The organism is Sulfitobacter sp. JL08, assembly GCF_003352045.1.
Taxonomy (GTDB): domain Bacteria; phylum Pseudomonadota; class Alphaproteobacteria; order Rhodobacterales; family Rhodobacteraceae; genus JL08.
Genome location: NZ_CP025815.1, coordinates 225,357 through 281,248, shown reverse-complemented (window position 1 = coordinate 281,248; position 55,892 = coordinate 225,357). Strand labels below are relative to the sequence as shown.

General features: G+C 59.9%; 56 protein-coding genes, 1 tRNA gene and 1 other RNA gene (2 of these 58 cut by a window edge). 28 read left to right on the top strand and 30 right to left on the bottom strand.

The annotated features are described in order from the left end of the window. The 3 genes from C1J05_RS01400 to C1J05_RS01390 form a co-directional block, all read left to right on the top strand. Positions 1–271: the 3' portion of an orotidine 5-phosphate decarboxylase gene (locus tag C1J05_RS01400; protein ID WP_114868697.1), read on the top strand. It extends 62 nt beyond the left edge of the window; 271 of the gene's 333 nt are visible here — the last part of the coding sequence; the start codon falls outside the window, past its left edge; it ends in the stop codon at positions 269–271. A 90-nt stretch (positions 272–361) separates the two neighbouring features. Beyond that, on the top strand, positions 362–1,051 hold the full coding sequence (pyrF, locus tag C1J05_RS01395) for an orotidine-5'-phosphate decarboxylase (RefSeq protein WP_114868696.1): 690 nt from the start codon (positions 362–364) through the stop codon (positions 1,049–1,051). A gap of 326 nt (positions 1,052–1,377) precedes the next feature. Then, positions 1,378–2,631 (top strand): DNA polymerase IV, encoded by a 1,254-nt coding sequence (locus tag C1J05_RS01390; RefSeq protein ID WP_114872044.1) that lies wholly within the window; start codon positions 1,378–1,380, stop codon positions 2,629–2,631. A gap of 7 nt (positions 2,632–2,638) precedes the next feature. Here C1J05_RS01390 and C1J05_RS01385 read toward each other — a convergent pair whose 3' ends face one another. After that, positions 2,639–5,011, bottom strand: a complete 2,373-nt coding sequence (locus C1J05_RS01385) for a mechanosensitive ion channel family protein (RefSeq protein WP_114868695.1) — start codon at positions 5,009–5,011, stop codon at positions 2,639–2,641. A gap of 208 nt (positions 5,012–5,219) precedes the next feature. Here C1J05_RS01385 and C1J05_RS01380 point away from each other — a divergent pair, with 208 nt between their 5' ends. From C1J05_RS01380 to C1J05_RS01345, 8 genes are all read left to right on the top strand, one after another. After that, complete coding sequence (locus C1J05_RS01380) at positions 5,220–6,500, top strand: nucleotide sugar dehydrogenase (RefSeq protein ID WP_114868694.1); 1,281 nt, start codon at positions 5,220–5,222, stop codon at positions 6,498–6,500. A gap of 15 nt (positions 6,501–6,515) precedes the next feature. Further along, positions 6,516–7,748 carry a glycosyltransferase family protein gene (locus C1J05_RS01375; RefSeq protein WP_114868693.1) on the top strand — a complete coding sequence of 411 codons (1,233 nt, stop codon included), beginning with the start codon at positions 6,516–6,518 and terminating at the stop codon, positions 7,746–7,748. Continuing rightward, the gene (locus C1J05_RS01370; RefSeq protein WP_114868692.1) at positions 7,745–8,995 is read left to right on the top strand and encodes a glycosyltransferase family 4 protein; all 1,251 of its coding nucleotides are present in this window, start codon (positions 7,745–7,747) and stop codon (positions 8,993–8,995) included. Before C1J05_RS01375 ends, C1J05_RS01370 begins: the two co-directional genes overlap by 4 nt. Next, positions 8,992–10,080, top strand: coding sequence for a glycosyltransferase family 4 protein (locus C1J05_RS01365; protein ID WP_114868691.1), 1,089 nt, complete (start codon positions 8,992–8,994; stop codon positions 10,078–10,080). Before C1J05_RS01370 ends, C1J05_RS01365 begins: the two co-directional genes overlap by 4 nt. Then, a complete protein-coding gene (locus C1J05_RS01360) occupies positions 10,077–10,661 on the top strand; it encodes a histidine phosphatase family protein (protein WP_114868690.1) in 585 nt (194 codons plus the stop codon). Before C1J05_RS01365 ends, C1J05_RS01360 begins: the two co-directional genes overlap by 4 nt. Beyond that, positions 10,658–11,797, top strand: coding sequence for a glycosyltransferase family protein (locus tag C1J05_RS01355; RefSeq protein ID WP_114868689.1), 1,140 nt, complete (start codon positions 10,658–10,660; stop codon positions 11,795–11,797). Before C1J05_RS01360 ends, C1J05_RS01355 begins: the two co-directional genes overlap by 4 nt. Beyond that, positions 11,794–12,546 (top strand): polysaccharide deacetylase family protein, encoded by a 753-nt coding sequence (locus tag C1J05_RS01350; protein WP_114868688.1) that lies wholly within the window; start codon positions 11,794–11,796, stop codon positions 12,544–12,546. Before C1J05_RS01355 ends, C1J05_RS01350 begins: the two co-directional genes overlap by 4 nt. A 77-nt stretch (positions 12,547–12,623) precedes the next feature. Beyond that, positions 12,624–12,700: transfer RNA gene (locus C1J05_RS01345), tRNA-Met, on the top strand. A gap of 18 nt (positions 12,701–12,718) precedes the next feature. On the opposite strand, the gene hemE is transcribed toward C1J05_RS01345, so the two are convergent. Then, a complete protein-coding gene (gene hemE, locus C1J05_RS01340) occupies positions 12,719–13,753 on the bottom strand; it encodes a uroporphyrinogen decarboxylase (RefSeq protein WP_114872043.1) in 1,035 nt (344 codons plus the stop codon). A 106-nt stretch (positions 13,754–13,859) separates the two neighbouring features. Between hemE and hemC the strand changes: the two genes are divergently transcribed. Then, a complete protein-coding gene (hemC, locus tag C1J05_RS01335) occupies positions 13,860–14,807 on the top strand; it encodes a hydroxymethylbilane synthase (protein WP_114868687.1) in 948 nt (315 codons plus the stop codon). Positions 14,808–14,833: 26 nt separating this feature from the next. Here hemC and hemF read toward each other — a convergent pair whose 3' ends face one another. Genes hemF through clpS form a run of 4 tightly spaced genes read right to left on the bottom strand, consistent with a single transcriptional unit; the run spans position 14,834 to position 17,939 of the window. Further along, positions 14,834–15,727, bottom strand: coding sequence for an oxygen-dependent coproporphyrinogen oxidase (gene hemF, locus C1J05_RS01330; protein WP_114868686.1), 894 nt, complete (start codon positions 15,725–15,727; stop codon positions 14,834–14,836). Between the two features lie 27 nt (positions 15,728–15,754). Next, positions 15,755–16,555 carry an SDR family NAD(P)-dependent oxidoreductase gene (locus tag C1J05_RS01325; protein WP_114868685.1) on the bottom strand — a complete coding sequence of 267 codons (801 nt, stop codon included), beginning with the start codon at positions 16,553–16,555 and terminating at the stop codon, positions 15,755–15,757. Between the two features lie 39 nt (positions 16,556–16,594). After that, the gene (locus C1J05_RS01320) at positions 16,595–17,587 is read right to left on the bottom strand and encodes a class I SAM-dependent methyltransferase (RefSeq protein ID WP_114868684.1); all 993 of its coding nucleotides are present in this window, start codon (positions 17,585–17,587) and stop codon (positions 16,595–16,597) included. Positions 17,588–17,594: 7 nt separating this feature from the next. Beyond that, positions 17,595–17,939 (bottom strand): ATP-dependent Clp protease adapter ClpS, encoded by a 345-nt coding sequence (gene clpS, locus C1J05_RS01315; RefSeq protein WP_114868683.1) that lies wholly within the window; start codon positions 17,937–17,939, stop codon positions 17,595–17,597. A 78-nt stretch (positions 17,940–18,017) separates the two neighbouring features. Here clpS and C1J05_RS01310 point away from each other — a divergent pair, with 78 nt between their 5' ends. Further along, a complete protein-coding gene (locus tag C1J05_RS01310; RefSeq protein ID WP_114868682.1) occupies positions 18,018–18,743 on the top strand; it encodes an HAD family hydrolase in 726 nt (241 codons plus the stop codon). Here C1J05_RS01310 and C1J05_RS01305 read toward each other — a convergent pair. Next, entirely contained in the window at positions 18,667–19,686 is a 1,020-nt protein-coding gene (locus tag C1J05_RS01305; RefSeq protein WP_162797874.1) for an FUSC family protein, read from the bottom strand. The genes C1J05_RS01310 and C1J05_RS01305 overlap by 77 nt on opposite strands. Before the next feature lie 321 nt (positions 19,687–20,007). On the opposite strand from C1J05_RS01305, the gene C1J05_RS01300 reads away from it, so the two are divergent. Both C1J05_RS01300 and C1J05_RS01295 read left to right on the top strand, forming a co-directional pair. After that, positions 20,008–21,621 carry a D-alanyl-D-alanine carboxypeptidase family protein gene (locus C1J05_RS01300; protein WP_433989942.1) on the top strand — a complete coding sequence of 538 codons (1,614 nt, stop codon included), beginning with the start codon at positions 20,008–20,010 and terminating at the stop codon, positions 21,619–21,621. 88 nt (positions 21,622–21,709) lie between these two features. Beyond that, positions 21,710–22,399 (top strand): fumarylacetoacetate hydrolase family protein, encoded by a 690-nt coding sequence (locus C1J05_RS01295; protein WP_114868679.1) that lies wholly within the window; start codon positions 21,710–21,712, stop codon positions 22,397–22,399. A 70-nt stretch (positions 22,400–22,469) separates the two neighbouring features. On the opposite strand, the gene ccoS is transcribed toward C1J05_RS01295, so the two are convergent. The 5 genes from ccoS to C1J05_RS01270 form a co-directional block, all read right to left on the bottom strand. Beyond that, a complete protein-coding gene (gene ccoS, locus C1J05_RS01290; protein ID WP_114868678.1) occupies positions 22,470–22,628 on the bottom strand; it encodes a cbb3-type cytochrome oxidase assembly protein CcoS in 159 nt (52 codons plus the stop codon). Positions 22,629–22,634: 6 nt separating this feature from the next. Then, entirely contained in the window at positions 22,635–24,818 is a 2,184-nt protein-coding gene (locus C1J05_RS01285) for a heavy metal translocating P-type ATPase (RefSeq protein WP_114868677.1), read from the bottom strand. Positions 24,819–24,822: 4 nt separating this feature from the next. Next, complete coding sequence (locus C1J05_RS01280) at positions 24,823–25,278, bottom strand: FixH family protein (protein ID WP_114872042.1); 456 nt, start codon at positions 25,276–25,278, stop codon at positions 24,823–24,825. Between the two features lie 5 nt (positions 25,279–25,283). Continuing rightward, positions 25,284–26,717 (bottom strand): cytochrome c oxidase accessory protein CcoG, encoded by a 1,434-nt coding sequence (ccoG, locus tag C1J05_RS01275; RefSeq protein WP_114868676.1) that lies wholly within the window; start codon positions 26,715–26,717, stop codon positions 25,284–25,286. Positions 26,718–26,854: 137 nt separating this feature from the next. Beyond that, positions 26,855–27,733, bottom strand: coding sequence for a LysR family transcriptional regulator (locus C1J05_RS01270; RefSeq protein WP_114868675.1), 879 nt, complete (start codon positions 27,731–27,733; stop codon positions 26,855–26,857). Between the two features lie 101 nt (positions 27,734–27,834). Between C1J05_RS01270 and C1J05_RS21220 the strand changes: the two genes are divergently transcribed. Beyond that, the gene (locus tag C1J05_RS21220) at positions 27,835–27,996 is read left to right on the top strand and encodes a hypothetical protein (RefSeq protein WP_162797873.1); all 162 of its coding nucleotides are present in this window, start codon (positions 27,835–27,837) and stop codon (positions 27,994–27,996) included. Beyond that, entirely contained in the window at positions 27,996–28,253 is a 258-nt protein-coding gene (locus C1J05_RS01265; protein WP_114868674.1) for a DUF6552 family protein, read from the top strand. The genes C1J05_RS21220 and C1J05_RS01265 overlap by 1 nt, the downstream gene beginning before the upstream one ends. A gap of 159 nt (positions 28,254–28,412) precedes the next feature. Here C1J05_RS01265 and ccoP read toward each other — a convergent pair whose 3' ends face one another. Genes ccoP through ccoN form a run of 4 tightly spaced genes read right to left on the bottom strand, consistent with a single transcriptional unit; the run spans position 28,413 to position 31,831 of the window. Continuing rightward, positions 28,413–29,285 carry a cytochrome-c oxidase, cbb3-type subunit III gene (gene ccoP / locus C1J05_RS01260; protein WP_114868673.1) on the bottom strand — a complete coding sequence of 291 codons (873 nt, stop codon included), beginning with the start codon at positions 29,283–29,285 and terminating at the stop codon, positions 28,413–28,415. Beyond that, positions 29,282–29,473 carry a cbb3-type cytochrome c oxidase subunit 3 gene (locus tag C1J05_RS01255; protein ID WP_114868672.1) on the bottom strand — a complete coding sequence of 64 codons (192 nt, stop codon included), beginning with the start codon at positions 29,471–29,473 and terminating at the stop codon, positions 29,282–29,284. The genes ccoP and C1J05_RS01255 overlap by 4 nt, the downstream gene beginning before the upstream one ends. 13 nt (positions 29,474–29,486) lie before the next feature. Next, the gene (gene ccoO, locus C1J05_RS01250; RefSeq protein ID WP_114868671.1) at positions 29,487–30,212 is read right to left on the bottom strand and encodes a cytochrome-c oxidase, cbb3-type subunit II; all 726 of its coding nucleotides are present in this window, start codon (positions 30,210–30,212) and stop codon (positions 29,487–29,489) included. A gap of 14 nt (positions 30,213–30,226) precedes the next feature. Continuing rightward, on the bottom strand, positions 30,227–31,831 hold the full coding sequence (gene ccoN / locus C1J05_RS01245; protein ID WP_114868670.1) for a cytochrome-c oxidase, cbb3-type subunit I: 1,605 nt from the start codon (positions 31,829–31,831) through the stop codon (positions 30,227–30,229). A 196-nt stretch (positions 31,832–32,027) separates the two neighbouring features. On the opposite strand from ccoN, the gene C1J05_RS01240 reads away from it, so the two are divergent. Beyond that, a complete protein-coding gene (locus C1J05_RS01240) occupies positions 32,028–32,867 on the top strand; it encodes a universal stress protein (RefSeq protein WP_114868669.1) in 840 nt (279 codons plus the stop codon). Positions 32,868–32,911: 44 nt separating this feature from the next. On the opposite strand, the gene fnrL is transcribed toward C1J05_RS01240, so the two are convergent. Beyond that, entirely contained in the window at positions 32,912–33,667 is a 756-nt protein-coding gene (gene fnrL, locus C1J05_RS01235) for a transcriptional regulator FnrL (RefSeq protein ID WP_114868668.1), read from the bottom strand. Positions 33,668–33,729: 62 nt separating this feature from the next. On the opposite strand from fnrL, the gene hemN reads away from it, so the two are divergent. Further along, positions 33,730–35,085: an oxygen-independent coproporphyrinogen III oxidase gene (gene hemN / locus C1J05_RS01230; RefSeq protein WP_114868667.1), complete on the top strand. Its 1,356-nt coding sequence runs from the start codon at positions 33,730–33,732 to the stop codon at positions 35,083–35,085. A gap of 88 nt (positions 35,086–35,173) precedes the next feature. Here the strand turns inward: hemN and C1J05_RS01225 are convergent, their stop codons facing one another. The 5 genes from C1J05_RS01225 to C1J05_RS01205 form a co-directional block, all read right to left on the bottom strand. Continuing rightward, the gene (locus tag C1J05_RS01225; protein WP_114868666.1) at positions 35,174–36,754 is read right to left on the bottom strand and encodes an ABC transporter ATP-binding protein; all 1,581 of its coding nucleotides are present in this window, start codon (positions 36,752–36,754) and stop codon (positions 35,174–35,176) included. Continuing rightward, entirely contained in the window at positions 36,751–37,857 is a 1,107-nt protein-coding gene (locus C1J05_RS01220) for an ABC transporter permease (RefSeq protein ID WP_114868665.1), read from the bottom strand. The genes C1J05_RS01225 and C1J05_RS01220 overlap by 4 nt, the downstream gene beginning before the upstream one ends. Continuing rightward, entirely contained in the window at positions 37,857–38,945 is a 1,089-nt protein-coding gene (locus C1J05_RS01215) for a microcin C ABC transporter permease YejB (protein ID WP_114868664.1), read from the bottom strand. Before C1J05_RS01215 ends, C1J05_RS01220 begins: the two co-directional genes overlap by 1 nt. A gap of 10 nt (positions 38,946–38,955) precedes the next feature. Continuing rightward, the gene (locus C1J05_RS01210; RefSeq protein WP_114868663.1) at positions 38,956–40,887 is read right to left on the bottom strand and encodes an extracellular solute-binding protein; all 1,932 of its coding nucleotides are present in this window, start codon (positions 40,885–40,887) and stop codon (positions 38,956–38,958) included. Positions 40,888–41,081: 194 nt separating this feature from the next. Then, positions 41,082–41,588 (bottom strand): c-type cytochrome, encoded by a 507-nt coding sequence (locus tag C1J05_RS01205; RefSeq protein WP_114872041.1) that lies wholly within the window; start codon positions 41,586–41,588, stop codon positions 41,082–41,084. 130 nt (positions 41,589–41,718) lie between these two features. On the opposite strand from C1J05_RS01205, the gene C1J05_RS01200 reads away from it, so the two are divergent. Next, entirely contained in the window at positions 41,719–42,552 is an 834-nt protein-coding gene (locus C1J05_RS01200) for a prephenate dehydratase (protein WP_114868662.1), read from the top strand. Here C1J05_RS01200 and C1J05_RS01195 read toward each other — a convergent pair whose 3' ends face one another. After that, positions 42,553–43,029, bottom strand: coding sequence for an SRPBCC family protein (locus tag C1J05_RS01195; RefSeq protein WP_114868661.1), 477 nt, complete (start codon positions 43,027–43,029; stop codon positions 42,553–42,555). A 78-nt stretch (positions 43,030–43,107) separates the two neighbouring features. Continuing rightward, positions 43,108–44,076, bottom strand: a complete 969-nt coding sequence (gene nudC, locus C1J05_RS01190; protein WP_114868660.1) for an NAD(+) diphosphatase — start codon at positions 44,074–44,076, stop codon at positions 43,108–43,110. Between the two features lie 187 nt (positions 44,077–44,263). On the opposite strand from nudC, the gene C1J05_RS01185 reads away from it, so the two are divergent. Both C1J05_RS01185 and ffs read left to right on the top strand, forming a co-directional pair. Then, positions 44,264–46,129, top strand: coding sequence for a bifunctional 2',3'-cyclic-nucleotide 2'-phosphodiesterase/3'-nucleotidase (locus C1J05_RS01185; protein ID WP_114868659.1), 1,866 nt, complete (start codon positions 44,264–44,266; stop codon positions 46,127–46,129). Positions 46,130–46,183: 54 nt separating this feature from the next. Further along, positions 46,184–46,281: signal recognition particle sRNA small type (gene ffs, locus C1J05_RS01180), an RNA gene on the top strand. A gap of 55 nt (positions 46,282–46,336) precedes the next feature. Here ffs and ypfJ read toward each other — a convergent pair. After that, complete coding sequence (ypfJ, locus tag C1J05_RS01175) at positions 46,337–47,170, bottom strand: KPN_02809 family neutral zinc metallopeptidase (RefSeq protein WP_114868658.1); 834 nt, start codon at positions 47,168–47,170, stop codon at positions 46,337–46,339. Positions 47,171–47,313: 143 nt separating this feature from the next. On the opposite strand from ypfJ, the gene C1J05_RS01170 reads away from it, so the two are divergent. The 3 genes from C1J05_RS01170 to recR all read left to right on the top strand — a co-directional run bounded on the left by C1J05_RS01170 (position 47,314) and on the right by recR (position 50,132). Continuing rightward, positions 47,314–49,077 (top strand): DNA polymerase III subunit gamma/tau, encoded by a 1,764-nt coding sequence (locus C1J05_RS01170; protein ID WP_114868657.1) that lies wholly within the window; start codon positions 47,314–47,316, stop codon positions 49,075–49,077. 88 nt (positions 49,078–49,165) lie between these two features. After that, positions 49,166–49,510: a YbaB/EbfC family nucleoid-associated protein gene (locus C1J05_RS01165; RefSeq protein ID WP_114868656.1), complete on the top strand. Its 345-nt coding sequence runs from the start codon at positions 49,166–49,168 to the stop codon at positions 49,508–49,510. Positions 49,511–49,538: 28 nt separating this feature from the next. After that, a complete protein-coding gene (recR, locus tag C1J05_RS01160) occupies positions 49,539–50,132 on the top strand; it encodes a recombination mediator RecR (RefSeq protein WP_114868655.1) in 594 nt (197 codons plus the stop codon). A 59-nt stretch (positions 50,133–50,191) separates the two neighbouring features. Here recR and C1J05_RS01155 read toward each other — a convergent pair whose 3' ends face one another. Next, on the bottom strand, positions 50,192–50,971 hold the full coding sequence (locus C1J05_RS01155) for a DUF1013 domain-containing protein (RefSeq protein ID WP_114868654.1): 780 nt from the start codon (positions 50,969–50,971) through the stop codon (positions 50,192–50,194). A gap of 126 nt (positions 50,972–51,097) precedes the next feature. Between C1J05_RS01155 and C1J05_RS01150 the strand changes: the two genes are divergently transcribed. After that, on the top strand, positions 51,098–51,727 hold the full coding sequence (locus C1J05_RS01150) for a ribonuclease T2 family protein (RefSeq protein ID WP_114868653.1): 630 nt from the start codon (positions 51,098–51,100) through the stop codon (positions 51,725–51,727). A gap of 61 nt (positions 51,728–51,788) precedes the next feature. Here C1J05_RS01150 and C1J05_RS01145 read toward each other — a convergent pair whose 3' ends face one another. The 3 genes from C1J05_RS01145 to C1J05_RS01135 form a co-directional block, all read right to left on the bottom strand. Beyond that, positions 51,789–52,763 carry a quinone oxidoreductase family protein gene (locus C1J05_RS01145; protein WP_114868652.1) on the bottom strand — a complete coding sequence of 325 codons (975 nt, stop codon included), beginning with the start codon at positions 52,761–52,763 and terminating at the stop codon, positions 51,789–51,791. 25 nt (positions 52,764–52,788) lie between these two features. Beyond that, a complete protein-coding gene (locus tag C1J05_RS01140) occupies positions 52,789–53,772 on the bottom strand; it encodes an NAD(P)H-quinone oxidoreductase (RefSeq protein WP_114868651.1) in 984 nt (327 codons plus the stop codon). Positions 53,773–53,841: 69 nt separating this feature from the next. Beyond that, on the bottom strand, positions 53,842–54,540 hold the full coding sequence (locus C1J05_RS01135; protein WP_114868650.1) for a COQ9 family protein: 699 nt from the start codon (positions 54,538–54,540) through the stop codon (positions 53,842–53,844). A 111-nt stretch (positions 54,541–54,651) separates the two neighbouring features. Between C1J05_RS01135 and rpsU the strand changes: the two genes are divergently transcribed. Together rpsU and C1J05_RS01125 are read left to right on the top strand one after the other, a co-directional pair. Then, positions 54,652–54,858 carry a 30S ribosomal protein S21 gene (rpsU, locus tag C1J05_RS01130; protein ID WP_007118112.1) on the top strand — a complete coding sequence of 69 codons (207 nt, stop codon included), beginning with the start codon at positions 54,652–54,654 and terminating at the stop codon, positions 54,856–54,858. Positions 54,859–54,987: 129 nt separating this feature from the next. After that, on the top strand, positions 54,988–55,650 hold the full coding sequence (locus tag C1J05_RS01125) for a hypothetical protein (protein WP_114868649.1): 663 nt from the start codon (positions 54,988–54,990) through the stop codon (positions 55,648–55,650). 154 nt (positions 55,651–55,804) lie between these two features. On the opposite strand, the gene C1J05_RS01120 is transcribed toward C1J05_RS01125, so the two are convergent. Further along, positions 55,805–55,892: the 3' portion of a DUF3299 domain-containing protein gene (locus tag C1J05_RS01120; protein ID WP_114868648.1), read on the bottom strand. The gene runs 413 nt beyond the window's last position; the window shows 88 of its 501 coding nt (coding positions 414–501); the start codon falls outside the window, past its right edge; it ends in the stop codon at positions 55,805–55,807.

Below are 55,892 nucleotides of genomic sequence, written 5' to 3'. Positions count from 1 at the left end.
GAACCAAAGTTTCGAAGCGACGGTCACTTTGTATGAAAACAACACAACCGTGAAACACGCCTGCACCGTACCTGCACCGATTACCATGTCGTTCAAGGACGCGACGCACCGGTTAATCGCGCAGGCGCGCAGGCAACAGAAAACACCATCCGGGTTGCGGGCCCGCATGGCGCCGCTGCACCCCGCCCCGCGCCCGGAGCCAGAGTTCAATCCGGTCCGGATCTTGCGCCGGTGGAGCCATTCGGGCTTTTTGCGCCGTCGCATCGCCTGACACCCGGGGTATAAAAGGAGCATGCGCCCGATAGACAGGGCGCACCGAACAGATTAGGCAGTCGCAAACATCCCAACCAAAGGTTTGCCAATGTCTGATGACCGCCTGATTGTCGCGCTTGATGTACCCTCGGCCGTGCACGGCCTTGATCTGGCTGAAAAGCTGGGGGCCGCCGTTTCATTCTACAAAATCGGTCTGGGAATGCTGACAGGTGGCGGGCTGGCGCTGGCGAACGAGCTAAAGCAGGATCACGGCAAGCGCATTTTTCTGGACATGAAACTGTTCGACATCGGTGCAACTGTCGAAGCGGCAGTGCGCGGACTAGCGCAGTTCGATCTTGATTTTCTGACAGTGCATGGCGATCCGCACGTGGTGCGCGCCGCCAAGGAAGGCGCGAGCGGAAGTGCCATGAAAATCCTGGGCGTCACCATTCTTACATCGCTGGACAGATCCGATCTGGATGACGGGTTGATCCGCGCCGGCGACATTCCCGAAATCGTTGCAGAACGTGCGGCGCGGGCATTTCTTGCCGGCGCTGACGGCGTTATCGCATCTCCGCAAGAGGCCGCCATGATCCGCGCCCTGCCCGAAGCGACCGACCGCCTGATCGTGACACCGGGGGTACGTCCGGCAGGGGCCGCGCTGGGGGATCAGAAACGGGTGGCCACGCCCGCAGCCGCCATTACCGACGGGGCAGATCATATCGTTGTGGGCCGTCCCATCTGGCAAGCGGCAGACCCGCAGCAGGCCGCACGGGCCATTTTGACCGAATTGCCCTGAACGCGGTCACATTGCCGCCCAAAAAGTCCAGCGCCTACTCTATTCGGGCATGATTCTCGCTATAAGTGTGCTTATTCGGGCACAGACTGCAGGATAAGCCGAAAGTACGGTATTCCCTACTTTGGAAAATCCGGCTTCTGACGCACAGTTGACGTTAGGTGATACTCCCCAACGGGCCGGTTCTTCCTGCGGTTCGTTAACTCCCCCCGCATCAAGTCGCGGGGGGCTTTATGTGGGGCACCGGATTTTCCCTGTTTTGTTTCGCGCTGCGCACGCCATATACTGTGACCATTGCCCCTAGATCTGCTGTCTGGTCCCATCCGTATATGCCATCCCTTTGCCGCGATTGCCTGACCCCATTTGACGCCACCCGCCGGTGCCCGTCCTGCGGCAGCCCGCGTGTTGTTGCGCATCCGGAATTGTTCGATCTCAGCATCGCACACATGGATTGCGATGCGTTCTATGCCAGCGTGGAAAAACGCGATGATCCGTCGCTGGCGGACAAACCGGTGATCATCGGGGGCGGGCGGCGCGGCGTTGTATCCACCGCCTGCTATGTAGCACGCATCCGCGGTGTAAAATCGGCAATGCCGATGTTTCAGGCGCTGAAACTGTGCCCCGATGCGGTGGTGATCAAACCCCGTATGGACGCCTATGTCGAAGCATCCAGAGCGATCCGCGCCATGATGGAGGATTTGACACCGGCCATTGAACCCCTGTCGCTAGACGAGGCGTTTCTTGATCTGACAGGCACACAGAAACTGCATGGGGCACCGCCGGCCGTGATGCTCGCCCGACTGGTGCGCCGGATGCGCACCGAACTGGGCCTGACCGGGTCCATCGGCTTAAGCCACAACAAATTTCTGGCCAAGGTCGCTTCGGATCTGGACAAACCACACGGATTTTCCGTGATCGGCGAGGGTGAAACCGCCGCTTTCCTCAAGGATAAACCGGTGCGCATGATCTGGGGGGTCGGGCAGGCAACGCAGGGCGCACTGGAAAACGCCGGCATCCGCACCTTCAGCGATCTGTTGCGCTGGGATCGAAAGGATTTGTCGGCACGGTTCGGGGCGATGGGCGAACGGCTGTGGCATCTTGCGCGCGGACAGGACAAACGGCGTGTCAGCGCGCACGAACCGATGAAATCCATTTCCAATGAAACCACATTTCACGATGATACCAGCGATCCCGATATTCTGGACGGACATCTGTGGCGCATGGCCGAAAAGGTCGCAGACCGCGCCAAGGCCAAGGCGCTGGCCGGGCGTGTCGTAACGCTGAAACTGAAACGATCCGATCATTCGCTGCTGTCCCGCCGCGTTGCGCTGCGTGATGCAACCCAGCTTGCCGATACGGTTTACCGCACTGCGCGCGGCCTGTTTGAGCAGGTGGGCGATCAGGGGCCTTACCGCCTGCTTGGGTGCGGGTTGTCTGATCTGTGTGCCGAAACCGCGGCCGATCTGTCCGGTGATCTGCTTGATCCCGATGCCGTGCGGCGCGGCAAGGCCGAAAAGGCAACCGATCAGATCCGGCAACGCTTTGGCAGCGATGCGATATTAAAGGGGCGCGCCCTTCGGTGAAACGGGCCTAGGGTTTCTTTGCTTCATTTGGGGCGGCTGCGGCCTCGGCATCTTCGATGGCCGATTGCGCTGCTGCCGTGACCGCCTCTTTTTCCTGATCTGTCAGATCATCGACCTTGCCATCGGCAAGACGCACGGTCACTTCGCGATGGGCAAACTTGATGCCCTCGCGTTCGAACAGATCGCGGATTTCCTCGAACACGCGCTTGCGGATCATCCACTGTTCGCCCGGCGTGGTCATGAACTTGACGCGAATGATCATCGCGCTGTCCTGCATTTCGATTACGCCCTGCGATTTCAGCGGTTGCAGGAAATCCTTGCCGATGACCGGATCTTCCAGCAATTCCTGCCCCAGTTTCTTGATCAGCTTGCGTACTTTTTCCACATCGGTGTCATAGGTCACGCGCAACGGCAGTTTCATTATCACCCAGTCGCGGGAAAAGTTGGTCAGAAACCGGATTTCGCCGAATGGAATCGTATGCAGCGGCCCGCGATGGTGGCGCAACTGGAACGACCGGACCGAGATTTTTTCGACCGTGCCTTTGACATCGCCAATATCGATGTATTCGCCTTTGCGAAACGCATCATCGAACAGAAAAAACGCACCTGAAAACACATCGCGCACCAGCGCCTGTGATCCGAAACCCACAGCCAGACCAACAACACCGGCACCGGCGAACAGCGGGCTGACATTTACGCCCAGTTCCAGCAGCACGATCAGCGTGATGGTCACAAGAATGACGATCAGGATGAAATTACGGAACAGCGGCAGCAAGGTGGCCAGACGGCTTGCGCTGGAATGCGCGCCTTCATCGCCCAAAATGGCTTCCGGCGCATCGCCCACTTCTTCATCGATCTTGCGGTCGATCCAGATGCGAAAGGCGTGATAGACGATATAGCCCAGAAACAGGATCACGATCACATCGGCAAACCGGTCCAGCAGAGAGTCTCCGATCATGTCGCTGTCGACGCCCCAGACGGAAACAAAGGCCCACAGCCCCGCAACCAGCGCCAGAACACCGGACACCCGCCGCGCCAGATCTTCGAAACTGTGCATTTCGCGCGCCTGACTGGCATGGGCCGCCTCGATCAGCGCCTCTTCCTCTGCCTCGGTTAGCGTCTCGTCCGGATTCTCAAGCTCTTCGTTCAGTTCTTTCAGGGCGCGCGAGCGCTGGAAAAACCGTTCGATCAGGTAATTGATGACGCCGTATACCACGATGATCGACATCAGGATGCCGTAAGCCCCCGCAATCAGTGGTATGGACTGCGACAGTTCCATCACCAGTTCATAGGTCAGTTCAAACCACGCGAAGACAAAGTACAGGATCGAAAGCGGTGCCCAGGCCCTGGCAACGATGCGCGTCGCAGTGGGCACCTCGCCCGGGTCGCGGCCGTTCAGTATCGCATTGGTGATCGCCCGCCGGTTGGTCAGAACCATTGTGATGTTCAACATCACCAGACCCAAAGACAAAAGCGATGCCATCACGGCATAGACATCGTAATTCAGGCCAAGTTCGCGAATCCAGATGGTGAAATTCAGTGACCAGATTTCAAGAACCGCCAGAATCCACAGCCACCTGTGCAGCCTTTTCGCGTCATGATCCGAAAACCGCGGGATGCGATACTGGCTTAAAAACGGTGACAACACCATACGCCAGATGCCGGCCACAACGCGCGACGCGAAATAGGCGGTGTATATGACCGTCACGGTGAATTGCATTGCCGTATCTTGCAACGGACCGAAAATCAGCGATCCGACAATATAAGCGACGGCCATCGAGACCAGCGCGCCGATCACCCCCATGAAGAAACGGAACACCAGAAACGGCAGTTTTTCGGAATAGCCTTCGGGATCCACCTTGATGCGTCCAACAACAAAGTTTTTGACCAAACGCTTGCCGTAGATTTCACGCTCGACCAGATAGCCCAGTCCGAAAAGTGCCAGGCTGAACAACAAAGCTTCGACAAAGGTCATGATGCGCCCGTCGGGGCTGCTGGCGCGCAGGATGAACATCACCTCGTTAAAGGCAACGGGCAGTGCATTCAGCTTGGTCTTCAGAATGGTGCGGAACCGGTCGCCTTGCGATTGAAGCTTCATCAGGCTTGACCCGCCTGCCTCGGCCTTTTCGGGGGGCGGTGCCGGACTGTCTGCTTGAGATTCCGCAAGAACCTTGCCTGTCGAATCAACTACGATGACGTTAACGCCGTTTTCTGCGGCCAGACGCAAAGTTTCGCTGAATTGCTCTGACGGTTGCAAATCCGTCGCCGTTTCAGGGCTTTCCGCGGTCGCCATTGATGTCACGCTCTGGGCAAGACTGGCCGTTCCCAGCGTGATCGCAAGAACAAGGATGCTTAGAAATCGAACGACGAACACAGGCATGAAAGGGGCTTTCCGGTTTGATCCGGCCACGCTAGGCCAAGCCATTGCAGCGCGCAATGGCGGCTACGCTGAATTGAACTGCGCACCAGCGCCCGGAAACGGATTTGATGATGTACCCTTTGCATTTGGCACATGTTTCACTAGGAAAGCGGCAATATCGGCAGCGCCGCGTTAAAACGGCCTTGCGACGAAGGAACAGGAACGCCGGATGACTGCCACGACCTTACCGGAACGTATTGCCGTCTTGGGGCTGGGCTATGTCGGTCTGCCCCTTGCGCTGGCGTTGTCGCGTGCGGGGTTTGAAACGGTCGGGTTTGATACAAACACGGGTCTGATAGATGCTTTGCATATGGGCACCGACCCCAATGGCGAAGTGAACGCGGCCTCTCTTGCAGCGACGCAGTGCCGGTTTTCGCATGATCCATCCAGCCTGACGGGATGCACCGTTTTCATCATCGCCGTACCCACACCAATCACCGGTGCAAAGAAACCCGATCTCGGGCCGCTGGTCGGCGCGTGTGAAACCGTTGCGCCCCATCTGACCGACGGCGCGTTGGTGGTGGTCGAAAGCACGGTTTATCCGGGTGTCACCGAAGACATCTGCGGCCCGGTTCTGGCGCGCGTAAGTGGCCTTACCCCCACAACGCAGATCAAGCTTGGGTATTCGCCCGAACGGGTCAACCCCGGGGATGCGGAACATTCCCTTGAAAGCGTTGTCAAAATCATCTCGGCGCAGGATGCCGACACGCTGGACCGTGTGGAAGCGATCTATGCCCCGGTGGTCAAGGCAGGGCTGCACCGTGCAAGTTCGATCAAGACGGCAGAAGCGGCCAAGGTTATCGAAAACACGCAACGCGATCTAAACATCGCGCTGGTCAACGAATTTTCGCTGATTTTTTCACGGATGCAGCTTGATACGCTGGAAGTGCTGGAAGCCGCGGGAACCAAGTGGAACTTTCTGCCGTTTCGCCCCGGTCTGGTCGGCGGGCACTGCATCGGGGTTGATCCCTATTACCTGACTCACAAGGCCGAACAACTGGGCTATCACCCCGAGGTTATTCTGGCGGGCCGCCGGATCAACGATCATATGGGGCGCCATGTGGCATCAGACCTGATCAAGGCCATGCTGGCGCGGCAGGTTGATCTGACACGGGCGCGGGTTCTGATCATGGGGTTCACGTTCAAGGAAAACTGCGCCGACACGCGCAACAGCAAGGTGGCCGATATCGTATCCGAACTGCATTCCTTTTCTGTTTCCACCGATGTTTACGAACCGTGGGTCACACCGGAAACCATGCGCGCCGAACACGCGATCAGCACCATTCCCGCACCCGAAAACGGCCACTATGATGCGATCGTTCTGGCCGTGGCCCATCGCGAATTTGTCGAAATGGGTGCAGATGCCATTCGGGCATTGGGCAAACCCAACGCAATTGTCTATGATATCAAGGGTGTTCTTGGTAAAGCCGGTTCCGACCTGAGACTTTAAAGCAGAAGAATAGCTATGGATATTGCCGCCCTGTCGCCGACCTGCCTAAGCACACAACCGCAGAAATCGCGGCGGGTTCTGCTATATAGCCATGATACGTTCGGTCTGGGCCATCTGCGCCGGTCACGGGCCCTGGCCACAGCCATCACCTCTGCCGATCCGCACGCAACCGCCATCATCCTGACCGGATCACCGGTGGCGGGGCGATTCGCATTTCCCGAACGGGTGGATCATGTGCGCCTGCCGGGTGTGACCAAACAGGCCGACGGATCCTATGTATCGCAATCGCTGGATATGGGCATTGATCAGACTACGGCCATGCGTGCCGGCCTGATCAAATCGGCCGCCGAACAGTATCAGCCCGATCTGCTGATCGTTGACAAGGAACCCACCGGCTTTCGGGGCGAGGTTTTGCCAACTCTGCAAATGCTGAAAGACCGCGGCACAACCAAGCTGGTGCTGGGCCTGCGCGATGTTCTGGACAGCCCCGAGATCATGGGAACCGAATGGGACCGCAAAGGCGGCATCGACGCGACAGAGCGTTTTTACGATGAAATCTGGGTTTATGGCCTGCGGTCGTTCTATGATCCGACCAGCGGCCTTGATCTGAACGAAGAAACCCGCGCGCGCATGACCTATACCGGATATCTGCGCCGCGAGGTTCATGTCGACGCGCCTGCGCTGGACGCGGCCTATATTCTGGTGACACCGGGTGGTGGTGGTGACGGGCAGGCGATGGTCAATCTGGTGCTCTCTGCCTATGAACAGGATCCAGACCTGTCGCCGATGGCGGTGCTGGTCTACGGGCCGTTCCTGTCGGGCGACACGCGCGAACTGTTTGAACGGCGGGTGCGCAACCTGAACGGTCGGGTGCGTGCCGTCGGCTTTGAATCCCAGATCGAAACGCTGTTTGCAGGGGCGCAGGGCGTTGTCTGCATGGGCGGCTACAACACATTCTGCGAGGTGCTGTCTTTTGACCAGCGCGCCGTGATTGTGCCGCGCACCGTGCCGCGCCGCGAACAGCATATCCGCGCCAGCCGTGGCAAGGCGCTGGGTCTGGTGCAGATGCTGGACGAAGATCAGGGCCAATTGACCCCGCAATCCATGATCCACGCAATCCGCAACCTGCCGTTCCAGAAACTGCCGTCACAAAGCTATATTCCCGGCCTGCTGGACGGGTTGGACGTTGTCGTGGATCGCGCCCGCGCCCTTATGGCAACCAAACCGACGGTTCCCGCCGCAGAATGACATCATCCGCCCGCAAACTGGCCATTGTGGTCAAGGGTTGGCCGCGCCTGTCGGAAACCTTTATCGCGCAGGAACTGGCCGCGCTTGAGGCCGCAGGCCACCGGTTCGACATCTGGTCGCTGCGTCATCCAACCGACAAAAAACGCCACCCGCTGCACGATCAAATCACCGCACCCGTGTATTACCTGCCGGAATATCTGCATCAGGAGCCAAAGCGCGTGACAGCCGCCTTGCTGGCCGCGCGCCATCTGCCCGGATTTGCGACCGCTTTTTCCATCTGGAAGGCCGATTTTGCCCGCGACCGGACACGCAACCGCATCCGCCGCTTTGGACAGGCCTGCGTTCTGGCCACCGAACTGCCCCCCGAGGCAACGGCGTTTTATGCCCACTTCCTGCACACCCCGTCATCTGTGGCGCGCTATTGCGCGATCCTGCGGGGTGATCCGTGGGGGTTTTCGGCCCATGCCAAAGACATCTGGACATCACCGGAATGGGAATTGCGCGAAAAACTGGACGCTCCGCCGACGGGCGCCGAATTTGGCGCCACCTGCACTGCTTATGGTGCCCGGCATCTGCGCGCCCTGTCCAGCGATCCGGCGCGCATTGATCTGGTCTATCACGGGCTGGATCTGTCGCGCTTCCCCGCACCGCCCGCGCGTAAGCTGCGCGGCAAGTCCGATCCCCTGACCCTTTTGTCGGTCGGGCGGCTGGTTGAAAAAAAGGGGTTCGACCGGCTGATCGCTGCATTGGCCCTGTTGCCCCTAGATCTGAACTGGCGCTGGATCCATATCGGGGGCGGCGGGCTTAAGGATACGCTGGCCAAGCAGGCCGCAGATCTGGGCATCGCCGACCGGATCGACTGGCGCGGTGCCTGCAACCAGCCGCAAGTGATCGAGGCGATGCGCGCCGCCGATCTGTTTGTTCTGCCAAGCCGCATTGCCGACGATGGCGACCGCGACGGTCTGCCCAATGTTCTGATGGAAGCCGCATCACAACGCCTGCCGATCATATCAACGGCAGTGTCCGCGATCCCTGAATTCATCGACAATGGCGCGCATGGTATCCTGACGGATGATACACCTGCCGCTTTGGCACAGGCAATAATGACGATCGTCGAAGACCCCGAAAACGCCGCCCGCATGGCGCAGGCCGCGCTGGACCGTCTGACATCCGATTTCGCGGTTGATCCCGGAGTTGCACAACTCTCTCGCCGCCTGACCGAAATGGGCGCATCGGCCACCCCATGATCCCGATCGCGTTTTATGCCCCGCTGAAATCCCCGCGCCATCCGGTTCCGTCGGGCGACCGCGCGATGGCGCGGGCCGTGATGCAGGCGCTGGATGCCGGCCCGTTCAAAACCGACCTTGTGTCGCAACTGCGCAGTCTGGATCGCTCTGGCGATCCAACGGTGCAGACCGATCTGCAAGCCAAGGCACAGCAGGAAATCGAACGGTTGCTTGCGATTGCGCCGCAATGCGGCTGGCGCGCATGGGTGACATATCACAACTATTACAAAGCCCCCGATCTGATCGGCCCCGCGATCTGTGCCAGCCTGTCCATTCCCTATATCCAGATCGAAGCCAGCCGCGCGCTCAAACGACTGACCGGGCCATGGGCAGCCTTTGCTAAACAGGCCGAGGCCGCGTGTGATCAGGCCGATCTTGTGTTTCACATGACAACACACGACCGCGAAACCCTGATGAAACACCAGACACCAAATCAAACCATTCTGCCGCTGGCGCCATTTCTGCCGCAAACCGATCTGCCTGTCGCACAGGGCGGACCCCGTCTGGATAACAATCTGCTGTGCGTCGGTATGATGCGGGCGGGTGATAAACTGGCGTCTTATCAAATTATTGCCGATGCCGCAGGTCAGTTGAAAACACCGGACTGGCGGTTGACCATCGTCGGCGCTGGCCCCGCCCGCGCCGGGATCGAGGCGGCATTCGCCCCTTTCGGGCCGCGCGTCCGTTTCACTGGACAGTTGGACGCAGATGAACTGGCCCGGCATTATGACAGCGCCACGCTGCTGGTCTGGCCCGGCGTGAACGAAGCGTTCGGCATGACCTATCTTGAAGCGCAGGCCCACGGTCTGCCGATTGTTGCCCAGGATCGCAACGGCGTGCGCGATGTGGTGCATGGCGGTATCCTGTGCGATCCGGCGCATGTTCAGGATTTCGCCGCTGCAATCGACCGCCTGCTGGGTGATCCCGCGCACAGGGCCACTCTGGGCGCAGCCGGGCGCGCAGCCGTTCAGACCCAGCATTTGCAACCGGCCGCGACCGATGCGCTGACCCGCGCCATCTGTCCCCTGATCGGAGTAACACCATGACCCGCCTGGCCCTTTTGCGCCACGGTCACACCCCGTGGAACCGCGCCGGCCGTATTCAGGGCCGCAGTGATATCGCGCTGGATCCCGAAGCCGCCAACGCTCTTGCCGCCTTGTGCCTGCCGGACGGATGGCAGGATGCCGATCTGTGGTCCAGCCCGCTGTTGCGCGCAGCCGATACGGCGCAACTGGTGGCGGGGCACGCGCCGCGCACGTCCCCCGCGCTGATCGAAATGAACTGGGGCGATTGGGAAGGTCTGAAAGGCATTGATCTGCGTGCCGATCCGGCCAGCGGCTTTCGCGATATCGAAGACTGGGGCTGGGATTATCGCCCGCCGGGCGGAGAATCCCCGCTGGAGGTCTGGCATCGTCTGCGCCCCTGGCTGCAAACCCTGCACCGCGACAGCATCGCGGTTTGCCATATCGGCATCATGCGCGTTTTGCTGGCCCGCGCCACCGGATGGGATTTTTCCGGACCTGCCCCGTTCCAGATCAAACGCAACCGGTTGTTCGTGATCGAACTTGGCCCCGAAATGAAAGTGTCCGATCCCGCAATTGTCCGGCTGCCGGACCGTACGCCATGAAGGTGATGGTGGTTGTCACCCACCTGTTGGGCGCAGGGCATTTAAGCCGCGCACTCACCCTTGCGCGGGCCTTTGCAGCGCGGGGGCATGACACAACGCTGGTGTCCGGCGGCCGGCCTGTGCCACATTTCGACACAAGGGGCGTGGATATGGTACAACTGCGCGCGCTGCATTCGGACGGGACAAACTTTTCGCACCTGCTGACGAAAGACGGCGCGCCAGTGACCGAGGCGGATTATCAATCGCGCCGGGCCGTGCTGCTTGAAACACTGGAAAAAATGCAGCCCGATATTCTGATCACCGAACTATACCCGTTTGGGCGGCGCGTGTTGCGCCACGAATTTCAGGCCTTGTTGCAGGCGGCACATTCTTTGCCGCACCGTCCGCTTGTTCTGGCGTCGGTGCGCGACATACTTGCGCCGCCGTCCAAACCGGAACGGGCCACCGCTGCCGATGAGGTGATCGATCGATATTACGACGGCGTGCTGGTGCATTCGGACAAGCGCAGCACGGTGCTGGATCAAAGCTGGCCGGTGTCCGACCGGTTGCAAGAGAGGCTGCACTATACAGGCTATGTCGCCCCGCCCGCCGCCGGCCCGCACCCCGAGTGTGCCGGACAGGGCGAGGTGATTGTCGCCGCCGGAGCCGGATCGGTTGGCGATGCTTTGTTTGAGGCCGCCGCAGGTGCAGCGCGTCAGTCCAATGGGGCCACATGGCGTCTGTTGGTCGGCGGCGCGCATCCGGAACCGCGCATCGCGCGCCTTCTGGAACTGTCGGGTGGCAACGCGATTGTCGAACCCGTGCGCCCCGATTTCCGCCAGTTGCTGTATCATGCCGACTGCGCAGTCACGATGTGCGGCTACAATACCGCGCTGGACGTGCTGCAATCGGGCTGTCCTGCGGTTCTTGTGCCGTTTGATGATGGGGGCGAAGTGGAACAGACCCTTCGCGCCCAAAGCCTGACGCGTCTTGACGGCATCTATGCTGTGAAAACATCAGACCTGTCACCCGACATCCTGATAAAGGCCGTGACGGCCACCAAAGGCCACCGCAGACCTGCGGGGCTTGACCTCCACTTTGATGGCGCGCAACGCTCGGTTGACATCGCGGTCAGCTTGCAACGGAGACGCCGATGAATATCGACTGGTCCGATCTGCGCACAGAACTGGCCGAATGGCAGGCACGGGGGCTGCGCCTTCCGGTCTGGTGGCGCGATGATGATGCCGTGGCACCGACGCCCGCGCTGTCACGTCTGACAAAGCTGTCTGCGCGGACAAGTATGCCCGTTCATCTGGCTGTCGTTCCGCGCCCTGCCACGCCCGATCTGGCGGCGTTTGTTGCCGATAATGCGCCGCTTATCCCTGTGGTGCATGGATGGGCCCATGAAAACCACGCCCTGCCTGATGCCAAGAAATCGGAATTCGGCACGGCTGTGCCCCGTGCGCGCCACGACATCCAACTGGCCATCAGTACGGCCCGTGACCTGTTCGGCACGCGGCTTGCGCCCATGTTCGTCCCGCCGTGGAACCGGATTGCGCCTGATCTTTATCCCGATCTGGTTTCGGCTGGGTTTGACATGGTGTCCACCTTCACGCCGCGCAAAACGGCGCAACCAGTGCCGTACCTGACCCAGATCAACACCCATCTTGACCCGATCGACTGGCGCGGAACACGCGGCCAGATCGCGCCGGACATTGTGATTGCCGGTCTGGTCGCCCGATTGCGTGACCGCAGAACCGGCGACGCCGATGCATCCGAACCCTTGGGGCTGCTGACACACCATCTGGTGCACACCGAAGATGTGTGGGATTTCACCGCGCAGTTTATCGAAGAGATCAGCCAGGGGCCGGTCGATCTTTTCCGCGCGGATCACAGGCCGCAATAACCTGCCTGTCGGGCAAAAAAACTGCCGTTTTCTATTTGACTCCGCGCCGCCGGTTTCGTATCGCAGCGCCAGTGTATGGCGTGGTAGCTCAGCTGGTTAGAGCACAGCACTCATAATGCTGGGGTCGGTGGTTCAAGTCCACCTCACGCCACCATACATTCCCCGACTTTACTTACCCGGCCCGAACCGTGTCGATCATCAGTTGCACGTTGTCCGGATCGGCATCCGGCGTGATGCCATGGCCCAGATTGAAGATATGCGGGCCGTTTGAAAACGCTTTCACAATCGCGCGGGTGTCGTCGATCAGGGGCTGGCCACCGCTGACCATGTGATAGGATGCAAGATTGCCCTGCACACAGCCATCAACCTGCACATTGCGCGCGGCCCAGTCGGGCGACACGGAATTGTCCAGCGCCACGCAATCCACGCCCGTGGCCTTTGCAAATCCGATATAGTTATCCCCGGCCTCTCGCGGGAAGCCGATGACCGGAATATGCGGATACCTGGCCTTCAGCGCCGCCGTAATCTCGCGCGCGGGTTCAAGTGCGTATTTGCGAAAATCATCGCCTTTCAGCGATCCCGCCCAACTGTCAAAGATTTTCACGACCTCGGCACCCGCTTCGATCTGGGCCGACAGGTACAGAATCGTTGCCTCGGTGATCCGCGCCAACAGCGCTTCGAACAGGGGGTTGTTTTCCTCGCGCAGCGCATGCGCAGGCCCCTGATCTGGTGTACCGCGTCCCGCAATCATATAGGTGGCCACGGTCCATGGCGCGCCGGCAAAACCGATCAACGTGGTTTCCTTTGGCAATTCACGCGACAGAATACGCACCGTTTCGTAAATCGGGTTCAGAACCGGATCAATCTCGTCCGCGGGGCCCAGTTTGTCAAAATCGGCCTGCGTGGTGATCGTGGACAGGCGCGGGCCTTCGCCGGTGACAAACCACAAATCCGCGCCCAGCGCCTGTGGTACCAGCAAAATGTCGGCAAACAGGATCGCCGCATCAAACCCGTAGCGGCGGATCGGCTGCAATGTCACCTCGGCGGCCAGCTCGCTGTTGTAACACAGCGACAGGAAATCCCCTGCCTGCGCACGGGTGGCGCGGTATTCGGGCAGGTAACGGCCCGCCTGCCGCATCATCCAGATCGGCGGGATCGCCTGTGTTTCCCCCGCAAGGGCGCGCAAGATCGTCTTGTTCTGGGCCATATCGTTCCTCGGATGTGCAAATTTCAGCCCTGTGGTTTCGCCCAAGCGGCAATTTGTCAAGCCACACACGGTTGTCAGGTCAAATTGCCGCGAATAAAGAAGGCGGATGAACTCAAATCTTCCAAGCCCCGATTCACCGCTGAAAATTGGCACCCGCGGCTCTCCGCTGGCGCTGGCGCAGGCATACGAGACCCGCGCACGGCTGATGGCCGCGTTTGATCTGCCCGAAGAGGCGTTTGCCATTGTCGTCATCAAGGTGACAGGCGATGCGGTGCAGGACCGACCGTTGAAAGAGATCGGCGGCAAGGGGCTGTTCACCCGCGAGATCGAAGAAGACCTGATTGCTGGCAAGATCGATATTGCGGTCCATTCGATGAAGGACATGCCGGTGTTGCAACCCGACGGGTTGCTGCTGGACACGTACCTGCCCCGCGAAGACCCGCGCGATGGGTTCGTTTCGGCCAGTAAATCCGCGCTGGACGATCTGGAACGGGGGGCCACTGTCGGCACCTCAAGCTTGCGGCGCAAGGCGCAGTTGCTGAACGCGCGCCCCGATCTGAACGTGGTCGAATTTCGCGGCAATGTGCAAACCCGCCTTAAAAAACTGGCTGACGGCGTGGCTGAATGTACGTTTCTGGCGATGGCAGGTCTGAACCGTTTGGGTCGTGCTGATGTCCCTGCCACACCGGTTGACACATCCGATATGCTGCCCGCCGTGGCGCAAGGGGCCATTGGCATCGAACGGCGCGCGGACGACAGCGCCACCGCTGCGCTGCTTGACGCGATCCACGATACTGTCACCGGTCAGCGGCTGGCGGCGGAACGCGCATTTCTGGCGGCACTGGATGGATCGTGCGAAACACCGATTGCCGGACTGGCAGAGTTGCAGGGCGGAACAGTGCATTTGCGCGGTGAGGTTTTGCGCCCTGACGGGTCCGACCGGTTAAGCGACGCAGGCGATGCCCCGATAGAAGATGGCGCAGACCTTGGCCGCGCCATGGCCGCCCGTCTTCTGCATCGTGCCGGGCCGGGTTTTTTCGACTGGCACAGCTGAACAGGGCCGGGCCCGGTTTCAGTCGCTCAGACCCATTTGGCCAGCGGCGGCAGGCTCATCAGAACGGCATTGGCATCGTGGCCAGTTTCAAGACCGAATTTGGTGCCACGGTCATAGACAAGATTGTATTCCGCGTAGAGGCCGCGATGGATCAGCTGTGCCTCTTTGTCGGCTGCGGTCCAGTCCTGTATGCGGCGCTTTTCGGTCAAGGGCACGAATGCAGGCAAAAAGGCGCGGCCGATATCCTGCGTCAAGGCAAAATCGCTGTTCCAGTCGCCGGTGCAATGATCATCCATGAAAATACCGCCAACGCCGCGCGCACGCTTGCGATGGGGAATATAGAAATACTCGTCTGCCCACGCCTTGAGGCGCGGATAGATATCCTGGCCGTGCGGATCAAGATACGCTTTTTGGGTTGCGTGAAAATGGGCTGTGTCCTCGTCATATTCGATACAAGGGTTCAGATCGGATCCGCCGCCAAACCACCATGCGTGCGGTGTCCAGAACATCCGGGTGTTCATGTGCACGGCGGGGCAATGCGGGTTTTGCATATGCGCCACCAGCGATATGCCCGAGGCCCAGAACCGCGGGTCGTCGGCCATTCCGGGCAGGCCCTTGCGCGCGGCCATCGCCGCCTGCGCCCGTTCGCCCAAGGTGCCGTATACAGTCGAGATATTGACGCCGACCTTTTCAAAGACGCGACCGCCGCGCATCACGCTCATCAAACCGCCGCCCGCATCCGATCCGTCATCTGACGACCGTATGGTTTGGCTGACATCGAACACACCGGCAGGCCGATCTGACAATGGGCCGGTATCGTGGCTGGATTCCAGCCCTTCAAATGCGGCAACGATCTGGTTGCGCAGATCGTGAAACCAATCCGCGGCGCGGGCTTTTTCGGATGTGAATGTATCTGTCACAGATTTGGGCCTGTTCAGTTGTTTTCGTTAGTGTGCGGGCGACGCGACAGGATCAATCAGGGTGCGTCCGCCATCCACTGTCATGATCTGGCCGGTCATAAAGCCCGACCCGTCCGAGGCCAGAAACTGCGCCGCATCGACCAGTTCTCCCGGACCGGCGATCCGGTGCAGCGGCGTATGGCTTTCGATATCATCACGATAATCCGAATTTTCCTTCAGTGTTTCCTGCAAAGACGCGCTCATCACCGATCCGAACGCGATCGCGTTTACCCGAATGCGATGGGGTGCCAGCGCCACGCCCAGGCTGCGCGTCATCTGGTCAAGTGCGGCTGTCGACACCGAATAGGCCAGCAATTCGGGTGTGGTCCGCCGTGCCGCGATGGAAGACAGATTGATAATTGACCCGGCCTGCCCTTCGGTTTTATCCGCCGACTGTTTTATCATCCGGTTTGCCACAGCCTGGGACAGCCGCAGCGACGTCATCAGATTCTGGCTAAGCAGTGTTTCCACCGACGTATCATCGTGGTTCAGGGGATCAGAAGGGATCATTTGGCGCGACGCGTTTACCAGAATGTCGATCTGGTCGAACGCATCTATTGTGGCAGACAGCAGATTGGCAATCGTCAGCTTTTCGCGCAAATCGCCTGAAAAGTAACGGGTGTTGCTGTCATCATCCTGTTCGCCGAACTCCTCGGCAAGTGCCTTGTCGTCCATATCGGCAAACATGACATTCGCGCCCTGATCCGCAAAATGCCGCCCTATGGCACGTCCGATTCCGTTGGCGGCCCCGGTCACGATGGCAGTTTTGCCGGCTATCGAAAAGGACATGATGTGTTCTCCGTCTTGGCGGTAGGATTGTAGCGGGTTTCAGCGCCCACGGCGAGTAGGCCTGGTGGCGTGCAGAATCTTGAACCGTGTGTCGCCGCCGGTTTCGACGACCTTTGCAAACAGCTCTTCCAACAAGGCCTCGTATGGCAGGTGCCGGTTGGCCACCATCCACATCTGGCCCGACCGCGTCAATATGCGGGCCGCCGCGCGAATAAAGGCGCGGCCCAGTTCGGGGTCTGCCCGCCGGTCTGTGTGAAAGGGCGGGTTCATCACCACACAGTCCACCGGTTCGGGCGGATGCCATGTGGTTGCATCAGCCCAGTGAAATACTGCGCGCGCATCACTGATATTTTGCGCGGCACAGTCCAGAGCTGTCTGGTCCGCCTCGACCAGATGCAGTGCGCGGACATCTGCCCGCGACAGCACCTGTGCCGACAGAAATCCCCACCCGGCGCCCAGATCGGCCACAACACCCCCAAGATGCGCGGGCAATTGCGCCGCCAACAGCGCCGAGGCCGGATCGATCCCGTCAGCCGAAAATACGCCTGGCAAGGTTTGAAAACCTTCTGAGATCTGTGCGGGGCGCGCGGCCCAGTCCGACCAGTCTGCCGCGTTTGCGTCAAACCAGAAAAGTTTGCCATGCGCCTTGGACAGTGGCCCCGATACAGTCGTGCGCTTCTTTACGTCGCGCAATATGCTGTCGATCCCGTCGGTCTTGGCCCCGTCCACGATCACCAGGCCGTCGCTACAGGCCGCTGCCCCGGCCACCAGCGCGCGGGCCAGTGCCTTTGCGCGCGGCAGAAAGACCAGAGACGCCGCACATGGCGGCAAGTCGGCCCCATCGGCCCGGCAGTCGTATCCGGCGGCTGAAAGCGCATCGTAATCCGGGCGGAAGGGTTGCACGACAACAAGCCGGGCTTTCGGCAATTCCGCCAGATCGGCAGCATCGCGCGGATGAAAGACGGCAATTTTGCCTGTATCAGGCAGCACAAGGCCGCCCGCGTTCAGCGCCAGGGTCAACCGTGCGGACATTGTTGGATTATTCTTCTTTTTCCATCGTGCATTGCAGCGGATGCTGATGCCGACGTGCGAAATCCATGACTTGAGTGACCTTGGTTTCCGCTATTTCGTGGCTGAACACGCCAACCACTGCCAAGCCTTTCTTGTGCACGGTCAGCATAATTTCGAATGCCTGCGCATGGTTCAGGCCAAAAAACCGTTCCAGAACGTGCACGACAAATTCCATCGGGGTATAATCGTCGTTCAGCAGCATCACCTTGTACAGCGGTGGCCGCTTGGTTTTCGGGCGCACATCCAGAATGACAGACAAGTCGTTGTCTCCGTCATCCGGTTGTCCGGCCATTGTGATCTGCGATTGCACCATATTGCGCACTCGATTCCCCTTGTAGAATGATGGTTATATAACTTGTCTTGCGATTTAGAAAAGAGGAAGCGACACGATATGGGCCAAACCCTGACGACAATCGGCTTTGATGCCGACGACACGCTTTGGCACAATGAAAGGTTTTTCCACCTGACGCAGGCGCGGTTCGCCGAACTTCTGGCCGATCACGCCGACCCCGATCATCTGGCCGAACGGCTGCTGGCAGCCGAACGGCGCAATATCGGGCACTACGGATTCGGTATCAAAGGGTTCGTTCTGTCGATGATCGAAACCGCCATCGAAGTCACCGAAGAAAACGTTCCCGCATCGGTGATCGCCGAACTGATGGAGGCGGGCCGCGAGATGCTGCGCCACCCGATCGAATTGCTGCCCCATGCACGCGAAGCTGTGGAACAGATGGCCGACCGACACCGCGTGATCCTGATCACCAAAGGCGATCTGCTGGATCAGGAACGCAAACTGGCGCAATCCGGTCTGGGCGACCTGTTCAGCGCGGTTGAAATCGTGTCGCACAAGACGCCACAGATTTATCAGGATATCTTTGCGCGCCACGGCGATGGTGCGGCGCGGGCCATGATGGTGGGTAATTCGATGAAATCGGATGTTCTTCCGGTAATCGAAAGCGGCGGCTGGGGCGTGTTTGTGCCCCACGGTCTGGAATGGGAAATTGAAAAGGCCGACCCGCCCGTCGGGTCAGACCGATATGTCACTCTGGATGATCTGGGATCGTTGGGCGATCTTGTGAAAGCGATTCATCAGGCACCGGACCTGCGCGGTTCCTGAACAGCGACCGGATATAACCGGTCACCAGAAACAGCCCGACAACCAGCGCTGCTGCAATCACCGCCGCCTCGATCCGGAACAACGCGGTTTCGGCTGTCGGGGCGGTGGCCAGCACAACCCCCGCCGACATCAGCGCTGTTGATCGCGCCGCGCCGCTGGTCAGATAGCGGATACCAACCAGCATGAACGCCGCACCGACCAGTTTGAAAACAACTGCCGATAGCGGCAGAATGACCAGCAAACCGGCCGCGCCCGCCCCGACGACCGTGGCAAACCCGCGCCGCGTTGCGCGGTGCAAATGCTGGCCCGGCGGATCCAGCGCACGCACGGCAAACAGCATCGCAATCCAGTGTGTGTGCGGGGTGTCAAACAGTTTCGCAATCCAAAGGGCCAGCGCCAGCCCGATAGCCAGCGCGATCGCATGGGCTACGGCATAGCCGCTTTCCACATCGGTCGGTGGCACCTTGCCCTGCGCACCCATCGCTGCTGCCAATCCAGCCCCGACACACGCTGACAGGACAAAAACAAGCACCAGAATGCCCCCATCGGCCCCGTTCAGGGCGGGCCCAAGCAGCAAAATCCAGCTGATGATCGCAAATACGAATGTACGTGTGCCGTCTTGCGCCAGTTCCCTGCCCGCCAACGCGGCCATCACGGGAATAACCACCGCAAAGCGCACCCATTCGGGAAACCAGATCGTTGGGGCGGTGGCGATCACAACGGCCAGTACACCAAGCGCGGATTTCCGCATTGTGCTGAACAAGGTGCCAAAGAACCCCAGCGCAACACCGGCGCCGGCACCGGCCGCATAGACCGGTCCGAACGCATAAACCGCAGCCATCGACACCGCGCACATTACCAACAACGGGATCATCACCAAACGCCAGGGCAGCACGCCCGGGGGCTGCGTTTGTGATTTGGGCGTTGCGGTATCCTGGGTCATGGTCGGTTCCTGTCGCCCCGATTTGTTTGGCTGATCCGGCGCAGAATGACCCCGCTGTAATCCGCTGTCCACCACTGCCATCGCATCCAAGAGTCGTGTCGCGCCTGCGATCGTCAAGGATGCCACATTCCTGACACAATCAAACACCTAGCGGCAGGCATGCCAGATGCCGCTACATCTTGCGCGATCAAGGTCAAAAACCACCTCTAATTCATTTGAATCAAAGGCTTTATTTGCACACGACTTTGTGCTAGCGTTTCCGATATAACAAAAGCCAGACCGGAAAACCGGCGGCATGAGGCAGAAGAAGGCAGTTCAATCGTGAAGGTACGGCGTATCCAGCCGGCCCGTGTAGGGCTATTCGTATTCGCAGCTTTGTGGATGTTCATACTCGTGCCGCTCAGCGTAGCCGCGGCCCCTTATGCGGCCATGGTGGTTGATGCCAGATCGGGCGAGGTGCTGCATTCGCGCAATGCCGACACCCGATTGCATCCTGCATCGCTGACCAAGATGATGACCCTGTACATCGCGTTCGAAGCCGTCCGAAACGGCGAGATTTCGTTGGATACCAAGGTCAAGATCTCGTCGCACGCCGCGTCCGAACCCCCCTCCAAACTTGGCCTCAAATCCGGGCAGACCATCGCCTTTCGGTATCTGATCCGCGCCGCTGCTGTGAAATCCGCCAATGATGCCGCCACCGCCATCGGCGAGGCAATTTCCGGCTCGGAAGCGAAATTCGCCCGCCGCATGACCCGCACTGCCCACGCGATGGGGATGACACGCACCACTTTCAAGAACGCACATGGCCTGACGGAAAGCGGACACCTGTCGACCGCCCGCGACATGACACTGCTGGGGCGCCATCTGCTGTTTGACTACCCAGAATATTACAACCTGTTTTCGCGCACTTCGACGCATGCGGGCATCCGTGAGGTTTCGAACACAAACCGCCGCCTGCTGGCCGCCTACAAAGGCGCTGACGGCATCAAGACAGGCTACACCCGTGCCGCCGGTTTCAATCTGGTGGCGTCCGCCGTGCGCGGCAACGAACGTATCATCGCCACGGTTTTTGGCGGCCAGTCCACCGCACAACGCAACGCCAAAGTTGCCGAACTGCTTGATCTTGGATTTCGTCGCGCGCCGTCACGCGCCAAGACTGTCAAACCGGCCGCCCCGAATTACATAGCCGAGGCCAAAGACCCGGCGGGTTCAAGCGACACCGCCACTGCCAGCGGTGCCTACGGCAAAACCATCAGGCTGGTGACGGCCGTTCCCAAAAGCCTGAGACCACAAGCGCGTCCGACAACCGAACCGGTTCTGGTTGCCGAAGCGCAGGCGGACGAAGCGGCTATTCGCGATCAGATCGGTGCCGCACTGGCACAGGTTCAGTCCACAAAGCCCGCCACGCCGGCACCGGCATCTGCGGCCACAACCGCAAGCGCTGTAAATCAGGCTGTAGCCGTGGCCGTCGCGGACAATGCCAAACAGGCCAAGCCAATTCAGACCCCCCTGACCGAAACGGAAACCCTGCAATTGGCGGCAACCAAGGCCGAAAGCCTGAAAACCGCGACCGAACTTGCCGCCACGACATCGTTGCGTCCCGAAGCGCGCCCCAGCGATATTGTTCTGGCCAGTGTCGACACCTCTGCCAACCTGTCGTCAGACCCCGAGGTTGTCACCCGTGTCTCGACATCCGGCGGGCGCCACTGGGGCATCAATGTGGGCCGCTACAACACACGGTACGAGGCAGAGCGCGTGTTGCTGAAAACAGCACTGGCCGAAATGTCCACGCTTGATGACAGCCTGCGCAAGGTCGTGAAGCGGCCACAGGGCTTTGATGCGAACTTCCTTGGCATGACCAAGGAAAGCGCCGATCTGGCCTGCCGCAGATTGCAGGCGCGCAATGTTTCCTGCTTTATGGTCGGTCCGGGCTAAGATCGGGCCGAAACCGGGACGTCAGCCAAATGCCAAAGCGGCCCTGATCCCGCTTGCCTTGCGTAGATAAGCCCGCCATATCTGGGCCATGACTGATCTGATTTTTCCCGCCCCCGCCCCCACCCTCGTTCCCGTTGCCGGCAGCGACGCACAGTTTGCCGTGCGCCGGGTGTTTTGCGTCGGGCGCAACTATGCGGAACATGCCCGCGAAATGGGTCACGACCCGGATCGCGAACCACCTTTCTTTTTCACCAAACCCGCCGACGCGGTGATCCCTTCGGGGCGCAGCATTCCCTACCCGCCCGCGACAGAGGATCTGCACCACGAGGCCGAACTTGTGGTCGCAATCGGAACCGGCGGTGCCGACATCGCCGTGACAGACGCCATGACCCATGTCTGGGGGTACGCCACAGGCAATGATCTGACCAGGCGGGATATGCAATCTGCCGCAAAAGCCGCGCGTCGCCCGTGGGACATGTCCAAGGGGTTCGACAATTCCGCCATCATCGGCGCCCTGCATCCGCGCAGCGAAACCGGCGATCTGACACAGGCCCGTATCACCGCGCATGTCGGCGACGATCTGCGCCAGGACGCCGATATAGCCGAAATGATCTGGCCCGTGCCGGACGTGATCGCGTATCTGTCCACTCTGGTCACACTTGCCACCGGCGATCTGATCTATACCGGCACCCCCGCCGGGGTCGGATCCATCGCACGGGGTGAAACCTGCACCGTGGCAATCGAAGGGTTGTCGCAGGCGCGCGTGCATATCCTTTGATCACGCGCCCTGCCGCAGCAGTCAGGCAGCCCCGATTTCTGGCAAAAAGAAGCAGCCTGATGGCGCTGTTTCAGGGTTTCGGATGATCGTCGTATTCGTCGCTTAGAATCCGGCGGCTGTCACCTTCGGGGTCATCATACTGGTTTGAGCGGACGGTATAGACAAAGGCCAAGAGGCCGATCGCCCCAAGGATCAGCGAAATCGGGATCAGAAAGGTCAGCACATCCATCAGCTGTCACCGCAAGCGCAACGCGTTGAGCGACACTGTAATCGAGGATGTGGACATCGCCAAGGCCGCCACCAGCGGCGTGGCCAACCCGATTACCGCGATCGGCACAGCAATGACATTGTAGAGGGTTGCAATCCGAAAGTTTTCGCGAATGCGCGCTGTCGCCTTGCGAGCCACGGACAGCGCATCAGCGATCGGCTCAAGATCGCTGCCCAGAAGAACGATATCTGACGCCACGCGCGCCGCATCCAGCGCCGACGCCGGCGAGATCGAGACATGCGCGGCAGCCAGTGCCGCCGTGTCGTTCAGACCATCGCCAACCATCAGGACCTTCTTGCCCTGCGCGCTTAGCGCGGCAACGGCGGCGGATTTGTCCTGCGGCAAAGCCTCGGCGCGCCAGTCTGTGATGCCCAGTTGCCGGGCCAGATTTTCCACTGCCAACGGGCTGTCGCCCGACATCATGACCACGTCCAGCCCCGCCTTTTGCAGGGCGGCCACGGCAGATGCCGCGCCGGATCGCGGACGATCCGAAAATTCGAAGGGCACAGCCGTTTGATCCCCGATCTGCAGGAAGGTCGACGTTACGGCGGCAGGCGCCGCACCCACCCATGCGGCGCGTCCCAGCCGCACCACCTTGTCGTCCAGCATCGCCTTGGTACCATAGCCCGGCACTTCGACAATGCGGGTCAGCGTGGCGGGGGTAATTCCAGCGGCGCGGGCGGCGCGGGCCAGCGCAATTGACAACGGATGCGATGACGCCTCGGCCAGGGCCAGTGCAACGGCTGCGTGCTGCGGGTCGATTGCATCCAGATTGGTCAGCACCGGCGTGCCTTCGGTCAGGGTGCCGGTCTTGTCGAAGACTACGGCATCCACCTCGGCCAGACGTTCCAGCGCGGTGGCGTGTTTGATCAGCAACCCCTTGCGAAACAGTCGCCCCGATGCGGCCGTGGTGACGGCCGGCACGGCAAGGCCCAGCGCGCAGGGGCAGGTGATGATCAGAACAGCCGCCGCGATGTTCAGCGCCATGCGCAGATCGCCCGACCACAACAGCCAGCCCAGAAAAGACAGCGCCGACAGGATATGAACACCCGGCGCGTAGAGTTTGGCCGCCGCATCCGCCAGAGAGGTATAGCGCGACCGCCCACTTTCGGCGATGGCGACCAGATCGGCCATGCGGTGCAGCGATGTATCCTGTCCCACCGCTGTCGCGCGAATGGTCAGCGGGCCGGTCAGGTTCACCTCGCCGGCGCTGACGCTTTGGCCGGGTTCGGCAAAGACCGGCACGGTTTCGCCGGTCAGCAAGGAGCGGTCCAGTTCGGACCGTCCGGTTTCGATGATCCCGTCCACCGGCATCCGCCCGCCGGGACGGACCAGCACCAGATCACCCAGCGCCAGTTCAGCAACCTGGACTTCGGCGCTGGTGCCGTCACTGGCAACGCGCCAAGCGCGCGGCACTTCCAGTGCGGCCAGTTCCTGCGCCGCAGAACGGGCAACCGCACGTGTGCGATGATCCAGATAGCGCCCCGCCAGCAGGAAAAACGTCAGCGTCAGGGCCGCATCGAAATAGGCGTGATGCCCTGACAGCGATGTTTCCCAAAGCGATGTCGCCAGCGCCAGCAGGATCGCCAGCGTGATCGGCACATCCATATTCAGCCGCCCGACAGACAGGGCGGCCCATGCGTTGCGGAAAAACGGCTGGCCACAAAACGCGATGGCCGGCAGGGTGATCGCCGCCGATATCCAGTGGAACAGATCGCGCGTGGCGTCTTCGGCCCCTGACCAGACAGCCACCGACAGCAGCATGACATTCATCGATGCAAAGCCGGCCACCGCCAGCCGCATCAGCAATTCGCGCCCGGCCCGATCATTCTGGGTGGCTTGCAACGCGGCGGTATCCAACTCGTGTGCTTCAAACCCGATACCATCCAGCACGGCGACCAGATCGTCTGCCGATACATCCGGAGCGGCATCCACCAGCGCGCGTTTCAGCGTCAGGTTCACCCGCGCGCTGCGCACACCCGGTACGGCATCCAATGCGCGTTCGACCTTGGAAATGCAGGCCTGACAGTGAATTGTCGGCAGCGACAGCGCAAGGCGTCCGGTTTCGGGTACAGGTGCCTCGACCATCTGGGCGGGGGCCGCGATGCAACCGGGACAGGCCGCGCCAGAGCTTTGCAGAACCGCCGCCATTTTCCTAGCGTTTCACATGCAGGACAACGCGCTGCGAAAACGGCGTGCCGTCCGGCGCCATTGCTGTCATGCGGATGTTCCAGTTTCCAGCCCCCAGTTCGACCGGCGCAACATAGGCGGTGCCGTCAAATTCAAATGCCGGCGAGACATCGTCTTTCACATGGGTGGCGCGACCCAGAACCGCCTCAAGCGATTGTACTTGAACTGGCGCGCCGGACGCATCGGTGATCGCAAGAATAACCAGCCCGCCGACGGCATCGGCACGCACATCCCAGCCCAGCGCGGTTTGCGCATCGCGGCGTTCATCGAAATTCTGGCTGGCAACGTAAGAGTTTTTGACCTCGAGCCCGGGAAAGGTTTTGACCGCGCTGTAGGCCAGTGCGAGGTTGACCAGTATGATCACGGTAAAGGCCGAGACGACGACAATGGCCATATGGCGACCGGTGAATTCACGTGTCATTTGCATCAGTTTCTCGCTTGTCCGTTAAAGACGGAATCGGCATAGGCCCGATCCCCGTTGCCCAGATCCTCGACCCAGAACCGGAATTCGGTTCTGTCCGATGTTGTCGGTACCGATCCGGAAGGTGAAATCACATAGACCCGCTGCAATTTCTGTGTATCGGCAGCCACTTCGACCGACCCGTAAGGTGTGCCTTCCAGCTGAACGCGCAACGTGGGGTCGCCCTTGACGAATATACTGTACTGGCTGCTGGTCCCGCTTTTGTTCAGAATCCGCACATCATATGTGTTGCGGATCGACCCGTCAGACAGGGTCACAAAGGTGGGGTTGCGTACGGGGGCCACTGTCATTTCGATATCCTGACGGATAAACAGCGCAAACACCAACGCAAAGCCGACGATCGACCAGAGGCTGGTATACATGATCGTGCGCGGGCGTAGGATGTGTTTCCAGATATTCTTGGGCGGCTGGCCTTCGCGTTCGCGCGGTTCATCGCTAAGCGCCATGTAATCGATCAGGCCGCGCGGCTTGCCGGTTTTTTCCATGATTTCGTCACAGGCATCAATGCACAGTGCGCAGGTGATACACTCTAGCTGCTGACCGTCGCGAATATCGATTCCCACGGGGCAGACGTTGACGCAGGCCATGCAGTCAATGCAGTCCCCCTGCGGCGCGCCGGCCTTGACCTCTTCGGAATGCTTGCGCGGTTCTCCGCGCCACGGACGATAGCCCACGACAAGTGTGTCTTCGTCCATCATCGCTGCCTGAATACGCGGCCACGGGCAGGCATAGATACAGATTTGTTCGCGCGCAAAACCGCCAAAGAAAAAGGTTGTCGCGGTCAGGAATGCCACGGTTGTGTAGGCAATCGGGTGCGCGTTCAGCGTGAACAGGTCTACAAACAGGGTGGGCGCGTCGGCGAAATAGAACACCCACGCCCCACCCGTCGCAACCGCAATCAACAGCCACGCGATCCACTTGGTCATGTTCAGGCGGAACTTGCGGAAATCCATCTTTTTCTGACGGTGCAGGCGCAGGCGCGCGTTGCGGTCGCCTTCGATCCAGCGTTCGACCAGCATGAACAGGTCGGTCCACACCGTTTGCGGGCAGGCATAGCCGCACCAGACGCGGCCCAGCGCGGATGTGAACAGGAACAGGCCCAGACCGGCCATGATCAGAAGGCCGGCGACGAAATAGAATTCATGCGGCCAGATCTCGATCCAGAAAAAATAGAACCGGCGGTTTGCCATATCCAGCAGAACCGCCTGATCGGGCAGGGTTGCACCCCTGTCCCAGCGAATCCACGGGGTGATGTAATAAATGCCCAGAGTAACCGCCATGATCACCCATTTCAGATTGCGAAAGTTGCCCGAAACCCGCTTTGGAAAAATTGGTTCGCGGGCGGCGTAAAGGCTGGGGGCGGGGTCGGTACTGCTCACGTGAGGGAATCCCGTTCGTTAGAATCTTGCCATGCTTGTCACATAGGAATGACATTCCAACTTTGACATGGGTCAAAAAGCGCATTGTGCAGTCATCTTTTGTCGCAGGGGGCAGCCCGCGCCCGTAACGATGGCCTCTAGCCCGTTTCCGCAACCTGGCGGCGCAGCCAAGTTACAAAGGTTTTTACGGCAGGGCGCAGCACACCGGGGCGGGTGACGATATGGTATCCGCCGCCGGAACGGCCCTGAAACAAGACCCGCAAACGCCCCGCGTCCAGATCGTTCTGCACGAATTTCTGCACCGTCACGATCACCCCCTGCCCGTCGCGCGCACCATCCAGCATGAAATTGCCCGGCAACTGGATGCGCCCCTTGATCGCGTCGGGTGATATGCCGTGCGATTCCAGCCAGCGGCTGCTTTCGGAAATGCCGTATTCGTCCAGCCATGGAAACGCGGCCAGATCCGCAGGGTAATTGATCTCGCGTCCGGCGATCAGGCTTTCTGCGGCAACGATCACCATGGGGGAATCAAACAGCGGAACAGAATCGAGCCCCGCCCATGTGCCTGCCCCGTAGCGCAACGCCACATCAATGCCGCCCGGTTCCAGCGTCACAAGCTTTGAGGACGGGTTCAGCATCAGATCGATATCAGGATGGGCGGCGCGGAATTCGGATAGGCGTGGCAGCAGCCACGCCGATGTCAGCATAGGTGTCGAAGAGATATGAACAGGGCGGGCCTGATCAGCCTGTGTGATGTCGCGCAGCGCGCTTTCGATGGCCCCAAAGCCCAACGCAAGCGCATCGGCCAGCTGCTGCCCCTGCGCCGTCATCGCCAGCGCCCGCCCCGAACGATCCAGCAACGTGGCACCCAGATGGGTTTCCAGATTGCGCAATTGCTGGCTGATAGCAGCATGGCTTACATTCAGTGCATCACCTGCCGCCGTAATGTTTCCGGCCTCGGCATAAGCTGCAAAGGCACGCAAACCTGAAAGGGGTGGCATTTCACGCCAGTTCATATGTAATCCTGACTTACATAACAGAATTCTTCCTGAGTCGCATTTTTGAAGCGGATGATCAAGTATCGGGGCAGAGGAAACACTGCAAAAGGATCAATCCAATGCTGAACATTTATGCCCAAAGTTTCATGACCGCGACCCGAACCAACACCGTAAACGTGCGCGATGTACGCCCAGCGGCCACACCCCCCAAACGCCGCTGGCTGCCCAGCGGACACTGGTGGGTTTCGCCGTTCAGGAAAATCGACCTGGACAGCCTCTGATGCAGGCGCGCGCGGTTCTCGCGTGGCCCGGCCCGGGCCGCGCGGCATTTACCCATTATCTGAAATGGGCGGCCTCTGTCGTTCAGATCATGGGGTACTCCGCCACCGCGTTCGGATGGACCCCGATGAACATCTATCTGTTCGTCGTTGGTCTGGTCGGATGGCTTTCGGTCGGGATCCTGTGGCGGGATCGCGCGATCATCCTGATCCATGTTGTCGCGCTGGCGGCGATGCTGATCGGGCTGGCGGGATCATAAGACATCGCGGCCCGGAACACCGGACCGCGATATTTCAGAACGTCTGAACTGGCAAAGCGGCACCGGCTTTGCAGGAAACGCGCGAACAGATCGCAAAGCCGGTGCCGGACCCTGCAGATCGCCGAAGGACAATCCGCAGGTATCAGGATCGCAAGGGCGTTATTCGCCGCCCCCGCGAGAGTGTACATAGGTTGCCACAGCGCGGATCTGCGCCTCGCTCAGACGATCCGACCAGGGCGGCATCACGCCGAACCGGCTATAGGCGACGGTTTCAACCAGCGTGTCGTGATCGCCGCCATAAAGCCAGATGGCGTCGGTCAGGTTGGGCGCGCCCTGTTCGCGGTCGCCCATGCCGTTTTCACCGTGGCACGACGAACAATTGTCCTCGTAAATCACAGCGCCGGCTTCGACCATGCTGGCATCCATCGGCGTTCCGCCGGAAATGGACGTCACAAAGTTAACCACCTGTTCGATCTCTTCAGGCTCCAGAATGTCGCCAAAAGCAGGCATTTCCGACCAGCGTGCATCGTCGTCATCCTCGTTGCGGATACCGTGACGGATCGTGGTGGTGATGGCTTCGATATCGCCACCCCAAAGCCATTCATCATCCAGCAGGTTGGGATAGCCCGATGCCTGAACCCCTGCGCCGCCCGATCCGTGGCACTGTGCGCACCACGTGCGGAAGACCGCGCCACCGGCCTGGATCGCATAGTTTTCCAGTTCCGGATTGCCGGGAATGTCGGCAATATCAACGCTGGCAAGCTGCGTGTTGATCGCCTCGTTCGCTTCGGTCACCGCTGCGATGTCCTTGGCCACTTCGGCGCGGGTGGAATAACCCAGAACGCCTGCCGTTGCCTTGGACACCATCGGCCATGCCGGATAGGCGATGGTGTATGCGATGCCCCAGATGATCGTGGCATAGAAGGTCCACAGCCACCAGCGCGGCATTGGATTGTCGAATTCTTCGATCCCGTCCCAAGTGTGACCTGTGGTGTCCGGATCGTCGTCGAACTTTTTGGATGGTTTACTCATGGCCGCGCCTCCTTTTCTTTGGATGTGGCGGGTTTATCTTCATGACGGAAGGGGATGTTGGCCGTGTCCTTGTACGTGGCGGTGCTGCCCGGGCGGAACACCCAAATAACAACCCCGACAAAAACGGTGAACAACAGCAAAAGCATCCAGCTATCGGCGAATTCGCGTAACAGAGAATAGGTTTCCATTGGCTGTTCCCCCTTACCGGCTTGCTTCGGGTGTGAAGGTCGAAAAGTCGACCAGCGTGCCCAACATCTGCAGATAGGCAATCAGCGCATCCGCTTCGGAAATTCCGGCACTGCCATCGAAATTGCGCACCTGCGCATTGGCATACCGTTCCTGCAACCCGTCATAGTCACTGTCGGGATCGGCCTGGGCCTCGAAATCCGCCGCAGCGTTTTCGATCATCTCGTCAGTATAGGGCACACCGACCAGCGCATGGGTCGACATCAATTCCGCCACATATTCCGGCTCGATCATCTTGCGCTCGAGGAAGCCGTATTTCGGCATCACGGATTCCGGCACCACCGATTGCGGGTCACGCAGGTGATCCACGTGCCAGTCATCCGAATAACGTCCGCCAACCCGCGCCAGATCCGGCCCGGTCCGTTTGGAACCCCACTGGAACGGGTGGTCGTACATGGATTCCGCCGCCAGTGAATAGTGACCATAGCGTTCAACCTCGTCCCGCATGGGACGGATCATCTGGCTGTGGCACACATAGCACCCTTCACGGATATAGATGTCGCGACCGGTCAGCTCCAGCGGGGTGTAGGGGCGCATGCCCTCTACTTCCTCGATGGTGTTTTCCAGCCAGAACAGTGGGGCGATCTGTACGATCCCCCCGATGGTCACGACCAGAAAGCTGAAGATCAGCAACAGGGTCGCGTTGGTCTCGAGGATTTTATGTTTGTCGAGAATTGCCATTTTGTCTGGCCTCCTTATTCGGCCGGAACGGCTGTGGACAGGCTGGCCTCTTTGGCCGGGCTGCCTTTCACAGTCATCCACAAGTTATAGCACATGATCAGCGCCCCACCGAGGAACATGACCCCGCCAAGACCGCGCACCACATACATCGGGAATTTCGCAGCCACGGTATCGGCGAACGAGTTCACGAGGAATCCGTTGGCATCCACTTCACGCCACATCAGGCCTTCCATGATACCTGTCACCCACATCGACGCCGCGTAAAGAACGATACCGATTGTAGCGAGCCAGAAGTGCCAGCTGACCAGAGACAGCGAATAGAGACGCTCGCGTTTCCAAAGCACCGGCACCAGATAGTACAGCGCGCCAAAGGTGATCATACCGTTCCAGCCCAAAGCGCCGGAATGCACGTGACCGATGGTCCAGTCTGTATAGTGGCTCAGGCTGTTGACCGCACGGATCGACATCATCGGACCTTCAAAGGTCGACATGCCGTAGAACCCGATCGAGATCACCATCATGCGGATCACCGGATCGGTGCGCAGCTTGTCCCATGCGCCGGACAGCGTCATCAGGCCGTTGATCATACCACCCCAGCTGGGCATCCACAGCACGATCGAGAACACCATACCAAGGGTCGAGGCCCAATCCGGCAACGCGGTGTAGTGCAGGTGGTGCGGACCGGCCCAGATATAAAGGAAGATCAGCGCCCAGAAGTGGATGATCGACAGTTTATAACTGAACACCGGGCGTTCGGCCTGTTTCGGAACGAAATAGTACATCATACCCAAAAAGCCGGCTGTCAGGAAAAAGCCCACGGCGTTGTGGCCATACCACCACTGCACCATCGCATCCTGCACGCCGCTGAACACCTGTACCGATTTGGAGCCCCAGATCGACACCGGAATGCTGATGTTGTTGACAACATGCAGCATCGCCACCGTTACGATAAACGCAAGGTAGAACCAGTTGGCCACGTAGATATGTGGCTCTTTCCGTTTGACCAGGGTGCCCAGGAACACGCCCAGATAGGCCACCCAGACGATGGTCAGCCACAGATCGACATACCATTCAGGCTCTGCATATTCCTTGGATTGGGTTCCGCCCAGCAAATAACCGGTTGCGGCCAGCACGATAAACAGCTGGTAGCCCCAGAACACGAACCACGCCAGATTGCCGCCCCAAAGCCGCGCCGCGCTGGTGCGCTGCACAACAAAGAATGACGTTGCGATCAGGGCGTTGCCGCCAAACGCAAAGATAACCGCTGACGTGTGCAGCGGCCGCAGGCGACCAAAGTTGCCATAGCCTTGCAGCACGTCCAGATTAAGCGCCGGAAAGGCTAGCTGAAAGGCAATGACAACACCAACCAGGAAGCCGACGACCCCCCATAGTGCCGTGGCAATAACCCCCGCCCTTACAACACCGTCCATGTATTCGTTGGCCGGTGCAGGCACCATCGCTTCGCCGGTTTGGCGCAACGTGTGCAAAAACAGACCGCCTGCCACCAACATGATGATAACGGCGTGCACCTGGTACGCCACATCGCGCGCATAATTGGTCGCGATCATCGCAAACAGCGTGACCAGACCAAGCGCTACAAGCTTGATATAATTCGACATCCTTCGTCCCTTCGTCATGTCGTTCGCGATTCGTCGTCGCGAAAAACGGATTTAGACTGGGGGTGTTTTGGGCCGAACGCCGCGCTGGTGCCTTGATCTGCATCAACACTGTGCCGCATTCGTATTGATCCGAGTCAAGGTAGCACACGCGCGGGCGCACTAGGGTCGAATCATAAAGCCAACAAAGGAGAGGTCCATGAGCTACAAATCGCTTTTGACCGTACTGACGGATACGCAGCTTTTGAACGAACCGCTGGATCAGGCCATTGCGCTTGCCGGTACAGAAGACGCCCATATCGATGTCGTGTCGCTGGGCGTGGATCGCAGCCAGGTCGGGTATTATTATGCCGGCGCCAATGCGATGATCCTGCAGGAAACCATTACCCGCGCCCAGAACGAAGCAGAAGAACTGGATGCGCTGGCCCGCAAAAAGCTGAAACAGGCCGATGTGCGCTGGGCCAGCGATACGGCTGTGGCCGCGTTGGCCGATCTGGGCCGCCATGTGGCATTGCCCGCACGGTTTTCCGATCTGGTGATCCTGCCACAGCCCTATGGCAACGATCAGGGCCCCGAGGTTGAAGCCGTGGTCGAGGCTGCGTTGTTCGAAGGTCGCGCCCCGGTTCTTGTTGTACCGATGGACAAAGCGCCGTTCACAACGCCCAAACGCATCGTGGTCGGCTGGAACCAAAGCGCCGAAGCCCTTGTGGCCATCCGCGCGGCCCTGCCATTGCTCAAGGCGGCGGATGCCGTCCATATCGTGGTGATCGATCCCCCCGCCCACGGGCAGGACCGGTCCGATCCCGGCGGCCCGCTGTCACAGATGCTGTCGCGTCATGGCGTTCATTGTGAGATTGACGTGCTGAGCAAGACCATGCCGCGGGTATCGGACATTCTGAACCGGCATGTCACCGATGTGGACGCCGATATGGTGGTGATGGGCGCTTATGGCCATTCCCGCCTGCGAGAAGCGATCCTTGGTGGTGCCACCCGCTATATGCTGGAACAGGCCAAGGTGCCGGTATTCATGGCCCATTGACGGTTCACGGCGCGTATCCGTTATGGTGCGCGCCGTTCCATCGATCAGGCCAGCATACCGCCATCGCTGTCATCCCCGGCCTCGTCCATCAGACGCGACATATCCGGCACGGTGACATGGCGCTTGCCTTCCAGAAGGATCACGCCTTCTTTTTTCAGTGCCGACATCTGGCGGCTGACCGTTTCCAGCGTCAGACCCAGATAATCGGCCATCGCCTCGCGGGTCAGCGGCAGGTCGAACACCAAAGGACCATCGGTCCCGACTAGTTTCAGTGTGGCGTCACGGCGGGCAATGATGCTCAGCAGGCTGGCGATCTTTTCGCGCGCGGTCTTGCGCCCCAGCACCAGCATCCATTCGCGGGCTGCATCCAGTTCATCCAGCGTCATTTCCAGCAAACGATGTGCGATATGCGGCGTGGTCTGGATCATGTCCTCGAACGGTTTCTTGCGGAAACAGCACATCACCAGATCGGTTGTCGCAATCACATTATAGGCGGATCCCTCACGCCCCGGACGCCCGACAAAATCAGACGGCAGCAACAGGCCCACCATCTGGGTGCGGCCGTCTTCCATGGTCTGGGTCAGCGTCGCGATGCCGCTGACAACCGACGCAACGAATTCCATACGGTCGCCGGCCCAGATAATGGTTTGTCCGGCCTCGTATGACCGGTAATATTTCATGCCTTCCAGACGTTCCAGTTCGTCGGATTCGCACCGCGCGCAGACAGCCCGATGCCGGATCGGGCAGCCGCTGCATTCCTGCGGCAATTCATTCAACTGCGTTGTCTTCAGCTGGGGCATATTCTGTTCGCGCTTGATTTAGGTCAAAGAAGTACCGGATTTGTATCTTCTAAGGTATTTGCATGGAAACAAAAACACAATTGGCCAAGCTGGGTCTTTTTGACGCGAAAGTGCCACGCTATACCAGCTATCCGACAGCACCCCATTTTAGCACCGAAGTGGGGGCTGATCATTTCAGCAGCTGGATCCGCGCCATTTCGCCCGGGGCCTCCGTATCGCTATACATCCACGTGCCGTTTTGCCGCCGTCTTTGCTGGTTTTGCGCCTGCCGCACCCAGGGCACACAAAGCGACAGACCGGTGATGGCCTATCTGGACACGCTGAAATCGGAACTTGCCCTGCTGAAACGTGAATTGCCGCAGGGTGTAACGCTGAACCGTCTGCACTGGGGCGGGGGCACACCCACCTTGCTGTCGCCTTCCATGATGCAGGATCTGGCCGGTACGATTTTCGATGTCGCCCCGCTGGGGGAAAGTGCCGAATTCTCGGTTGAAATCGATCCCAACGAAATCGACGAAGCGCGGCTTGATGTGTTGGCCGCGTCGGGCATGAACCGCGCCTCGATCGGGGTGCAGGATTTCGACGAGGAAATCCAGCAGACGATCGGGCGCATTCAGGGCTATGACGTGACCCGCGATGCCGCGAACATGATCCGCGAACGCGGCGTGGCCAGCCTGAACGCGGATATCCTGTTCGGCCTGCCGCACCAGAGCCAGGAACGCATGACAACTTCGGTTCAGAAACTTCTGTCGCTCAATCCCGACCGGGTCGCACTTTATGGCTATGCTCATGTGCCGTGGATGGCGCGCCGCCAGTCGATGATCCCATCCGAGGCCCTGCCCACCCCCGCCGAACGGCTCGACCTGTTCGAAACCGCACGCCGCCTGTTCCTGTGGGACAATTACGAAGAAATCGGCATTGATCACTTCGCCACACAATCAGACGGGCTCAGCTTTGCGAAAAAGGCCGGCACCTTGCGGCGCAACTTTCAGGGCTACACCGATGACACCTCAGACGTTCTGATCGGCGTCGGCGCATCCTCGATCTCGAAATTTCCGCAAGGGTATGCCCAGAACGCGCCCGCGACCTCGGCCCATACCGGCGCGATTCGAGACGGGCGGTTTTCCACCGCACGCGGCCATGTGTTCAGCGAAGACGACAGATTGCGCGCGCGCATGATCGAGGCATTGATGTGCGATTTCCGCGTTGATCTGGCCGATATCACCAACCGGTTCGGTGTTGCCCAGACCCAGGTGATGCAGATGCTGGACGGTATTGCCACGCAGTTTCCCGATATGGTCAACGTCGATGAAACCGGCCTGTTTGTGCCACCGAAAGCGCGCGCGCTGACGCGGATGATGGCACGCAGTCTGGATGCCTATGATCTCAGCAAGGCAGGGCACAGTTCGGCCATCTGATCGCGGCACACGGGCTTCGGCTTCATTTGTCCGGAAATACTCAAAAACACGGCGCTGGCACCATGCAGTGCCACCGTTTTTCTCGCGCTTATCGCGCGGCGTTCATCAATGCCTTGGTATAATCGGTCTGCGGGTGTTCAAACAACGCTTCGGCATCGCCGTATTCCACGACGTCGCCCTGTTTCATCACCATCACCTTGTGTGACATCGCGCGCACCACGTTCAGGTCATGGCTGATGAACAGATAGGCCAGCCCGTATTTGGCCTGAAGATTGCGCAACAGATCGACAATCTGCACCTGTACCGTCATATCCAGCGCCGATGTCGGCTCGTCCAGAACCAGCAGTTTCGGGCGCAGCACCATGGCGCGTGCGATGGCGATGCGCTGGCGCTGCCCGCCGGAAAACTCGTGCGGGTACCGGTCCATTGATGCCGGATCAAGGCCGGTTTCCACCATCACCTCGGCCACCAGTTCGCGCGGGGCCCGCGCCGGATCGACCTTGTGAATGGCCAGCCCTTCGGAGATGATCTGCGCGCAGGTCATGCGCGGGCTCAGCGATCCGAACGGATCCTGAAACACGATCTGCATGTCCTTGCGCAAACGGCGCAATTCGCGCGTCGACCACTGGCGCACGTCCTGATCCATGAACGTGATGCCACCCTCAGAGGCGATCAGCCGCATCAGGCCAAGCGCCAGCGTGGTCTTTCCCGACCCGCTTTCGCCGACAATGCCAACAGTTTCGCCCGCGCGCACGGAAATGCTGGCATCGTTCACCGCCTTGATATGACCTACCGTGCGTTTCAACAGGCCGCGGTGGATCGGAAACCACACTTTCAGATGCTCGGTCCGGGCGATTTCGGGGGCATCCTCGGGCACCGGGCCGGGCTGGCCCACAGCATGGGCCCCCAACAGTTTGATCGTGTAGGGGTGTTGGGGGTTCTCGAAAATCTGCGCCGTCGGGCCTGTTTCGACGATTTCACCGTCTTTCATCACGCAGACGCGGTCTGCAATGCGCCGCACGATGCCCAGATCGTGGGTGATGAACAAAAGGCCCATGCCTTCGCTGTCTTTCAGCTCTTTCAGCAGGTCCAGAATCTGTGCCTGAATGGTCACGTCCAGCGCTGTGGTCGGTTCATCCGCTATCAGAACATCGGGTTTGTTGGCCAGCGCCATCGCGATCATCACGCGCTGGCGTTGCCCGCCAGACAACTGGTGCGGGTAGGCACCCAGGCGGCTTTCAGGGTCGCGTATACCAACCTTGGTCAGCAACTCGACAATCCGGTCACGCGCCGCCTGCCCGCTTAAGCCCTGATGCAGGGCAAGCGATTCCGTCAACTGCCGTTCCAGCGTGTGCAGCGGGTTCAGCGATGTCATGGGTTCCTGAAAGATGAAACTGATGTCGTTGCCGCGCACCTTGCGCAACAGCGCCTCGTCTGCACCGATCATCTGCTGCCCGTCATAGGTAACCGATCCGCCGACACGCGCACTGTCGCCCAGCAGGGATACAGTACTGAGTGCCGTAACTGATTTACCCGACCCGCTTTCGCCCACAAGGGCCACGGTTTCGCCCCGCTCCAGCGCAAAGCTGACACCGCGCACCGCTTTGGTTTCTGCCCCGTCCTGACGGAACGAAACGGTCAGGTTCTGCACATCCAGCAAGGCCGTCATGTAAATGTCTTTCGCGGATCAAAGGCATCGCGGATGCCTTCAAATATGAACACCAGCAATGACAGCATCACCGCAAAGACCGTAAAGGCGGTAAAGGCCAGCCACGGGGCCTGCAGGTTCTGTTTGGCCTGCAATGTCAGTTCGCCCAAAGATGGCGAGGAAGCGGGCAAGCCGAAGCCCAGATAATCAAGGCTGGCCAGCGTGGCGATGGTGCCGGTGACGATAAAGGGCAGCATGGTCAGCGTGGCCACCATCGCGTTCGGCAGCATATGACGGAACATGATCGTCACGTTGCCCACGCCCAGCGCCTTGGCCGCGCGCACATACTCCAGATTGCGCGCCCGCAGGAATTCGGCGCGCACCACACCCACCAGACTGGTCCAGCTGAACAGCACCAGCAGGAACACCAGCAGCCAAAAACTTCGCCCCAGCACCGCGAACATGATGATGATCACATAAAGCGATGGGGTTGATGACCAGATTTCAATGATCCGCTGGAACACCAGATCCAGCCAACCGCCGAAATATCCCTGCACCGCGCCCGCCGAGATCCCGATCAGGGATGCGGCCGCCGTGACCATCAGGGTAAACAGGATCGACAGGCGGAACCCGTGGATCACCCGCGCCAGCACGTCGCGTTTCGTGTCATCCGTGCCCAGCCAGTTTTCCGCGTTGGGCGGCAACGGGGCCGCGCCTGGCCGGTCCACGGCGGTTTTGTAGGAATAGGGAATGGGCGGCCAGATGGCCCAGCCTTTTTCGATCGCTTCCCCGTCTACAACACCGTCTGCTGCGTCCTCGATCGTGGCTTCGGGATCATCCAGACATATTTCCAGCCCGCCGGTTTCGATCAGGCAGGCCACTTCGGGATCGCGATAGATCGCCTCGGTCTGGAAATCGCCGCCAAATTCGGTTTCGGGATAGAATTTGAACACCGGCATGTAGAAATCGCCGCGATAGGACACGAGGATCGGTTTGTCGTTGGCGATAAATTCGGCAAACAGCGACAGGCCGAACAGCACCGAAAAGATCATCAGCGACCAAAAGGCGCGCCGGTTGCGTTTGAAGTTGCGCCAGCGGCGCTGGTTCAGCGGAGAAAGAGCCATTATCCCTCGCGCCGTTCGAAATCGATGCGCGGGTCCACCAGAACATACATGATGTCCGAAAGGATTCCGACGACCAGTGAAATCAGGCCAAAGATGAACAACGTGCCGAAGATGACCGGATAGTCGCGCGCCACCGCGGCCTCAAACCCAAGCCGGCCAAGCCCGTCGAGCGAAAAGATCGTTTCAATGATCAGCGATCCGGCAAAGAACACACCGATAAACACCGCCGGAAACCCGGCGATCACGATCAGCATCGCATTCCGGAACACATGCCCGTAAAGAACCTGCCGTTCCGACAGGCCCTTGGCGCGGGCGGTCATGACATAGTGTTTCTTGATCTCGTCCAGAAAACTGTTCTTGGTCAGCAGGGTCAGCGTGGCAAAGGCCGATATGGTCGATGCCAGCACCGGCAGCGTGATGTGCCATGCGTAATCAACAACCTTGCCCCATGTCGACAGTTCGGAAAAATTATCCGATGTCAGGCCGCGCAGCGGAAATATCTGCCAGTATGACCCACCTGCCAGCAGCACCAGCAGCAGAATGGCAAACAGAAACCCGGGGATCGCATAGGCCACGATGATCGCGCCGCTGGTCCATGTGTCAAAAGGTGTGCCGTCTTTCACCGCCTTGCGGATGCCCAGCGGGATCGACACCAGATAGGCAATGATCGTCGACCACAGGCCAAGGGTGATCGACACGGGCAGCTTTTCGATGACCAGATCAATCACACTGATTGATCTGAAATAGCTTTGCCCGAAATCCAGCCGCAGGTAATTCCACAGCATGTTGCCGAACCGCTCCAGCGGCGGCTTGTCAAAGCCGAATTCCTTTTCCAGTTGTTCAATGAACTCGGGCGGCAGCCCCCGCGCCCCCACGTATTTTTCGCTGGCGGCAAAATCTGTGGCGCCTGCATCGCCTGCGCCACCCCCGGTAAACCCGCCGAACACATCGCCTTCGCCCTGCGCGCGCGCAATCGCCTGTTCCACAGGCCCGCCCGGCACAAACTGGGTCAGCGTGAAATTCACCAGCATGATGCCGAACAGTGTCGGAATGATCAGCAGTAACCTGCGAAGAATATAGGCGCCCATGTGGCTGTACTTACCGCAGCGCGCCGGCGGCCTTCAAGGCAGCGGCCTTGTCGGCATTGAACCACCAGAAATCCAGTTGGCCCAGCGCATAGGGTGGCAGTGGTTCGGGATGTTCGTACTGATCGTAATAGGCCAGCCAATAGCTGTCATTGTACCACACCGGGATCATGAAGAATTCATAGCGCAACGCTCGGTCCAGTGCGCGCAAAGACGCCTGTTCCTCTTCGCTGCTTTGCGCCTGCAAAGACGCCTGTATGATCGCATCGACCATCGGGCTGGCAAGACCGGCGGGGTTGAATAACGACACGGCGGCATCTTCGGACCCGTAGCGTTGCATCAATCCGGTGCCGGTGCCCAGAAACGATGCGTAGCTGTCGAACACCAGATCATAATCGCGGTCGCGTTCGCGCAGCGTGTATTGTGCAGGGTCGACCTTTTCCAGAACCGCATCCAGCCCCATGGCCGTCAGATTGGACATGAAATTTTCGATCACGCCACTTAACGTGCCATCCGAAGCCGTATTGAACAGCAAGGTCACGCGCAGCGGGCGGCCCGACGCATCGCGCCGCTTTCCGTCACTGCCCACGGCCCATCCCGCCTCGTCCAGCATCTTCATCGCAGTGCGCAGATTGCGCCGGTCGAGAAGACGGTCGGCCTTGGACGTATGCGGCATCACAGCAGGTTCCGTCAGCAGTTCGGACGGAAGGATATCGCCCAGCGATTGCAGAAACGCCAGTTCATCGCCTTCGGGTACACCGGTTGCCATCAATGGCGTATCCTGTGTGAATGACGCACGCTGTTTGAACAGCCCGTATTGCAGGGATTCGTTGGTCCATTCAAAGTTGAATCCCAGAGCAATCGCCTGACGCACCCGTTTGTCCTTCAGCACATCACGCCCCAGATTGAACACGATACCGGACGGCGTGGGTGGTGTGCCGTCAGGCAGTTCTTTCTTGACCACCTCGCCTTTGGCGACACGCGGAAAATCGTAGGACGTGGCCCATTTTTTGGAATCGCCCTCGGTGCGGAATGTGTATTCCCCCGCCTTGAAACCTTCGAACGCGGATGTGTCATCGCCGAAATATTCGATGCGGATGCGATCAAAATTATTGCGGCCCACATTGAACGGCAGATCGTTGCCCCAGTAATCGGGGTTGCGTTTGTAAACGATGCGACGGTTGATATCGACGCTTTCGATCATGTAGGGGCCTGACCCCGGCGATGTTTCCATGCGGCTTTCATCCAGCCGCGCGCCGGTGTCTTCGAACCATTTTTTCGACCAGACCGGCACACCGCCCACCTGATCAATCAGGCTACGGCGCGAAATGTCTTCTGTGAAATAGAACTTGATCGTGTGGTCATCCAGCACTTCGGCCTTGGGAATACGCTTTTTCACCGCTGCCGCATATGAGGGCAGGCCCTGTTCCAGCAGCAGGTTGTGGCTGAACAACACGTCATGCGCCGTGACAGGCGTGCCATCGGAAAACCGCGCCTCTTTGCGCATGTAGAATATCACCCAGTCCTTGCTGGCCGGATATTCCAGCCGTTCGGCCAGCAGCCCGTATCCTTCACCGTAAGTATCGGCAGGTACGGCCGCGCCTGACGGTCCGTCGCCCAAAAGGCTTTCGTACATCATCCAGCTTAGCTGCCCACGCCGGCCCTTGCGCGAATAGGGGTTCATCGAATCAAACGTGCCCAGCGCGGCAAAGGAAATCTCGCCGCCTTTAGGCGCATCGGGGTTCACGTAGTCAAAATGCGTGTAATCCGCCGGATAGGTTAGATCACCGTAAAACGAATAGCCGTGGGATATGATGATATCGTCACTTTGCGCGGCCACCTGTTTGCCCCAGATCACCAACACCGCCAGCATAATCCCCGCCGTCAGAAACGCCCTTGCACGAATATCGGGCAGGGCTTTGGCGCGAGCGCGGGATCGGGTCATGGGGATATCCTTTGTCCTGTCGGGTGGTCGCAGCTTGCCTGCGTTATCATCTATCTAAGCTAAAGGGCGCGATTGCCAATATTCAAGACCCAAGGCGCGCGATACAAGCGGATTTGACCGGATGCGGCACATGCCAATGAAAAAGGCCGCCCTTGCATCTGCAAAAGCGGCCCAAATTCTGTCTGATCCGGTGATCAGTTGTCCAGACTGTCAAGATAGGCGATCAGATCGGCCCGGTCCTGAGGCTTTTTCAAACCGGCAAATGCCATAGTCGTTCCGGGCGCGTAATCTTTGGGCTTTTCAAGAAACCCGTCCAGATTTTCCGGGGTCCAGGCACCGTCCATGCTGGCCAGCACGTCGGAATAGCCAAATCCTTCGGCAGCTGCTTTTTCACGGCCAACCACACCGTAAAGGTAGGGGCCAGTACCGTTTGCGCCCTGCTCCAGCTTGTGGCATGCGCTGCACTTTCTGAATACGCCAGCGCCTTTTTCGATATCGGCAGACGCCATCAGCTCATCAAAGCTGGGTCCGGCTTCTTCGGCTTCGCCGCCTTCATCATCGCCGGTTTCAATCACATAGGATTGTTCATGGTGGCCATGATCCCCGTAAAGGATATCAGCCGCCCATTTGCCCAGAAGAAAGATCAGAAGAGCCGCACAAAGGCCGCCGGCGATTTTAGTGAACGTCATCGTGTCGAGCATTGATCCGCATTCCATAAACTGCTTTTGCGCGTATCTATTGCTTCCCCTTGGCTGTGGCAAGGTGTAGTTACCGCGACCAAACGCCCACCGGTCAGTTTCCGGTGCGCGATTGCACAGGAAAGAGGGCAGGATGACCCATAAAATCGCATTTCAGGGAGAACCCGGCGCCTATTCACACGAGGCATGCCGCAACGCACGCCCCGATATGGAAGCGTTGCCCTGCCGTACATTCGAAGATGCGATTTCTGCCGTATCCACAGGTGCGGCGGAACTGGCGATGCTGCCGGTCGAAAATTCGACCTACGGGCGGGTGGCCGACATTCATTCCCTTTTGCCGCAATCCGGGCTGCACATCATCGAAGAGGCATTCGTGCGGGTGCACATCAACCTTCTGGCCTTGCCGGGTACTAAACTGGCCGACGTCAAAAGCGCGATGAGCCATACCGTATTGCTGGGCCAGTGCCGCAAATTTCTGGAAGAACACGGTATCCACCGTGTCACCGGCGCGGATACGGCCGGGTCGGCGAAACAGGTGGCTTTGGCGAGCGATCCGACAATGGGTGCGCTGGCGTCAGAACTGGCAGGCGATATCTACGGGCTGGACGTTCTGGCCCGTCATATCGAGGATCAGGGCAACAACACCACCCGGTTCCTGATCATGTCGCGCACGGCAGATACATCGCGGCGCGGCAAACACGGTATGATCACCAGTTTCGTTTTTCAGGTGCGCAACATTCCCGCCGCCCTTTACAAGGCGATGGGCGGCTTTGCGACGAACGGCGTCAACATGACCAAACTGGAAAGCTATATGGTAGGCGGGTCGTTTACCGCGACCCAGTTTTACGCCGATATCGAAGGCCATCCCGATGATCCCAACGTCAAACTGGCGCTGGACGAACTGGATTACTTTACCGACATGCTTGAGATTCTGGGCGTCTATCCGGCAGACCCGGGACGGCACTGACTAGAACGGGCGAACCGGCGCGGCGTTACGGTCTTCGATGACCTTGGCATATTCGGCCACCCGCTGCTTGAACCGCAGTGTCAGGTTTGACTTGGCCAATTTCAGCGATTGCACCAGCAACCGCGCCGACAGGTTCTTGGGCTTTAGTTCCAGCGCCACGGACAGCCGTGTGCGCCCGCGTGACAGCGCCATCAGATCCATCGACAACGCGCCTTCGATGCCTGCCGATTTTGACTGGAACAACAGGCAATCGGGCCGGTTATACTCGACCAGCGTGATTTCCAGATCGCGCGGTTTACCCCGCATCGTAAACGCCGCTTTCCACTGCATGCCAACCGCAGGGCCGGTCAGCGCATCAACACGGCGCACATCCGCCCCGCGACGCAACGCATTGCGTTCATAAACGTCGAAATCCGATAGCATTTCGAACACCTGATCAATCGGTGCGTCGATATCTTCTCTGGTCGAAAATTTCATAGCCCGCCCGGTGGTGTATCAAACTGCGGTCAGTCAGCACCGCCCACACCCTTTTGTCCCTTAACCCCGACTGTCGCGTCAATCCAGCGAATCCGCAAGCCAGTTTCGCAAAAGAAAATGCGCGATCGAACCCTTGCGCGCCGGATGCAGCTTGGGATGTGTGCCGGCAAAGGCGTCCATCATCTCTTCGCGCGACACCCACAGCGCATCCTCGATTTCAAGCGGATCAATGCAGATATCACGGCTGGTGGCAACGCCGGCGCACCCGAACATAAGCGATGCGGGAAACGGCCACGGCTGACTGGCCAGATAGGTCACTTCACCCACATCAATGCCTGCCTCTTCCTTGACTTCGCGGCGCACTGCGGCCTCAAGCGTTTCACCCGGTTCGACAAATCCGGCCAGCAGGGAATACATGCCATCAGGCCACCCCGGCGATCGCCCCATCAGCACCGCGTTGCCACAGGTGATCAGCATGATCACAACCGGATCCGTGCGCGGAAAATGGTGCGCACCACAGGCCGGGCAATCGCGCTGCCATCCGGCATTGGCCATGTCGGTCGCGGCCCCGCACTTGGCGCAAAACGGGTGAATTTCATGCCACGCAAACACCGCTTTGCCGGTGGCGGCCATTTCGGCATCGCGCGGCGAAAGGCGGGTCATCACTCCGCGCAGTTCGGCGAACACATGGTCGGGCGGCAACAGCGGATGGTGCTGCTCTGTCGGGTCGAAAAACGCGCCCATCTTGGCTTCGTCGACATCCTTGGGCTGCCAGCCATCCAGGACGCAGGCAAACACCGCATGCCCGTCTTCACGGCCCAGAAATATCCGTTCATCCGATGCCTGATCCAGAACCGGATGATCCAGTGCCAGGCGCGCCAGTCCGTTGCGCTCTTTTCCGCACAGCAGCGGTTTGCCGCGCCAGTAGAGAACCGCCCGCGCCAGTGAATCGGCGGCGGCGAGCGCAAGTTCGGTCACGTTGGTGCGCAATTCGCCCGCGCGATCAAGCCCCGAACCACCGAATGTTACTGTTTCTGCCTGTTTCATGCCGTGCCTGCTCGCAGATCAATCTGCCTAGGGCATCGCATGCGCGGCACCGGTGTGCAATGGCGGCGCGATTGTATCTGTTTTCACACAGGTGCGCGGCTTTGTGCACCGATGTGCTTTCCCCAACGGCACCAAAGAACTAAACCTAAAGTTGTATTTCAACGTTTGCCGATGCCCCGGACACATCATGCTAAACCCTTCCCCCGTTCTCCGGCTGCGCGTGTTGGCAACAACTGATCTGCATCTGCATCTGATGGCCTATGACTACCATAACGACAGGGCCGATGATGCGGTCGGGTTGGTGCGCACGGCCACGCTGATCCGGCAGGCCCGGTCCGAGGCAGAGGCTCAGGGCGTGACCGTTGTTCTGCTGGACAATGGCGACCTTCTGGAAGGCACGCCTATGGCCGATGTGCTGGCACAATCGCAGGTGCCGCACCCCCTGATCACCGCAATGCACGATCTGGGATACGACGCCGCGACACTGGGCAACCATGATTTCGATTTCGGGCTGGACTATCTGGATCGGGTTCTGGCGCAGGCACGGTTTCCGGTCCTGTCCAGCAATGCCAAACGCCTGCACGGGCGGGCGTGGCCCGATCACGCCCTGCTGCTGCGTAATATCAACGACCAGAACGGTCAGGCCCATTTCATCCGCATCGGCCTGATCGGGCTGTTGCCGCCACAGGTCATGCAGTGGAACCGCCAAATTCTGGCGGGTCAGGTGACGGTTCGCGATATCGTGGCCACGGGCATTGAAAAGGCGCGGGCACTCCGGCGCGGCGGGGCCGATCTGGTGATTGCCCTGGCCCATACCGGCATCGCTGATCCGCGCGACGGGCCAAATCCGGAAAACGCCGCGCTGGATCTTGCCCGAACCGGCGAAATCGATGCGCTGATCGCAGGGCATACGCACCTGCATCTGCCGGGCCCCGATCATGCCGGCTGGCCCGAAGTTGATCCGGAAAACGCAAGGCTGGGTACCGTCCCGGCGCTGATGCCGGGGGCGCGCGGTGCGGTGCTGGGGGTGATGGACCTGACATTGCAACAGACAGAAACCGGCTGGTTCGTGGCGCAGCACAGCAGCGCATTGCGTCCCATCGCGCTTCAAACCGCATCGGGCCAGACACGCGCGGTTGTGGCGGACGATGTGCGCCTGTCGCGCCTGTTCGCCCCGTATCACGCCAGAGCGCTGACACAGATGCGCGCGCATGTGAGACAGACCGACGCAAAACTGCACAGCTATTTTGCAGCCCTGTTCCCGTCGGATGCACTGGCCCTTGTGGCGCGGGCGCAGGCGCGAACCGTGCGCTTGGCGCTCGATGGCACGGATTCGGGCAGACTGCCCCTGCTGTCGGCGGTGGCGCCGTTCAAAACGGGCGGGCGCGCTGGCCCTTTGAATTATACCGACATTCCCAAAGGTCCGTTGCTGCAACGCCATGTTGCCGATCTTTACGTGTTTCCCAACCGCCTGTCCGCGATCAGGATCAGCGGCGCCATTCTGGCAGACTGGCTCGAGATGTCGGCGCTGTTTTTTTGCACTCATGACCCTGACTTGCGCACGCCTCAACCGCTGCTGATCCGCGATTATCCGATGTATAATTTCGATGTGATCTATGGGCTAAGCTATGAAATCGATCTGCGCGGCCCTGCGCGGTTTTCGCCTGACGGCCGGTTGCGCGACCCTGTTGCGCAGCGCATCCGCAACCTGCGCTGGAACGGCGCTGCGGTCGCGGCAGACCAACCGTTTGTCGTGGCCGTAAACACCTATCGCGCAGGTGGTGGCGGACACTTCCCCGGGCTTGCGGCTGCACCGGTTGTTTATGACTCGGACACAACCGTGGTCGATTGCATCCTGCAAGACCTGAACACCCCCGCACCGTATGCCCCGCCGTGGCCGGATCCGTGGCAGCTTTGCCCCCTTGGCGGCGCACAGGTTTCGTTTGAAACCGGCCCCGGTGCCATGGCGCATCTGGATGACATTGCCGGTTACAACCCCGTGCCGATGGGTGTGAACGATCGCGGGTTCCTGAAATTGCACCTGACGCTTTAGGCGTGCGTTTTACCGCCGCTTGCGAATCTGCGCCCGCATGCCTATATCCACGGTCGAGAGGTTGGCGCGGGCAGGCGCCTCGCCAACCTGGTCAGATCCGGAAGGAAGCAGCCATAACGAGCCCCGCTTGGGTCGTTGTCAGCCTCTCACCTTGCATGCCTCACGCCGTTGTGCGCGCGTTGTGGCGACGAAGCAGGAAAATCCAACCTACAGATTGGCAGCGCTGAACGTATCGCATTGCGACAGGTTGCCGCTTTGATAGCCTCGGGCAAACCAGCCGGCGCGCTGTTTCGATGTACCATGCGTAAACGTGTGCGGGGCGGGCACCCGTCCGGCCTGACGTTGCAGATGGTCATCGCCGATCCGCACTGCTGCGTTCAGTGCTTCTTCAATGTCGCCCGGCTCCAGCAATTCGCCGACATTGTTCGCCCACACACCTGCCAGACAATCGGCCTGCAATTCAAGCCGGACAGTCAGCGCATTGGCCTCGACCTTGGACACCTGCCTGCGCCGCTGATCGACCGGGGCCAGAATACCAAGCTGGTTCTGAACATGGTGGGCCACCTCGTGGGCAATCACATAGGCAGCCGCAAAATCGCCGCCCGCCCCCATCTGGCGGTTCAGCGTCACGAAAAAATCGGTATCAAGATAGGCCTTTTGATCCACTGGGCAGTAGAACGGGCCGGTCGCCCCTGATGCGCCGCCACAGGGGCTTTGCGTCATGCCGGAAAACAGCACCAGCACGGGCGGCGTGTAGTCGCGGCCAAGCTGGTTTGCGAAGATATCGTCCCACACCTCTTCTGTGGTCGCCAGAACCCGCGTTGAGAAATCCGCCGCCTGATCCTGCTCGGCCGTCGTGGCCTGCGATTGCGCGGGCGCTGCCGTCTGGTTCAACAACGGTGTTACATCAATGCCTGCAAAGTACCCGATCGCCAGAATGATCAGCACACCAAACAGGCCCACACCGCCCGCACGGCGGCCCCCGCCTGCCCTGCGCCGGTCATCCACATTCCGGCTGGATTTAACACCCCTCAATCGCATCGCCTTGCCCTCGCTGCCGCATACTGCCCCAGCATAACGCGACCCGCCGCGCCAGTGAACGGATAATTCGGCTCAGCGCCGGTGGACGCGGCCCGCGCCCCGCTTTACCCTAGCGCATTGATGCGAATCCCAATGGCAGGCCCATGACCGAAGACACCCCGACAGCCTATCGCGTTCTGGCGCGCAAATACCGGCCGGAAACCTTTGTTGATCTGGTGGGGCAGGATGCCATGGTCCGCACGCTGAAAAACGCGTTCGAGGCGGACAGGATCGCGCAAGCCTTTATCATGACGGGTATCCGCGGCACCGGTAAAACCACCACTGCGCGGATCATCGCCAAAGGCATCAACTGCATCGGGCCGGATGGCACCGGCGGCCCCACCACCGAACCTTGCGGCGTTTGCGAACATTGCGTCGCCATCATGGAAGGCCGCCATGTGGACGTGATGGAAATGGATGCCGCCAGCCGCACCGGTGTCGGCGATATCCGCGAAATCATCGACAGCGTGCATTATCGCGCCGCCTCGGCCCGTTATAAGATCTATATCATCGACGAAGTGCACATGCTGTCCACCTCGGCATTCAACGCACTGTTGAAAACGCTGGAGGAACCGCCCGCCCACGTCAAATTCATCTTTGCCACTACCGAAATCCGTAAAGTGCCGGTTACGGTACTGTCACGCTGCCAGCGCTTTGATCTGCGCCGGATCGAACCCGAAGACATGATCGCCCTGATGCGCAGGATTGCAGCAAGCGAAGGCGCCGATATCACGGATGACGCCCTTGCGCTGATCACCCGCGCCGCCGAAGGATCGGCGCGCGATGCCACGTCGCTGCTGGATCAGGCGATATCGCACGGTGCGGGCGAAACCACCGCCGATCAGGTCCGTGCTATGCTGGGGCTGGCCGATCGCGGGCGGGTACTTGACCTGTTTGATATGATCATGCGTGGCGATGCCGCCGCCGCACTGGAAGAACTGGGCAGCCAGTACGCTGACGGCGCCGACCCGATGGCGGTGCTGCGCGATCTGGCTGAAATCACCCACTGGATATCGGTGGTCAAGATTACCCCGGATGCCGCCGAAGATCCCACGATCAACCCGGATGAGCGGCTTCGCGGCACGCAGATGGCCAAAGACCTGCCCATGCGCGCGATGACACGGATGTGGCAGATGCTGCTCAAGGCGCTGGACGAGGTAGCCGCCGCGCCCATCGCGATGATGGCCGCAGAAATGGCCGTGATCCGCCTGACCCATGTGGCCGAACTGCCCAGCCCCGAAGACCTTGTGCGCAAATTGCAAAACATGCCTGTTCCAACCGCGCCGACTCCCTCTGGCGGCGGCGCGCCTGCCGCCGGCAACGCACCGGTGGCCGGTTCAAGCCAGACCCGTATTGCCGTCACAACCGATGCCCCATCCGGGGGCGGCAACGGCCCTGCAACGGCCCTTGCGCCGCAGGACGATACGGCGCTGGCCCGTTTTCCCAGCTTTGAACACGTGATCGAACTGATCCGCGTCAACCGCGATGTGAAACTTCTGGTCGAAGTCGAAACAACCCTGCAACTGGCCCGTTACACGCCGGGACGGATCGAATTTGTGCCCACCGATGCTGCCCCGCCCGATCTGGCGCAGCGTCTGGGCCAGCGCCTGCAATTGTGGACAGGCAACCGCTGGGCCGTCTCTGTCGTGAACACAGGGGGCGCGCCCACCATCGCACATCTGCGCGATGCGGCCGAAAACGCGCTGAAGGCGCAGGCCGAAGCGCACCCGCTGGTGCAGGCGGTTCTGGCGCAATTTCCAGACGCGCGGATCACCGATATCCGCACCCCCGACCAGATCGCCGCCAATGTCGAGGTCGAGGCCCTGCCCGAAGTCGATGACGAATGGGACCCGTTCGAAGACGGCTGATGCGCGCGGCAACGTGCCCGCCCCCTTGTGGCAGGCCTCCCCCGCGCGTATCTCTACCCGGAACCCTTTCAAACAGGAGAGTAACAGGATGCTCAAAGGACTAGGCGGCATGGGCGACATGGCCAAGATGATGAAGGCCGCGCAGGAAATGCAGACCAAGATGGCGCAGCTTCAGGAAGACATGCACAACCTGATCGTCACCGGTGAAAGCGGTGCTGGGCTGGTCAAGGCCACCTGCACGGCCAAGGGCGAGCTCAAGACGCTGGATATCGATCCGTCGATTTTTAACGGCGATGACAAGGAAGTGGTCGAAGACCTGATCCTGGCCGCGATCAAGGATGCGCAATCCAAAGCCTCGGACAAGGCCCAGGAAGAAATGGGCAAGCTGACCGAAGGCATGGGCCTGCCCAAGGACATGAAGCTGCCGTTCTGACACAACGGCGCCCCAGGAAAACCCCGACTTGAGCAGCACAAAAGACATTGACGCCCTGATCGACATGATGGCCAAGCTGCCGGGCCTTGGCCCGCGCTCGGCCCGGCGCGCCGTGCTGCACCTGATCCGCAAACGCGCCCTGCTGCTGACGCCGCTGGCCGATGTGATGCAGATCGTGGCGGCAACGGCACGGGAATGCCTGAACTGCGGCAATGTCGGGACGCAGGACATCTGCGATATCTGCACCAGCGAAAAGCGCGCCAATGGCGAAATTTGCGTGGTCGAGGATGTCGCCGATCTGTGGGCGCTGGAACGCGCCGCCGTGTTCAAGGGGCGCTATCACGTGCTGGGCGGAACGCTTTCGGCGCTGGACGGTATAGGCCCGGATGCCTTGCGCATTCCCCGCCTGATGGATCGTGTCCAAAGCGAAAACATCAGCGAAGTCATCCTTGCCCTCAATGCCACTGTCGACGGCCAGACCACGGCGCATTATATCGCCGACCAGCTTGACGGCACCGTGCGTCTGACCTCGCTGGCGCAGGGCGTCCCCATCGGGGGCGAGCTGGATTATCTCGATGACGGCACGATCTCGGCGGCACTCAGGGCGCGCAAGGCGATCTGATATGAAAAAACCCCGGTGTTTTCACACCGGGGTTCATTGTTGCAATAGTCGAAACCGGCTTAGCGGTTGTGCTCGTCGTCTTCGTCATCCCCGCCCGCGGGCAGGTTGAACAGGCTGTCTGCATCGACCAGGGCTGTGTCCTTGTCCTCGTCGTCCTCGTCTTTTGCGTCCTGGTCGGCGCTGCCGCCGCCCAGCGTAAAGGTTTCAAGCCCTTCAATCGCGGTCGGCATTTTCGGCTCGGGCTCGCCACCCAGGGACTGTTCGGTGCTGACCAGTTTGCGGCGTTCGTCATCGCTCATCAGTTCGCCACTTGCGGCTTTCTTGGCGGCAGCCTTCTGTACGGCGGCGTCCAGTTCGGATTGTTTGCACAGGCCCAGCGCCACCGGATCGATCGGCTGGATGTTGGAAATGTTCCAGTGCGTACGCTCGCGGATGGCCTGAATCGTCGGCTTGGTCGTGCCGACAAGTTTTGACACCTGCGCATCGGTCAGTTCAGGGTGGAATTTCACCAGCCACAGAATCGATGCCGGCCGGTCCTGCCGTTTGGACAGCGGCGTATAGCGCGGCCCGCGGCGTTTTTCCTCGCCCTCTGCCGCCGCGTTGAATTTCAGCTTCAGCGCGTGCATCGGGTTGGTTTCGGCGGCGGTGATTTCCTCTTGCGTCAGCTGGTTGTTTGCAATCGGGTCAAACCCTTTGACGCCGGTCGCCACATCACCATCGGCAATGCCCTGCACTTCCAGCTCGTGCATGCCGACGAAATCGGCGATCTGTTTGAAACTGATGGTAGTGTTGTCAACCAGCCAGACGGCGGTCGCCTTGGCCATAAGCGGTTTTGCCATGTCACGTCTCCTTACGCATATCTTCCCCGATGCCTGAAACAGGCGGCCCCGGGATCGGGACGGGTTACCATTGTGGGGGAACTTGCAGGCTGTATAGTCGGGCTTGCACGATAAGGAAAGAGCAGAATGCGCTGGCTGTTTGTCTGGATCACCCTCGCCTCGGTCGCAGTTGCCGACGGCGAAAAAGCGGGCGAATTCGACTATTATGTCATGTCGCTCAGCTGGTCGCCGAACTGGTGCGCACAGAAAGGCGATGCGCGCAATTCCGATCAATGCGATGCGCGCCACGATCACGGCTGGATTCTGCACGGCCTCTGGCCGCAATACCATCGCGGCTTTCCCAGCCTCTGCCGCACCACCCAGCGGCCCCCGACACGGGGCATGACAGATGATATGGCCGACATCATGGGCACCAGTGGTCTGGCCTGGTACCAGTGGAAGAAACACGGCACCTGTTCAGGCCTTTCTGCCAGCGCCTATTACGCCTTGTCGCGTCAGGCCTATGAAAGCATCACGCGCCCGCCCGTATTCCGCCAGCTTGACCGCGCGGTTCGCCTGCCCGCCTCGGTGGTCGAGGAAGCGTTTCTGGATGCCAATCCGGAACTCGACCGCGACATGATCACCATCACCTGCAAGAACAACCACATCCAGGAGGCGCGCCTGTGCCTCTCGAAGTCCCTGAAGCCGGTTCCCTGCGGTCAGGATGTGGTGCGCGACTGCACGTCGCAAAACGCGCTGTTTACGCCGGTGCGCTGATCAACTCCGGTAAGACCGGGGCACGGCACCCGTCTTCATTTGTCCGCAAATACTCGTAAACCTACACCGTCAACACCGTGCTGCCGGTGGTTTTGCGCGCCTCAAGCGCGGTGTGTGCCTGGCGCACATCTTCCAGCGCAAACCGCTGGTCGATGCGGATGCTCACTTCGCCCGATTGCACTTTGGAAAACAGGTGCTGCGCCATCGCCTGACAGGTGTCATGATCCCCGATATGGGTGAACAGCGTCGGGCGCGTGATCTTGAGCGATCCCTTCTGCCCCAGAATGCCGATGTTGAACGGTGGCACCGGGCCGGAGGCATTGCCGAACGAAATCATCATGCCCAGCGGCTTCAGACAGTTCAGCGACCCCTCGAATGTGTCCGCGCCCACTGCATCCATCACCACATCAACGCCGGTTCCACCGGTGATCTCGCGCACGCGTGCGGCAAAATCCTCGGTCCGGTAGTTGATGCAGTGTTGCGCGCCATGTTCCAGCGCCAGCGCGCATTTTTCGTCCGATCCGGCGGTGCCGATCAGGGTGATCCCTTCGGATCGCGCCCACTGGCAGGCAATCAGACCCACGCCGCCGGCAGCGGCATGAAACAGAACCGTATCGCCTTTTTTCAGGGGGGTGGTGCGGTGGAACAGGTATTCAACAGTCATCCCTTTCAGCATCATCGCCGCACCCTGTTCGAACGACAGATCGTCCGGCAGCGGGCACACCTGTGCGGCCGACATCACGCGCGCTTCGCAATAGGCACCGGGCGGGGCGGCGGCATAGGCTGCGCGGTCCCCGACCTTCAGATGGGTCACACCTTCGCCCACGGCCTCGATCACGCCGGCGGCCTCCATGCCCAGCGCATGGGGCAAATCCAGCGGGTAGAGTCCGGTGCGCTGGTAGATGTCGATGAAATTCAGCCCGCAGGCCTTGTGGACAATCCGTACCTCGCCGGCTTCGGGATCACCCACAGGCCGTTCGGCCAGGCTCAGGTTTTCCGGTCCGCCGAATGCGTCGATCATCACTGTTTTTGCCATGGTGTCCTCCTTTTGGTAGCGCTGTTCAGGCCACGTTCAGTACGATTTTTCCGATATGGGTGCTGCTTTCCATCCGCTCGTGTGCGGCAATCACATCCGCCAGATCAAATTCGCTGTCCATCACCGGGCCAATCTGGCCGGTGCCCAGCATCGGCCAGACGGCCTCGCGCAGATCGGACGCGATGCGCGCCTTGGCCAGATCGCTTTGCGGGCGCAGCGTGCTGCCGGTGATCGTCAGGCGGCGCATCATCATCTGGGCAAAGTTCAATTCAACCTTGGGCCCCTGCAAAAACGCGATCTGCACCAGCCGTCCGTCATCCGCCAGCGCCGATATATTGCGCGGTATGTAATCGCCCCCAACCATATCAAGGATCAGATGCGCGCCGCCTTCATCCTTCAGAACGGGGACAAAATCGTCCTTGCGGTAATTGATCGCGCGTTCCGCACCCAGCGCCAGACACGCTTCGCATTTTTCGTCCGATCCGGCGGTGGTAAACACCCGCGCGCCGAACGCATGGGCCAGCTGGATCGCGGTTGTTCCGATGCCTGATGATCCCCCATGCACCAAAAACCGTTCCCCGGCCGTCAACCTGCCGCGGGTGAACACGTTGGAAAAGACCGTGAAAAAGGTTTCGGGCAGGCAGGCGGCCTGTTTCAGGTCCATCCCGTGTGGCACGGGCAGGCAATGCGCCGCCGGTGTGATGGCATATTCCGCATATCCGCCGCCCGGCAACAGGGCACAGACCTCGTCGCCGACCTGCCAGCCCGATACGCCCGCGCCCATCGCGATAATTTCACCCGACGCTTCCAGACCGGGCAGATCGCTGGCGGTTGGCGGTGGCGCATAGGCCCCGGCGCGTTGCAACGCATCGGGGCGATTCACGCCCGCATAGGCCACGCGGATCAGAACATCGCCATAACCCGGTTCGGGGACAGGCCGGCTGGTCATCCGCAACACGTTCGGGCCACCTGGTTCGGTGATTTCAATCGCACGCATGGTCTGTTTCATCGGTGGCACGCTCCTGTCGTTTTCCGATGTCTTACCATCGCGCGCACTTCGGCGAAACGGGGGAATGCGCTATCTGGGCGTGGTCCAGCTTCCCGGCAGGTTCACGTCGGGCATTCTGGTGGGCGCGCGCACCTTGCCCAGCGCCCAAAGCGGCCCGGCCAACAACCGCTTGAGCGCCGGATTGCTATTCACCTGTGCCTTGAACTTTTCAAACTGCATGACGTTTTCGATCCGCCGGTCCAGAAACGCCCAGGTCGCCTGATGTCCGACCGAATCATCGCCCAGCCAGTACAGCACGGTGGAACTGTAAACACCGCTGAGCGTGGCGCGTTTCGTGTACCAGTTCACATCGTCGGATGTGTCGCCCAGTGCCGTCCATATCTTGTCACAGGTGCCCCAGACGGCCCTGGCCCCGTCTGCCGCGTAATGGGGCAGCGCAAACAGGGTGGCGCCACGGCGCACCGCTTCCTTGTCTTCAATCGCTTCCAACCGCAGCCGCACGGCCAGCGCGATTTTGTCACGGAATTTCAACTCGCTCATGTCTGCCTTGGCCAGACGGGCCAGCATTTCCGCGTCTCCGGCATCGTGAAAGGCCAGCGCCAGATCCACCGCGCCGCGCGGAAACAGCGCCCGCGCTTGGATCGCATCCATCCCTGTGTCGGCGATCGCCGCCTTCAGCGTCGCTTCGGACCAGCCGTCAAACGGCACATGTGTCAGGGCTGCCGCCAGCAATTTCGCCTTTGCATCATCCTGTGGAAGTCCGGTCATTTCGTGCTCCTGCGTGGTGTTTGACAATACTAGACAACATAGGGTCGCTTTGCTATACGGCCACTTCCTGCAAATCCTTGCAACTCTTACTAGAAAGGTGGTGAAAACCACATGCAGGTTAGTGTTCGTGACAACAATGTCGATCAGGCCCTTCGGGCTCTGAAGAAAAAACTCCAGCGCGAAGGTGTGTTTCGCGAAATGAAGCTGAAGCAGCATTTCGAAAAACCGTCCGAGAAAAAAGCGCGCGAGAAGGCAGAAGCGATCCGCCGCGCCCGGAAATTGGCACGGAAAAAAGCGCAGCGCGAAGGTATGATGTAAATCATCCCCTTGGAACTGTAAGACTAGATTTAACCCTGCTTGCCCGACGGCACGCGGGGTTATGTCTTTTTATGGGGGCGCGCGCACCCTATATGCGCGCAGTATCAAAATTGCCCAAAGGGGAACACCGTGTCGGGATTATCCAGAATCGATTATCTGCTGTTCGGCATCATCGCAGTCACCTTTTTGGGGGCCGGCTTTGTCGCCGTCACCGACCCGCAGGCGTTTTCCCTGCGCTACGCCGCCGAAGACGGGCTTGTCGAATATATGACGGCGGTGTTCCTGCTGGTCAGTGCGTTTGTCCTCTGGGGCCATACGCGCCGCGCCGCGCTGTGGCGTCCGGCCCTGTTGCTGGGGTTTTACGGCCTGCTGTTCTTTTTCGCCGCGGGCGAGGAAATATCCTGGGGTCAGCGCATTTTCGATCTGCAACCCAATGAATTTTTCATGGAAAACAACAAACAGGCCGAAATCACCCTGCACAATCTGGTGGTGGCCGATGTCAGCCTTGCGTCTTTCCTGTTCGGCAATGTGCTGACGGTAACATTGCTGATGTATCTGGTGGTGCTGCCACTGATGTATCCGCGCTTTGCCTGGGTTCAGGCCTTTGTGCGCGCCCTGATGGTGCCGGTGCCCAAACCGGTTCACGCCGTGATCACGCTGGCGATGACAGCGATCGTTCTGTGGATCGACCTGCCCCGCCAGTGGGAAGTGTACGAGGCCGGTTTTTCCGTTCTGGCGCTGTCAATTTTCCTGAACCCCGCGAACCTGGAGTTGTTTCGGAGTGGCGTTTAGTTTGTGGGGTATGGGCGCCCTCGGCGGGCTCGCCCGCTATAAGGTCGGCGTGATCTTGAACCGTTTCGGTTGCCCGTTTGGGATGTTCAGGGTCGGCTGGATGCAAGCGAAAACGCTTGGTCAATAACCAGTGCGCCAATGGCACTGCCCAGTACTACCCGTAGGGTTCGATTTTCTCGGCAGAAAGGGCGTACCCAATCTCGGCCAATTGGGTCGACGTTTCGGACGTGCCGAACATTCCG

Bases quoted from the DNA above. Each gene is read 5' to 3' on its own strand.
- pyrF (WP_114868696.1), top strand. From the start codon at position 362: ATGTCTGATGACCGCCTGATTGTCGCGCTTGATGTACCCTCGGCCGTG.
- C1J05_RS01390 (WP_114872044.1), top strand. From the start codon at position 1,378: ATGCCATCCCTTTGCCGCGATTGCCTGACCCCATTTGACGCCACCCGC.
- C1J05_RS01385 (WP_114868695.1), bottom strand. From the start codon at position 5,011: ATGCCTGTGTTCGTCGTTCGATTTCTAAGCATCCTTGTTCTTGCGATC.
- C1J05_RS01380 (WP_114868694.1), top strand. From the start codon at position 5,220: ATGACTGCCACGACCTTACCGGAACGTATTGCCGTCTTGGGGCTGGGC.
- C1J05_RS01375 (WP_114868693.1), top strand. From the start codon at position 6,516: ATGGATATTGCCGCCCTGTCGCCGACCTGCCTAAGCACACAACCGCAG.
- C1J05_RS01370 (WP_114868692.1), top strand. From the start codon at position 7,745: ATGACATCATCCGCCCGCAAACTGGCCATTGTGGTCAAGGGTTGGCCG.
- C1J05_RS01365 (WP_114868691.1), top strand. From the start codon at position 8,992: ATGATCCCGATCGCGTTTTATGCCCCGCTGAAATCCCCGCGCCATCCG.
- C1J05_RS01360 (WP_114868690.1), top strand. From the start codon at position 10,077: ATGACCCGCCTGGCCCTTTTGCGCCACGGTCACACCCCGTGGAACCGC.
- C1J05_RS01355 (WP_114868689.1), top strand. From the start codon at position 10,658: ATGAAGGTGATGGTGGTTGTCACCCACCTGTTGGGCGCAGGGCATTTA.
- C1J05_RS01350 (WP_114868688.1), top strand. From the start codon at position 11,794: ATGAATATCGACTGGTCCGATCTGCGCACAGAACTGGCCGAATGGCAG.
- hemE (WP_114872043.1), bottom strand. From the start codon at position 13,753: ATGGCCCAGAACAAGACGATCTTGCGCGCCCTTGCGGGGGAAACACAG.
- hemC (WP_114868687.1), top strand. From the start codon at position 13,860: ATGAACTCAAATCTTCCAAGCCCCGATTCACCGCTGAAAATTGGCACC.
- C1J05_RS01325 (WP_114868685.1), bottom strand. From the start codon at position 16,555: ATGTCCTTTTCGATAGCCGGCAAAACTGCCATCGTGACCGGGGCCGCC.
- C1J05_RS01320 (WP_114868684.1), bottom strand. From the start codon at position 17,587: ATGTCCGCACGGTTGACCCTGGCGCTGAACGCGGGCGGCCTTGTGCTG.
- clpS (WP_114868683.1), bottom strand. From the start codon at position 17,939: ATGGTGCAATCGCAGATCACAATGGCCGGACAACCGGATGACGGAGAC.
- C1J05_RS01310 (WP_114868682.1), top strand. From the start codon at position 18,018: ATGGGCCAAACCCTGACGACAATCGGCTTTGATGCCGACGACACGCTT.
- C1J05_RS01305 (WP_162797874.1), bottom strand. From the start codon at position 19,686: ATGACCCAGGATACCGCAACGCCCAAATCACAAACGCAGCCCCCGGGC.
- C1J05_RS01295 (WP_114868679.1), top strand. From the start codon at position 21,710: ATGACTGATCTGATTTTTCCCGCCCCCGCCCCCACCCTCGTTCCCGTT.
- ccoS (WP_114868678.1), bottom strand. From the start codon at position 22,628: ATGGATGTGCTGACCTTTCTGATCCCGATTTCGCTGATCCTTGGGGCG.
- C1J05_RS01285 (WP_114868677.1), bottom strand. From the start codon at position 24,818: ATGGCGGCGGTTCTGCAAAGCTCTGGCGCGGCCTGTCCCGGTTGCATC.
- C1J05_RS01280 (WP_114872042.1), bottom strand. From the start codon at position 25,278: ATGACACGTGAATTCACCGGTCGCCATATGGCCATTGTCGTCGTCTCG.
- C1J05_RS01270 (WP_114868675.1), bottom strand. From the start codon at position 27,733: ATGAACTGGCGTGAAATGCCACCCCTTTCAGGTTTGCGTGCCTTTGCA.
- C1J05_RS21220 (WP_162797873.1), top strand. From the start codon at position 27,835: ATGCTGAACATTTATGCCCAAAGTTTCATGACCGCGACCCGAACCAAC.
- C1J05_RS01265 (WP_114868674.1), top strand. From the start codon at position 27,996: ATGCAGGCGCGCGCGGTTCTCGCGTGGCCCGGCCCGGGCCGCGCGGCA.
- ccoP (WP_114868673.1), bottom strand. From the start codon at position 29,285: ATGAGTAAACCATCCAAAAAGTTCGACGACGATCCGGACACCACAGGT.
- C1J05_RS01255 (WP_114868672.1), bottom strand. From the start codon at position 29,473: ATGGAAACCTATTCTCTGTTACGCGAATTCGCCGATAGCTGGATGCTT.
- ccoO (WP_114868671.1), bottom strand. From the start codon at position 30,212: ATGGCAATTCTCGACAAACATAAAATCCTCGAGACCAACGCGACCCTG.
- ccoN (WP_114868670.1), bottom strand. From the start codon at position 31,831: ATGTCGAATTATATCAAGCTTGTAGCGCTTGGTCTGGTCACGCTGTTT.
- C1J05_RS01240 (WP_114868669.1), top strand. From the start codon at position 32,028: ATGAGCTACAAATCGCTTTTGACCGTACTGACGGATACGCAGCTTTTG.
- fnrL (WP_114868668.1), bottom strand. From the start codon at position 33,667: ATGCCCCAGCTGAAGACAACGCAGTTGAATGAATTGCCGCAGGAATGC.
- hemN (WP_114868667.1), top strand. From the start codon at position 33,730: ATGGAAACAAAAACACAATTGGCCAAGCTGGGTCTTTTTGACGCGAAA.
- C1J05_RS01225 (WP_114868666.1), bottom strand. From the start codon at position 36,754: ATGACGGCCTTGCTGGATGTGCAGAACCTGACCGTTTCGTTCCGTCAG.
- C1J05_RS01220 (WP_114868665.1), bottom strand. From the start codon at position 37,857: ATGGCTCTTTCTCCGCTGAACCAGCGCCGCTGGCGCAACTTCAAACGC.
- C1J05_RS01215 (WP_114868664.1), bottom strand. From the start codon at position 38,945: ATGGGCGCCTATATTCTTCGCAGGTTACTGCTGATCATTCCGACACTG.
- C1J05_RS01210 (WP_114868663.1), bottom strand. From the start codon at position 40,887: ATGACCCGATCCCGCGCTCGCGCCAAAGCCCTGCCCGATATTCGTGCA.
- C1J05_RS01205 (WP_114872041.1), bottom strand. From the start codon at position 41,588: ATGCTCGACACGATGACGTTCACTAAAATCGCCGGCGGCCTTTGTGCG.
- C1J05_RS01200 (WP_114868662.1), top strand. From the start codon at position 41,719: ATGACCCATAAAATCGCATTTCAGGGAGAACCCGGCGCCTATTCACAC.
- C1J05_RS01195 (WP_114868661.1), bottom strand. From the start codon at position 43,029: ATGAAATTTTCGACCAGAGAAGATATCGACGCACCGATTGATCAGGTG.
- nudC (WP_114868660.1), bottom strand. From the start codon at position 44,076: ATGAAACAGGCAGAAACAGTAACATTCGGTGGTTCGGGGCTTGATCGC.
- C1J05_RS01185 (WP_114868659.1), top strand. From the start codon at position 44,264: ATGCTAAACCCTTCCCCCGTTCTCCGGCTGCGCGTGTTGGCAACAACT.
- ypfJ (WP_114868658.1), bottom strand. From the start codon at position 47,170: ATGCGATTGAGGGGTGTTAAATCCAGCCGGAATGTGGATGACCGGCGC.
- C1J05_RS01170 (WP_114868657.1), top strand. From the start codon at position 47,314: ATGACCGAAGACACCCCGACAGCCTATCGCGTTCTGGCGCGCAAATAC.
- C1J05_RS01165 (WP_114868656.1), top strand. From the start codon at position 49,166: ATGCTCAAAGGACTAGGCGGCATGGGCGACATGGCCAAGATGATGAAG.
- C1J05_RS01155 (WP_114868654.1), bottom strand. From the start codon at position 50,971: ATGGCAAAACCGCTTATGGCCAAGGCGACCGCCGTCTGGCTGGTTGAC.
- C1J05_RS01150 (WP_114868653.1), top strand. From the start codon at position 51,098: ATGCGCTGGCTGTTTGTCTGGATCACCCTCGCCTCGGTCGCAGTTGCC.
- C1J05_RS01145 (WP_114868652.1), bottom strand. From the start codon at position 52,763: ATGGCAAAAACAGTGATGATCGACGCATTCGGCGGACCGGAAAACCTG.
- C1J05_RS01140 (WP_114868651.1), bottom strand. From the start codon at position 53,772: ATGAAACAGACCATGCGTGCGATTGAAATCACCGAACCAGGTGGCCCG.
- C1J05_RS01135 (WP_114868650.1), bottom strand. From the start codon at position 54,540: ATGACCGGACTTCCACAGGATGATGCAAAGGCGAAATTGCTGGCGGCA.
- rpsU (WP_007118112.1), top strand. From the start codon at position 54,652: ATGCAGGTTAGTGTTCGTGACAACAATGTCGATCAGGCCCTTCGGGCT.